Here is a 42,240-nt window from a genome sequence, read left to right as displayed (position 1 = left end):
GGCCGGCGGTGGCGGACCCGCGGGTCCGTCGTGGCTGGTCGCGCAGTTCCCCGCGCCCCTGACGGGGCCCGGTCCCCAGCGGGCCTGGCCGCCCCCCGCCGGCCGGCACCTGGGGCTGCGCCCCGGGCCCTCACCCAGACTCCGTCAGGGGGTGCCCCCACCCCGGTTCGGGGGCCAGGCCCGCCATGGCGGACCCGCGGTCCGTCGTGGCCGGTCGCGCCCGCTCGGCGGAGCCGCAGATCAAGAACAGCCCCGCGCCCCTGAAGGGGCCCGGCCCCGAGCGGGCCTGGGAGACCCGGGTCCGGTCGACGGGGGTGGGTCAGATCGAGGCGGTGGCGGAGCGGATTACGTTCAGGACGGCTTCGGGTTGGGAGAGCATCGGGACGTGGGAGGAGTCGAGTTCTACCGTCGTGGCGCCCATGCGTCGGGCCCCGAAGCGCTGGAGGTCCGGGTTGACCGCGCGGTCGTGCTTCGAGACGACGAACCAGCTCGGCTTGGTCCGCCAGGCCGGGTCGGAGGTCGTGGCGCCCAGCACCCCCTCCGCCGCCGACCCCTGCGTCGCCCAGACCAGCCGCTGCTCCGCCTCCGGCAGGTCCCCGCAGAAGTCGGAGATGCCGTCGCGGTTGATCCACAGGCGCCCGTCCTCGGCGTCCAGGTGCGCGAAGAGCGGCGGTGCCTCGTACTTGCCGATCAGGTCCTGGGGCGTCTCGCCGGCGTCCGGCGCGAGGGCTGCGATGTACACGAGGCCGGCGACCCGCTCGTCCGTACCGGCGGCGGTGATGACGAAGCCGCCCCAGGAATGGCCGACCAGGATCGCCGGGGCGCTGACCCGGGCGAGCGCACGGCGGACGGCGTCGACGTCCCCCTCCAGCGAGTCCAGCGTGTTCTGCGCGGACACCACCTCGTGGCCCTCGTCCTGGAGGACGGGGATGAGCTTGCTGTAGCAGGAGCCGTCGGCCCACAGACCGTGGGCGAAGACGATGCTCGGCTTGTTCGGTGCCATATGGATGTTCCTCCGCCTGTTCGACGTTCGCTGCGTGCGCTGTGATCCGTCCACTCGCAGTCCGAGTCCACATCAGGTCGCCCGGCCCCACACCTCGGGCGACCCGAACCGGTCACGGTGGCCACGGGCCGGTACCGCCGCCCAGCCGGATCGGGTTGGTGAAGGCCAGGAGGCGGCCCGGCGGCGCCGACGGCGACCGATGGCTCCCGGCCGCAACGCCGCGCCACCGGACACCCGGGGAGCCGTCGCCCCTGAATCGGCGAACCGGGGCGCCGGAATCGCGGGGCCGGCGGAGCCGAAGGCGAGGCAGCCGGACGGCCCTGGGGGCACCCCGGAACCGTCGGAGCGCGGGGGCGGGGCGGCGGGCGCCGGGGCCCCCGGCCGGCCGGTCCGCCCCCTCACGGTCGGACGGCTTCGAGGGTCCCGGCGCGGCCACCTGCGCCTGCCCGGCGGGCGGCTTGCGGGGCCGGGCGGGATCGCCGGGCGTTCGCGCCGTGCGTCCACTGTGCCGGTCCGGTGTCGGCGCCGGGCGTACGGGCGGGCGTCGTCTTGCTGCCTTGCGGGAACACGAGGGGTTTACAAAGGCAATCGACCCGGGACGAATACGACATGCCAGGTGCCGACCACGACCTGAGTCCCGCCGCCCGGCGGCTCTACGCGTACGCCGTCGAGCGGCACACGTTCGGCGCGTCGGAGGCCACCGCGGTGCTGGGCGCCCGCGCGGCCGCGGCGATCACCGAGCTGGCCGCGGCGCACCTGCTCCAGCGCGCCCCCGACGGCGGCGCGGACCGGTGGAGCGCGGTGGCCCCGCGGGCGGCGGCCGCCCGGGCGCTGGCGCCGCTCGCCCTGCGCGAGCGCGAGACGCACGACGAGATGGACCGGCTGCGCGCACGCATGGAGGCGCTGGTCCCGCAGTACGAGGCGGGCGCGGCGCAGCGCGGCGTCAGCGGGTCGGGCCGGCTGGAGCTGGTGACCGATCTGCGCGCCGTACGGGCCCTGATCGCGGAGCTCGCGGCGTCCTGCGCATGCGAACTGCTGTCCTCGCAGCCGGGCGGCGGCCGCCCCGAGGAAGCCTTGGCGGAGGCGATCGGCCGGGACGAGGCGCTCCTCGCCCGCCGGGTCCGGATGCGGATCCTCTACCAGCACACCGCCCGCTACTCCCGCCCGACCGCCGCCTACGTCGAGCGGGTGACGGCCCTGGGCGCGCAGGTGCGCACCCTCGGCGACGGGCTGATGCGGATGCTGGTCTTCGACCACCACACGGCTCTCCTCCCGGTCCACGACACACCCGGAGCCGCACTCGTCGTCCGCGAGCCGAACGTCGTGCAGTTCATGGTGGCGGTCTTCGAGCGGTCGTGGCTGCAGGCGGAACCGTTCCCGGTGACGGTGAGCCCGGACCATGCCCGTTCGATCTCGGAGGAGCTGCGCCAGACGATCGTCCTGCTGCTCTCGGAGGGGCTGGAGGACAAGGTCATCGCCCGCCGCCTGGGCATGTCGGCACGCACCTGCCAGCGCCACATCGCGGAGATCATGCGGGCGGCGGGCGCCAAGTCCCGGTTCCAGGCGGGCTTCCTGACCGCCCGCGCTCTCCTCACATCCCCCGCCCCGGCCCCGGACGAAACCCCGACCACAACCCCGTAGCGTCTCTCGGGGACAGGTCAGGGGCGAGCGGGGGGCCGTCCCGGACGCCCCGCCCGGGCCGCCCTCCGTAGCGTCCGTGACATGACAAAACGACGGACGGTGAGAGCACGGTGGAAGCGGGTCCTGGTGGTGCTCGGGGCACTGGCCGGGGCGGTGGTGGTGGCGGTGGGCGGCCTGTTCACCTGGCTGTACACGGGGGCGGACATCGCCGCCGCCGGCACGGCGCGTTTCGAGCGCGAACTGGCCGTCCCGCCGCTGGCGCCCTCCACGGTGGAGGCGGACGGCACCCGGGTGTTCCGCCTGCGGATGCAGGAGGGGGAGACGGAGTTCCTCGCCTCCCGCAAGACCCCCACCTGGGGCTTCAACGGCAGCTACCTGGGCCCGACGCTGCGCGCGGCGCGCGGTGAGAAGGTGCGGGTGGACGTCTCCAACACGCTGCCCGAGGCCTCCACCGTCCACTGGCACGGCATGCACCTGCCCGCCGAGGCGGACGGCGGCCCGCACCAGACGGTGGCGCCGGGCGGCACCTGGTCACCGCAGTGGACCGTCGACCAGCCGGCCGCGACGCTCTGGTACCACCCGCATCCGCACGGCGCGACCGAGACCCATGTCCAGCGGGGCCTGGCCGGCCTGTTCCTGCTGGACGACGACCGGACACCGGCCGGCCTGCCCCACCGGTACGGCGTCGACGACGTGCCCGTCATCGTGCAGGACGTGCGCTTCGACGGGGCACGGCTGGACCACGGCCACCAGATCATGCGCAACGTCGGCTTCCTCGGCGACCGCACGATGGTCAACGGCACGCTCGACCCGTACTTCACGGTCCGCGACGAGCTGGTCCGCCTGCGCGTGCTGAACGCCTCCACGGCCCGCGTCTACACCTTCGGCTTCGACGACGACCGGCAGTTCACCCACATCGCCACCGACGGCGGCCTGCTGGAGGCCCCGTCCGCCACCACCCGGCTGCGCCTGTCACCGGGCGAGCGGGCCGAGATCGTCGTACGGATGGCGCCGGGCGGGCGGACCGTCCTGCGCAGCTACCCGCTGGACGCCGGCCTGGACTTCTGGAACCAGCGCTTCGGCGGCGGCGACGACACCTTCGACATCCTCCAGCTCCGCGCCGCCGACACCCTGCGCCCCTCGCAGCCCCTCCCGGACGCCCTCGTCCGGAACACGCTGCCGGACGGCAAGGACTCCGTACGCGAGCGCTCCTTCGACCTCGACCTGTCCGGCATCAACGGGCGGAAGATGGACATGGGCCGGGTGGACGGGACGGTCGTCCGCGGCACGGCCGAGACCTGGACCGTGCGCAACGACGACGGGATGCCGCACAACTTCCACGTGCACGAGGTGCAGTTCCGGATCCTGGACGTCAACGGCCAGCCCCCGCCGCCCCATCTGCGCGGCCCGAAGGACACGGTCTTCGTCCCCTCGGGCACGACGGTCCGCCTCGCGATGCGCTTCGACGGCCCGGCCGACCCGGACACCCCGTACATGTACCACTGCCACCTCCTCTACCACGAGGACGAGGGGATGATGGGGCAGTTCGTGGTCGTGGAACCGGGTCAGCAGCCCAGTCCACGCATCCCCTCCTCTCCCGGCGCCCACCACCACTGACCTCGGTCCGCCGCGCCTCACCCCTCCGGGATCAGCCTCCCCCGCCGCGACAGCAGGAAGCGCTTGAACTCCGCGACCGGTGGGGTGTCCGGGTGGCCGTCCAGCCAGGCGACGCCGATCTCGCGGACCGCCCGCGGGGCCGTGACCGTCAGTTCGACCACGCCCGGGCGCGGGAACGCCGGCGGGGGCAGGAGGGCCACGCCGAAGCCGGCCGCGACCAGGCCGCGCAGGGTCTCGGCCTCCTCGCCCTCGAAGGCCACCCGGGGCGTGAACCCGGCCTCGGCACACAGGTCGTCGGTGATGCGGCGCAGGCCGTAGCCCGGTTCGAGGGTGACGAAGGTTTCCTCGGCCGCCTCGGCCAGGCGGATCCGCTTGCGGGAGGCCAGGCGGTGGTCCTCGGGGACGACCAGGCGGAGGCGTTGTTCGTCGAGCCGGCGCGCCGCCAGGTCCGGGGCGTCCGGGACCGGGGAGGTCAGGCACAGGTCGAGCTCACCGGCGCGGAGCCGGTCCAGCATGGCCTCGCCGTAGTTCTGGACGAGGGCGAACCGGACGCGCGGGTGGTCGGCGCGGAAGGCGCGGATGAGGCCGGGTACGGTTTCGGGGCCCAGGGTGTGCAGGAAGCCGAAGGCCACCTTGCCGGTGGTGGGGTCGGCGTCGTCCTGGACGGAGGCGGCCGCGCGGGCGATCTCGGCGAGGGCGCGCTCGGCGGAGGCGAGGAAGGACCGCCCGGCCGTGGTCAGGGCCACGGAGCGGCCCTTGCGGGCGAACAGCGTGACGCCCAGGTCCTCTTCGAGGCGGACGACGGCCCGCGACAGCGTGGACTGCGGGATGCCCAGCTCCTGCGCGGCGCGCGTGACGTGCTCGTGCCGGGCGACCGTGACGAAGTACGTCAGGCGGGGGGCCAGCATGCTTGTCACGCTGATGTCTTCTTCGTAACGGGACATCTACATGGACCCTTCCCACCAGCAGTGATGCAACAGTGGAACGATTCTCTCCCGTCTGTGCATTGGACGCATGAAGAGGGGGAGGTCCACTATCGATGACATGCCTCCCGCTCATACCGGGGCACCCACCACCATGGGTGCCTCTCCTCAGCAGTCCCCGAAGCCCGCCGCGCCCGAGCCCGCCGCGCCCGAGCCGCTCGCCCCCGGCCTCCCCGGCTACCGCCGGATGAGCTTCGCGCTCTTCGCCGCCGGTCTGGCCACCTTCGCCCTCCTCTACTCCACCCAGGCCCTCCTGCCCGCCCTCTCCGAGGGCTTCGGCGTGACCGCCGGACAGGCCAGCTGGACGGTGTCCGCGGCGACCGGTGCGCTCGCGCTGTGCGTGCTGCCGCTGAGCGCGCTGTCCGAGCGGTTCGGGCGGGTCCGGATGATGACGGTCTCGCTGCTCGTGGCCGTCGCGGTCGGGCTGCTGGTGCCGCTCGCGCCGAGCATCGAGTGGCTGGTGGCGCTGCGCGCCGTCCAGGGCGCGGCGATCGCCGGCATCCCGGCCTCCGCGATGGCCTACCTGGCCGAGGAGGTCAGGCCCAAGGCGCTGGTCGGGGCGATCGGGCTGTTCGTGGCGGGCAACTCCATCGGCGGGATGAGCGGCCGCCTGGTGACCGGCTGGGCCGCCCAGCTGGGCGGCTGGCGGGCCGGGCTGGCGGCCGTCGGGGTACTGGCGCTCGGCTGCGCGGTGGTCTTCCTGGCGCTGCTGCCGCGGGCCCGGTTCTTCTCCCCGGCCGCCCTGGACGCGCGGGCCATGGGCCGCACCGTCGCCGGCCACCTGCGGGACCCGCTGCTGCTGCGGCTCTACGGGGTCGGGGCGCTGTTCATGACCGTCTTCGGCGCCGTGTACACGGTGATCGGCTACCGGCTGGCGGACGAGTTCTCCCTCGGCCAGGGCGTGATCGGGTCGGTCTTCCTGGTGTATCTGGTGGGCACGGTCTCCTCGGCGGCCGCCGGGCAGCTCGTGGCCCGCACCGGGCGGCGCGGAGCGCTGTACCTCGCGGTCACGACCACGGCCGCCGGCCTGCTGCTGTCGCTGTCCGACGCGCTGGCCGCGATCCTGGCGGGGCTGGTGCTGATAACCGCCGGGTTCTTCGCCGGGCACGCGGTGGCCTCCTCCGCGGTGAGCCGTACGGCGCGTACGGGGCGGGCGCAGGCCTCCGCACTGTACCAGTCGGCGTACTACCTCGGCTCCAGCGCCGGCGGTACGCTCGGCGCCCTCGCCTACCACGCGGCCGGCTGGCCGGCCACGGTGGCGTTCGCCCTGGCAGCGGTCCTCGGCGTCGTGTCGATCACCCTCTACGGCTCCCGGGCGGCCCGCCTGGAGCGCAGCCTTCCGCTCGCCGCCCGCTGAGCGGGGACCGGACCCTCCCCCAGGCATCCCCTCCAGGCTCGTGATTGCGCACTGCGCATTCACGAGCCTTGCCGTCTCTTCTCCCGCCCGCCCCGGCCGGGCGACAGTGCTTGCATGACGCGAATCGTGAGGCGAATCGTGAAGCGAATCGTGAAGCGGATTCCGTGAGCGGGAGAGACCGACCGGGGAGGTAGGAGTCATGAAGGGCACGGCGCAAGCCACTGCCGGTATTGACGAGTTGCGCGCACGGCTGGACCGGATCGACGAGCGGCTTCTCGACGAACTGCGGGCACGGATCGAGATCTGTGTGGAGATCGCCCGCGTGAAGAAGGACCAGGGAATCCCGATGATGCAGCCGCACCGCATCGGACTGGTCCAGGAAAGGGCCGCGGCCTACGGGGCCGATCACGGAATAGACCTCGAATTCCTGCGCCGGCTCTACGACCTGGTCATCGAGGAGACCTGCCGGGTCGAGGACCTCGTGATAGCCGGGAGCGCGGCATGAGGACGCTGCTGATCGACAACCATGACTCGTTCACCTACAACCTCTACCAGTTGCTCGGCGAGGTGAACGGCCGCCCGCCGGTGGTCGTCACCAACGAGACCGACTGGTCGACCCTCGACATGGCGGACTACGACGCCATCGTCGTCTCCCCCGGCCCGGGCCGGCCCGAGCGCGAGCGCGACTTCGGCATCAGCCGCCGCGCGATCCTGGAGAGCGGCCTGCCCGTCCTCGGCGTCTGCCTCGGCCACCAGGGCATCTGCCACCTCTTCGGCGGCAAGGTCAGCCACGCGCCGCTGCCCATGCACGGCCGGATCTCGGCGATCACCCACGACGGAAGCGAACTCTTCGCAGGGATTCCCTCGCCCTACGACGTCGTCCGCTACCACTCGCTCGCCGCCATCGAGCTCCCCGAGGAGCTGGAGCCGACCGCCTGGACCGCCGACGGCGTGGTCATGGCCGTACGCCACCGCAGCCTGCCGGTGTGGGGCGTGCAGTTCCACCCCGAGTCCATCAGCAGCGAGTACGGGCGGGAGCTGCTCGCCAACTTCCGCGACCAGGCGCTCGCCCACGCCGTCCGGCGCGAGCAGTCCCCGGCGCTGACCGGCCGCCCCGGCCCGTACCGGGCGCACGTGGAGAAGCTGGACCTGCTGCCCGACACCGAGGCCGCCTACCGCGAGCTGTTCGCCGGCAACGACCACGGTTTCTGGCTGGACAGCAGCAATGTCATCGACGGTCTGTCGCGTTTCTCCTTCATGGGCGACGGGACCGGTCCGCTTTCCGAGTACCTCACCTATCAGGTGCTGGAGCGCACCGTCCGCGTCCACCGCCCCGGCGGCCGCGACGAACTCGTCGAGCAGAGCGTCTTCACGTATCTGGAAGACCAGTTGGCGCAGCGCCGCATTCCGGTGCCCGAGGGTCTTCCCTTCGAATTCAACCTCGGTTACGTGGGATATCTCGGCTACGAGCTGAAGGCCGACAGCGGGGGCCAGGAGGCGCACAAGGCCGACACCCCCGATGCCGCCCTGCTGTTCGCGGACCGGATGGTGGCCTTCGACCACGCCGAGGGGGCGACGTACCTGCTGGCGCTGTCCGCCGGCTCCGGCGCCGCCGGGGACGACCTCGACGCCCGCGGCTGGCTGGACCGTACGGCGGCCCGGCTGCGCGCGCTCGGCCCGGCGCCGGCCGCGTCCGGCTCCGCGCCGCGTACGTTCGCCACCACGGGCATGACCGATCCGGCGCTCGGCGACCTGATCAGCATGCGCCACGACCGCGCGGGCTACCTGAGCCGGATCGCCGAGATCCACCAGGAGATCCACGACGGCGAGAGCTACGAGGTCTGCCTGACCAACCAGGTCGGCATGCAGGCGCGGATCGACCCGCTGGAGACCTTCTCGGAGCTGCGCCGGATCAGCCCCGTCCCGTACGGCGCGCTGCTCGACTTCCCCGGTGTCGCCGTGCTGAGCGCCTCGCCGGAGCGGTTCATGACGGTGGGCACCGACCGGACGGCCGAGTCCAAGCCGATCAAGGGCACCCGGCCGCGCGGCGCCACGCCCGCCGAGGACGAGGCGCTCAAGCAGGACCTGCTCGACAACGAGAAGGACCGCGCCGAGAACCTGATGATCGTGGACCTGATCCGCAACGACCTCAACATCGTCTCCGAGGTCGGCTCCGTCCACGTACCGAAGCTCTTCGACGTCGAGACGTACGCGCCGGTGCACCAGCTGGTGTCCACCATCCGCGGCACCCTGCGCGACGGCGAGTCCGCGGTCTCCGCGGTCCGGGCGGCCTTCCCCGGCGGCTCGATGACCGGGGCGCCGAAGGTCCGCACGATGGAGATCATCGACCGGCTGGAGGAGGGCGCCCGCGGGGTCTACTCCGGCTCGATCGGCTGGTTCTCGCTGGGCGGCGCGGCCGACCTGAACATCGTCATCCGCACCCTGGTCGCCACCGAGGACCGGATCACCTTCGGGGTCGGCGGCGCGGTCATCGCCCTGTCCGACCCGGACGAGGAGTTCGAGGAGACGGTGGTCAAGTCCCGGGCCATGGTCCAGGCGGTGCTCAGCACCGCCCTGCAGCCCGCCGGGAGCACGGCGTGATACGCCGTGCGGTGATCGTCGGCGGCCAGGGCGCGGTCGGCCGGCTCTTCACCGAGAGGCTGCTCGGCAGCGGCATCCAGATCTGTGTGGTGGACCCGGCAGGGGCGGGCACGCCCGCACCGGGCGGTGCCCGCCGTATCCACGGCGACATCACGGACCTCTCGCCGCAGCTGGAGAAGGAGCTCGGGAAGGCCGACATGGTCGTCCTGGCCGTGCCGGAGCCGGTGGCGCTCGCCGCGATCAAGGGGGTGGCGGCCGCGCTGCGGCCGGGCGCCCTGCTGGTGGACACGCTGTCGGTGAAGCAGCGGGTGGACGAGGAGTTCCGGGCGCACCTGCACGGGGTCGAGGCCGTGGGCCTGAACCCGATGTTCGCGCCGGCCCTCGGCTTCGAGGGCCGTGTGGTCGCCGCGTCGGTGGCGTTCGACGGCCCGCTGACCGCCGAGCTGCTGGAGCTGGTGGAGAGCTGGGGCGGCCGGATCGTCCGGGTCGAGGCCACCGAGCACGACCGGCTGACGGCCGTGTCGCAGGCGCTCACCCATGCGACCGTCCTCTCCTTCGGGCTCGCCCTGTCGAAGATGGGCACCGACGTGGAGGAGGTGGCGCGGATCGCGCCGCCGCCGCACAAGACGCTGGCCTCGCTGCTGGCCCGGGTGTCCTCCGGCACGCCGGAGGTGTACTGGGACGTGCAGGCGGCGAATCCGCAGGCGGTCGATGCGAGGTCGGCTCTCGCCGAGGCTGCACGTCGATTGGCCGACACGGTCAAGGACGGGACCGAGGATGATTTCACGGCGCTGATGTCCAAGGTTCGGGGTGCGCTTGGTGCCGAGCTGGACAACTATCGCGAGTTGTGTGCGCGGATCTTCGCCAACGTCTAGCCCCGGCGGGGCAGAGCGCTCCCGCACGACGTGCACAAGCTGCCGGCCGTCAGTGGCTGGTCGCGCAGTTCCCCGCGCCCCTATCGGGGCCTACCGCACCGCTTTCGACTGCGGGCCGTCAGTGGCTGGTCGCGCAGTTCCTCGCGCCCCTGACGGGGCGTAACCCGGCTGGTCGCGACCACGCGGCGGAGCCGCAAATCGAGTACAGCCTCGCGCCCCTGACGGGGCGCCTTCCCCTCAACCCCAAGAGAGGCACGACGTCATGACCGACTCCCGCACGGGCTTCGCCGCGACCGTTCTCGACCTTGAGCAGCGCGCGGCGCTGGCTGCCGACACCACCGTCGGTGGCGGCAACCTGCTGCGTTCGGCACTCGCAGCGAGCCCGAGCCCCACGACGCCCTTCGTCCACTCCACCCGGCCGATCACCAACCTGTCGGGCGTCGAGCAGTACGACTGGAGCCTGGCCGAGGTGGACCAGCTGGCGCAGGCCTGGTCCGCCTGGTACCTGGCGCAGGGCGTCCAGCCCAAGGACCGGGTCGCCGTCTGGTTCGAGGACTCCTTCGCGTACTCCGTGCACTTCTACGCCCTCGCCCAGATAGGCGCCATCGCGGTCCTCATCAACAGCAAGGCCACGGCGGCGATCGCCGAGTCGCTGATCGAGCAGACCGCCCCGGTCGGCCTGTACGCCGACGGGACCCGCCTCGCGGACCTGCGCGCCGAGAGCGAGATCCTCGACGGCCTGGCCTGGACCCAGACGGAGGAGGAGCTGCCGGCGCCGCCGGCCGGCACGCTGGCGGAGGGCCAGTACTGGCAGCACGTGTCGGAGGACCCGGTCGTCATCCTGCACTCCTCCGGTACGACGGGCCGCCCGAAGCCGACGATCCACACGCACGGCACGATCGTCGCCGGCCCGCAGTTCCGCCTGGTGGACTTCAAGGAGCAGCCGGGCGCGCTGATGCTGACCGCGCTGCCGCAGTCGCACCTGGGCTGCATCGCCTTCACCGTCTACGCCGTCCTCGCGGGCACACCGCTCGTGGCGCACAGCGACCGCAGCGGCGAGGAGCTGGCCGCGGCCGTGGCCGAGCACAAGCCGACCGCGGTGATGGCCTTCGCCCACTCGTACGCCGAGCTGGCGGCGCTGGAGAAGGCCGACGGCCGGCTGGACAGCGTCAACGCGTGGGTGTCCATCGGTGACGCCGTGCACCAGGCGCACATCACCGCGACCCTGGAGCACCGCTCCGCGCACCTGCCGTCGGCGCAGTTCTTCGACCGGCTCGGCACCACCGAGCTCGGCTGGGGCGTGCTGCTGAAGATCCGTACGAAGGACTCCCAGCGCAACGACCGCTGCGCCGGCCAGCCGGTCGGGGTCGCCGAGGTGGCGGTGCTGCGCAAGGACGGCAGCCACGCGGACGTCGGCGAGGTCGGCTTCCTGGCGGCCCGCGGCCCGGCCATCACGCCCGGCTACTGGGGCGACTCGGAGACCACCTACCGCTACAAGCTGGCCGGCCACTGGCTGCCGGGCGACATGGCCTACAAGGACGAGAACGGCGACTTCTACCTGGTGGACCGCGCCGCCGACCAGATCCTCACGGCGAACGGGCCGGCGTACTCCACGCTGATGGAGGAGGTCCTGCTCAACGACGTGCCCGAGTTCGACGACGTCGCGGTGATCGCGGGCTCCGAGGACGGGGCCGTGGTCCCGGTCGCGGTGGTCACCACGCAGGCGGACGGCGTGGACGCGGAGAAGCTGCTGCTGCGCGCCAACGAGGCGCTCACGGCGGCCGGCCAGCCGACGCTGCGGCTGCTGGAGGTCGCGGCCACCGAGGCGGACTTCCCGGTCGGCGTCACCGGCAAGGTGCTCAAGCGCAAGCTGCGCGAGAAGTACTCCGACCTGACGGCGTACCTGAGCGGGGCCGGCACCTCGGTCGCCACGGCGGCCTGACCCGGAACTGCCCTGTCCCGGCCTGGCGAGGGGCGGGCCGGGACAGGGCGAGCACCACCACCGCCCCAGCGTGAAGGGCCGGGCCCCGGCGGGGCCCGGCCCTTCGGGGACGGAGCAGCAGCGCAAAGGAACAGGCGGCGGGATCAGGACGAGGCGAAGGAGGTCGCGATCGTGAGGACGGTGTCGTTGGCCTCGGGCTCGCCGATGGTGAGCCGGATCCCCTCCCCCGGGAACGCGCGCACGGCCACCCCCGCCGCGGCGCAGGCGGCGGCGAACTCCTCGGTGCGGCCGCCCAGCGGCAGCCACAGGAAGTTCGACTCGCTGTGCGGGACCGTCAGGCCCAGGTCGCGCAGCGCGGTCGCGGTCCGTTCGCGCTCCTTGACCACCAGTTCCACCCGCTCCAGCAGCTCGGCCTCGGCGGCCAGCGAGGCGACGGCGCCGGTCTGGGCGGCCGCGGTGACGCCGAAGGGCACGGCGGAGGAGCGGATCGCGGCGGCGAGGGACTCATGGGCGACCGCGTAGCCGATGCGCAGGCCGGCCAGGCCGTAGGCCTTGGAGAAGGTGCGGGTGACGACCACGTTGGGGCGGTCGCGGTAGAGCGCGATGCCGTCGGGTGCGTCGGGGTCGGTGACGAACTCCCGGTAGGCCTCGTCCAGGACGACGGTCACCTCGGCCGGCACCTGGTCGAGGAAACGTTCCAGCGCAGAACGCCCGACCGCCGTGCTGGTGGGGTTGTTCGGGTTGCAGACGAGGACGACGCGGGTGCGCGGGCCGATCGCCGCGGCCAGGGCGTCCAGGTCGTGCGTCTCGTCCCGCAGCGGGACCTGGACCGCCACGCCCCGGTTCATCGCCGTCAGGTGCGGATACGCCTCGAACGACGGCCAGGCGAACACGACTTCGTCGCCGTCCCGGACCAGCGCGTGCAGCAGGTGCTGGAGTACGCCGACCGAGCCGGCGCCGAGCGCCAGGTGCGCGGTCGGGACGTCGAGGCGGCGGGCGAGGGCCTCGGTCAGGTCGGTCGAGAAGCGGTCGGGGTAGCGGTTGGCCCGGCCGGCGGCGCCGGCCAGGGCCGCCACCACCGACGGCAGCGGCGGGTAGGGGTTCTCGTTGGCGTTGAGCTGGTACATCGGGCAATCCCTTCGGTGGGCGGTGCATCGGTGGGTCGTGCGTCAGCGGGTCGTGCGGCAGCGATTCGTGCCGGTCGTGCGGGTCGTGCCGGTCGTGCGTCGGAAGGTCGTACGTCGAGGGGGCGTACGCGTCCGGGCAGCGGTCAGTCGATGGCCGGCAGGGCGTCCTCGCCCTTGCCCATCAGGTAGCCGAGCTGGAAGCGGTGCTGCGCGCCGTACTGGTCGCGCAGGCACGAGATGTGGCCCTGGACGGACCTCAGGCTGACCCCCAGGCGGCGCGCGATGGCCTTGTCGGAGCAGCCCTCGATCAGCAGCTTGCGGATGGCCAGGCGCATGTCCGGCACCACCTCCGAGGCGGCGTCGGCGGCCCGGCATGGGCGGAACGGGAAGGGCTCGGCCCGGTCCCAGGCCTTCTCGAACACGTCGGTGAGGAAGCCGGTGACCGCCCGGTCGCGGATCACCACGGCCGAGGTGCGGTCCCCGTCGGCGGGGATGAAGGACACCTCGCCGTCGATGACGATCAGCCGGTCGAAGAACTCCGGCAGCGTGCGGACCTGCGCCCCGTGCTTCTGGACGGTCTGCACGTACCGCTTGGTGGCCTCGTGGAAGCGCGAGCTGTGCTGGTAGAGCGTGCGCATGGCCACGCCCCGGGAGAGGTGGTCGCGGACGGCCGCGTACGCCTCGTCGAGGGTGGCGTCCGGCCGGGGGCCGTCGGGCTGCGCGGTGAGGATCTCCCGGCGGGCCCGGCCGAGGGCCTCCTGGATGGCGTACCGGATCTTCTCCGCCCCGTGCACGTACTCGATCCTGGCCGGCGGCCCGGGCTCTGGCTCCGGGGTCCGCGGCGCCTGGGTCTGGGTCTGGGCGGCCTCGGCGGCGTACCGGGACAGCGTGTCGAGGGTGTCGGCCATCTGCTGGAGGGTGTCCAGCGGGGAGACGGTGACGGGGGCGGGCGGGGGGACGAGTGCGAGGTTGCCGCTCATGTCAGGCCTTTCTCGGGGAAAGTACGGATCGACAGTGGTGCGGATCGCCGCCGGTGGTGGCGGTGGTGGTGCGGGTGCGGGTACGCGACGGCGAGGGCCGCCGGGGCCTCCCAGCGGACGCTGGGTGAGGCGGTCCCGCGGCCCTCGCCGTCGCGTGCTCACTCCCCCGGGCGCCGGGCGGGTGTCCGCAGCGATGCCAGGGCGAGCAGGGTCGCCACGAGCGAGGCCCCGCCGAGGACGAACCAGAAGGAGTGGCCAAGTTCGGCGAAGAGCCAGCCGCCGGCCACCGGCCCGACGGCCGAGCCGAGGCCGAAGGCGAAGTGGAAGCTGCCGAGGTAGTGGCTCTTGAGGTGGTCCGGGGCGACGACGGCCGGGTACGAGAAGATGGCCGGCCCGCCGATGATCTCGCCGAGGGTCCACACGAGCGTGCCCGCCACGATGACCGCCGGGCCCATCGGCAGCCCGTACAGGGCGACGCCGGAGCCCAGCAGGGCGAAGGCGAGCCCGACGGTCACCCGCACCGGCCAGTTCTGGGTCACCTTGGTGAGCAGCAGCTCGAAGGCGATGACCAGGAAGCCGTTGAGGGAGACCGCGACGGTGTACCAGAACACCGCCAGCCCGGACGCCGCCACGTCGAGCGGGAGCGTGGAGAGGTACTGGGCGTAGACCGCGGTGTGGACCAGGGTGGCGACGAGGTAGAGGGAGAACCGCCGGTCGCGCAGGACCGCCCGGTAGCTCCCGCTGCCCGCGCCCTCGTTCCGTACGGCGCCCCGCCCGGACGGCAGGGTCCGCCAGGCCAGCAGCGCGAAGGCGAGGGCGATCGCCGCCTCGCCCCAGAACAGCAGGTCGTAGGAGTCGTGGCCGAGCCGGAACAGTCCGAAGCCGACCAGGGGCGCGGCCATCGCGCCGAGGTTCAGCCCGAACCGGTACATGGCGAAGACCATCACCTGGCGGTCCTCGCCGGCCAGTTCGGACAGCAGGGCCGCCGAGGCGGGCCGGAACATCTGCCCGGCCAGGCCGGCGAGGACGACGACGGCCAGCAGGGTCGCGTAGTCGGTGAGGTAGAGCAGGGCCGCCGTCAGCACCGCCGAGGCGGCCATGCTGACGGCGGTGGTGTTGCGGGCGCCCATCCGGTCGGACAGCGAGCCGCCGATGAGGACGCCGAGGACGGTGCCGGCCCCGTACGCGCCGAGGGCGAGGGTGGCCCGGCCCGAGGAGTGCCCGAGCGAGGTCAGGTACAGCACCAGGAAGATGTTGAGGAAGCCGCCGAGCCGGTTGATGAACACCCCGGCGAGCAGCGTCTTCACCGCGAGGGGGGCCTCGGTGAAGGCGGCGCGCACGGTCGGGGCGGGCTTCGTGGGCCCGGGGGCGGCCGCCGCCTCGGGGGCGGCCGCCGCGGGCTCGGTCGTGGTCATCCGGCCGGCTCCACGGGTGCGGTCCGTACGGTGATCGCCGCGCGGACCCGGGCCTCCAGCTCGTCCAGGGCCACGGAGTCGGGGGCGTCGATGAAGAAGTTCGCCACCCGGTCCTCGCTGCTGCGCAGCGGGCCGACGTAGCTGCCCTTCTCCTTCTGGACGAAGACGGCCCGCAGGGTGGGCGGGTCCTCCGGCCGGCCGACCGGGACCTCGGGCCACAGGTCGCCCTCGCCGGCCCATTCGACGCTGACGCCCGGCCAGTCGACGGAGACCTCCTCCAGGATGCCGGGCTCGTGCTCGACGTAGACCTGGCGGGCGTGCCGGGTGGCCTTGGGGTACTCGGCGGTCTCGCCCAGGGCGATCTTGATGATCTCCGGCTCGATCGGCAGGCCGGTGGCGAGGTGGTAGAGGACGGTGAGGCCGTCGCCGGGGGTGCGGGCGGCGACCTCCATCAGCTTGGGGTGGCCGTCGGCGTCCAGGCGCCATTCCGAGTGGGTCATGCCGTCCTGGAAGTCCAGCAGGTGCAGCAGGCACTTGTTGGCCGCCAGCAGTTTCTTGCGCTCCAGGCCGACCGCGCCGGAGACGGTGTGGGACAGCTCCACGAAGGTCTCGGCGTGCGCGTCGGTGGTCTGCTTGACGGTGACGGAGTCCCACACGATGCGGCCGTGCTGGATCAGCGCCTCGACGGAGAACTCCTGGCCGGGGACCTTCTCCTCGACCAGGACCGTCTCGTGCTCGGGGTACTCGGCGACCAGTGCGGCCAGCTGCCCGGCGTCGGTGACGGTCTGCACGCCCGAGCTGGAGTGCCGGGTGGCGGGCTTGACCACGGCCGGGAAGGGGACGCCGGAGAGGTCGGCCGCGGCCCGGTCACCCGGCGGGACGACCAGCGAGTACGGGTTGAACTCGCCCAGGTGCAGGCGCTGGAGGTACTTGCTGCGGCAGACCCGGCTGGCCCGCAGGCCCGGCGAGGGCAGGTTCAGGGCGTCGGCGACCAGTCCGGTGGGCTCGACCAGGGTCTCGCCGGCCGCGTACGTACCGATGATCTCGTAGCTGCGCTCCCAGCCGCGGACGGCGGCGACGACACCCGCGTTGAAGGAGCCCTCGCGGTCCACGGAGCCCTCGACGAAGGCGATGGCGTCGATGGCGGCGGCCGGGTGGCCCGCCTCGCGCAGGGCGGATTCGGCCTGCTCCCGCCACACCGCGGGGGTGATCAGCAGGATCTTCAGGCCGCGGCGGGTGAGCTCCTCCAGGTAGCGGGGGGCCCGGCAGATGGCCAGGAAGGACCCGGTGAGCAGGAAGGCCGCGGGTCTCTCCGAGCCGGGGGTGGCCGGGGTGCCCGCGGGGGGCAGGGTGGGCAGGGTGTTCATCGTGCGGGCCTCCACAGGTCGGCGGCCAGGAAGGCCATGTCGAGGGCCTGGCCGCGGTTGAGCCGCGGGTCGCAGGCGGTGGTGTAGCGCAGGCCGAGGTCGTCGAGGGAGACCGGGTCGGTCCCGCCGACGCATTCGGTGACGTGGGCGCCGGTCAGCTCCAGGTGCAGGCCGCCCGGGTGGGTGCCGAGCTCCCGGTGGATCTGGACGAACGCCCGGATCTCGGCGGTGATGTCGTCCAGCAGCCGGGTCTTGCGGCCGCCGGGGCCGACCCGGGTGTTGCCGTGCATCGGGTCGGAGACCCACAGCACGGGCGAGCCGGAGGCGGTGACCTTCTCGACCAGGCCGGGCAGTACCTCGCGGATCGCCTCGGCGCCCATCCGGGTGATGAAGGTGAGCCGGCCCGGCTCGCCCTCGGGGTCGAGGATCTCGGTGAGGGCGAGCAGTTCGTCGGCGGTGGCGGTCGGGCCGACCTTGACGCCGACCGGGTTGGCGATCCGGGCGGCGAACTGCACGTGCCCGCCGTCGAGCTGGCGGGTGCGCTCGCCGATCCACACGAAGTGCCCGGAGCCGGCCCAGCGGCGGCCGGTCGCCTCGTCGGTGCGGATCAGCGGGTACTCGTAGTCCAGCAGCAGCGCCTCGTGGCTGACGTGCAGGGGCAGGCCGGAGGTGTCGCCGTCGGCGCCGGGCAGCAGCCGGATGCGGTCCAGGGTGCGGGCGGCGGTGCCGTACGCGGTCATCATCCGCCAGGGGTCGGCGGCGCGGTCGGCGGCGGTGAAGCCGAGGCCGTTGACGGAGTCGCCGCGGTAGGCGGGGAGTTCGACGCCGTCGCGCTCCTCGGTGGGCTTCGAGCGCGGCTTGGCGTACTGGCCGGCCATCCGGCCGAGCGGCACCACGGGCACGGCGGCGCCGTAGGAGACGATCTCGGCCATCTGGCGCAGGGTGGTGGCGGTGCTCTCGGCCTCGCCGAGGGCGCGCTCGCCGAACTCCTCGGCGCAGTGGCCGCCCTGGAGCAGGAGTGCCTCGCCGCGGGCGGCGGCGGCCAGCCGCGCGCGCAGCGCGTCGCTCTCGGCGAGGGGGGTCAGTGGGGGCAGTTCGCCGAGCAGGTCGACGACGGTGGCGAGGGTGTCCGGGTCCGGCCAGTCGGGCTGCTGGGCCGACTGGAGGACCCCCAGGGTGGTACCGATCATGATGTGCTCGCTCCTCGTTTCAGGGCCCGGTCGGTCAGAGCACCGGCCGCTCCTGTGTAGTGGGCGGGTTCCAGCAGGTCGCGCAGTTCTTCCGGGCCCAGGACGCCGCGCAGCCGCGGGTCGGCGGCGAGGACGTCGGCCAGCGGGGTGCCCGTGGTGTGGGCGGTGGTCGAGGCTTCGGTCAGCAGCTGCCGGGCGGGCGCCTTGCCCAGGCGCGGGGCGAGGACGGCGGCGATCCGCTCGGTGACGAGCAGGCTCCCGGTCAGGCCGAGGTTGGCCCGCATCCGGTCGGGGTCGACACCGAGCCCGGCGGCGAGTTCGACGGCGGTGTGCGCGGCGCCGCCCGTCAGCCGCAGGCACTCGCGCAGGGTGTGCCATTCGCTGTGCCAGACGCCCGCCGACCGCTCGTCCTCGGTGACCATTGCCTGCGCGAGGGTGCCGGCCAGGGCGGGGACCACCAGGGCGGCGGACCGGATGAGGGTGGCCAGCACCGGGTTGCGCTTGTGCGGCATCGCGGAGGACGCGCCGCGGCCGGCCGGGCCCGGCTCGGCCACCTCGGCGGTCTCGGTGCGGGCCAGGGCCAGCACGTCGACGGCGAACTTGCCCAGCGCGCCCGCCGCGTGGGCCAGGACCGCGCCGAGGTCTGCGACCGGCGTGCGGAGGGCGTGCCAGGGGAGCGCGGGGGCGCACAGGCCGGTCTCGCAGGCCAGGGCGGCGCCCAGCTTGTCGGCGTAGTCGTCGAGGTCGAGCGTCGCTCCGTGGGAAGCGCTGTCTGCGGGCTGTGGGCCGTCGGTGGCTGGTCGCGCCCCTGCGGCGGAGCCGCTCATGTGAACGCCCCGCGCCCCTGACGGGGCGTGGTACCGCTCGGCGCCGGCACCGTGGACAGCGCTTGTCCTGCCGGTGACGGACCCGTCCGCCTCGTCGGCGGCGGCCGCGGCGGCCTCGCCGTCGATGCGTGCGTACTCCAGGTAGCCGGCCAGGGTGCCGGCCGCGCCGCCGACCGACACGGGCAGGCGGAGGCGGTCGATGCGCTGGACGGCGTCCAGGAGGAGGTGCCGCCAGCCGGCCGCTTTCAGCCCGAAGGTGGTCGGTACGGCGTGCAGGGCGAGGGTGCGGCCGGCCTGCACGGTGTCGCGGTGCTCGGCGGCCAGGTCGGCCAGCGACGCGGCGGCGCGCAGCAGGTCGGCGCGCAGCACCTTCAGGGTGCGGGCGGCGACCAGCATCATGCCGGTGTCGAGGACGTCCTGGCTGGTGGAGCCGCGGTGCACGTACTCGGCGGCGGCCGGGTCGGTCTCGGCGACGACCTTGGTGAAGGCGGCGACCAGGCCCACGACGGGATTGGCGGTCTCCCGCGCGGCCAGGGCCAGTGCCCGGACGTCCAGCCGCCGGGCGTCGGCGGCGTCGGTGATCGTCCGGGCCGCCGCTTCGGGCAGGGTGCCCAGCCTGGCCTGGGCGCGGGCCAGGGCGGCCTCTGCGTCCAGCATGGCCTGGAGCCAGGCTGTGTCGCTGGTCGCCGCCTCGGCGGGGGTTCCCGCGCGTACCGGTGACAGCAGGCCTGCGTCTGTTCCCTCCCAGGGGGCGGGTGCGGGCCCGGGCCCGGCGGCCGGGGCCGTGGCCGTGGCGTGGGGCTGGGGTGGGAGGGGCGGCTGCACGCCGGTGGTTCCGGTGTGCCCACCCGTTCCGCCCTGCGGAACGATTGCCCACACCGATGGCGCGGTCATGATTGGGCCTTGGTGGGGGTGGGGGCTTGCACCGCGGACAGGGCGAGGGCTGCGTGGGCTATTGCGTCGGAGTCCTCCAGGGTGACCGAGCCGACGCCGGGGCGGATGCCGGCGGCGGTGACCCAGTGGACGGCCTCGGTCGGCACGCCGTAGGCGAAGCGCCGCGGGTGCGGGGTGCCGGCGGCGTCGACCAGGCGGTAGGGGCGCTCGGAGACGGCCAGGCCGCCGGTCTCGTACTCGATGCCCGCGCTGCCGCGGATCTTGTACGGCTGGCACTGGCCGCTCTCCAGCAGCTGCACCAGCAGCGCGTCGGTGGTGCGGCGCAGGTCGGGGTGCGGCAGCCGGGCCTCGATGAGCGCGGTCAGCCGGATGTCGTCGCCGTCGACGCCGTCCGCGGTGGCGACGAACACCGGCCCGTCCGGTCCGTCGGACTCGGTGCGCACGCGCAGTCCCGGTCCGGTGAACTCGACGATGCCGGCGGAGGCCAGCGCGATCAGCTCGTCGATGCGGGAGACCGGCGGGCCGATGGAGAGGAAGCCGTTGAGCGGGGTGTACCAGCCGTCGAGGTCGTCGCGGTGCGAGGCCGCGTCCAGGCCGCCGTGGTCGACGGCGAGCCGGATCTCGTTGCGCAGGTCGCGCAGCACGTCGAGGGCGGCCTTCAGCGGGCCGCTGACGTTGCCCTCGCGGGCCTCCTTGGCATCGCGCAGCAGGTACGCCAGCATCCAGCGGCGGAAGTCGTCGCGGCCGGTGAAGCGCAGGTCGCCGTACGGGCGGGAGAGCGTCTTCCAGTTCCACCGCTCGTCGCCGTCGATGCCGGCCTCGGCGAGCAGGGCCTCCTCGGCCTCGTCGTCGGCGGCGGCCAGGTAGCGGGTGGTGAAGTCCTCGATGAGGTCGGGGGTCCAGTGTCCGCCGCGGGCGGCCAGCAGCCGCTCGTAGTAGACGCTCTGCACCTCCTTCTGGATCAGCGGCCAGATGTGGATGCCGAAGTCGATCCAGTCGCCGTCCTTGGCCGCGGCGCGCATGGACGCGACCCGCTCGACGGTCAGCAGGCGCGGGTGGTAGCGGCCGTCCACGCCCTTCTCGTTCTCGCCGCGCGCCTGGTACGGGATGCCGCGCCGGGACCCGGCGTACATCTTGGGCTCCAGCCCGGACGGCCGGTACACCAGGCGCCCGTCGGCTCTGCGCTCGAAGAAGCCGCCGCGGCCCAGGGTGAACAGGGCCATGTAGTCGAAGAAGTTCAGGCCGAGTCCGCGCAGCAGCACCGGGCGGCCGGCGCCGATGACGCCGAGGTCCACGTCGGCCGGGTTGGACGGGCCGATGTACGTGAGCCCGTACGCGGCGGCGAACTCGGAGAGCCGCTGCTCCTCGGGGCCGAGCTTGGCGGGCAGGTGGCCCTGGGCGAGGACGACCGCGGAGAGCCCGGACAGCCGGACCCCGTCGGCGAGGTCCAGCGACTGCGGCCCGTCGGGGGTGTCGGCGTCGTTGAGGGCGACGGCGCGGGTGCGGTGGACGTGGACGGTGACGTGCTCGGGGGCGCCGGCCAGCGCCTCCTCGAACGCCCACTGGAGGTAGTGGCCGTAGAAGGCTCGGGTCGGGTATTTGTCGGGGCCCATCTCGCGGGCCTCGGCGAGGGTCTGGGCGCCGTAGCGCCGCTCGGAGGCCTCGGGGTCGGCGGCCACCCGGCGCGCCCACCCGTACAGGCTGGGGCCTTCCTCGATCGGGCCCTCGATGATGACGCTGTCGTCGGTGTAGAGGGTGATCTGCGAGGAGACGGTGTTCATCAGCAGGTGGCGCGGCTGCTCGGTGCGCCACACGGCGCCGGCGCCCGGCGACGAGGGGTCGACGACGTGGATGGTCAGCTCGTCGTGCGCCGGGGACTTGCGCTCCTGGGCGCATATGCGCTCCAGGACGGACAGGCCCCGGGGTCCGGCGCCGACGATGGCGATCCGGGCATGGCTGTGCTGCGGCATGGATTCTTCTCCCACCAACGGAATGTGGATCCTGGCGAATTGACCTTGCGGGGGCGGTGCGCTGTGCGCCGGGCGGGCGGCTCTGTGGTGCGGACCGTGCTGTGGCGCGGGTCTTGCTGTGGCGCGGGCTCTGGCGCGGCCGGCGCGGGGTCTGGCGCGGTGGTGCGGGTTCGGGCGCGGTGGTGCGGGTTCGGGCGCGGCGGCGCGGGTGGGGCTGGGGGCGCGGGCCGGGCGGCGGTGCGTCAGGCGGTGGTGTTCCAGCCGACGTCGGCGTGCGCGTACGCGGTGTCCACTGCTCTCCTCCTTCTGCTTCTCGCGGTCGGGTCAGTCGCGGATGACGGTCTTGCTGCGCATGAGGAACTCGGCGAGGTATCCGTCGTGCGGGAGTCCGGGCCCCATCCAGTACGTGGGGTGGTCGCCGGCGTGGACGTTGCCGATGGACGGCTCGGCGATCAGCTCGTCGAGCAGGTGCCGGTCGGTGGTGAGGGCGCCGACGACGAGGCTGCCGCGCAGCGGGGCGATCCCGTCGGCGCGGCTCCAGGGGGCCACCCACACGCAGGGGAAGGGGAGTTCCACGCCGGCCTGCGGGGCGTCGGCCCGCTCCAGCTGGTGGACGGCGGGTGTCAGGACGGCGCTGCCGTCGCCGAGGTCGCGGGCGATCCCGTCGCCGCCGAGCCAGGCGCGGGTGCCGGCGGCGCGGGTGAGCAGGTGGGCCTCGATGGCGCGGGCGGTGTCGGCGCTCTGCACGGGCAGCACGGCCGCCTCGTCCTCGGGGGGCAGGGCGGGCAGGGCGGCGAGGCGCTGCGCGAGGGCTTCGGCGAGGGGGGCCGGGTCGCCTTCGACGAGGACGGTGGTGGTGTTGACGCAGCCGGTGCCGCCGTGGCCGGCGACGGAGGCGGTGATGGTGTCGAGGTGGTCGCGCCAGTCGGTGTCGGCGGTGATCAGGATCTTGCTGCGGCCGGGGCCCTGGAGCAGGACCCGCGGGTTGTCGGCGTACTTGCGTACGACGTCCTCGCCGCCGTAGACGAGGGAGCGGTCGGCGGCGCGCAGCAGGGTGTCGGCCTCGGCGTGGTCGGTGGGCAGGAAGGCGATCCGGTCCTCCCCGAAGCCGGCCTCGCGCAGGGCGGTGATCAGGCGGTACGGGGTGAACGGCTCGCGCCGGGAGGGGCGTACGGCGACCCGGTAGCCCAGGGCCAGCGCCTCGGGCCACAGGCTGTGGGTGCCGGGGTGGTTGCCGGCGGCGAGCACGGCGAAGGTCTCGGCGCGGCGCGTCCACACGGCGCTGCCGGTGCGGGTGAGCGGGGAGCGCCAGTCCTCGGCGACGCCGGCGGGGCGGGCCTGGGCGAGGCTGTCGTGGACGCGGCCGAGCCGGGCCCGGATGTTCTGGGTGGTGGCGCGTACGACGGACAGCGGGACCCCGCCGACCCGGGCGACGGTGCGCTCGTACGCGGCCGGGTCCTGGCCGGCGAGTTCTGCGGTGGCGAAGAGCTCGGCGGCGTGGCGGATGGCGGCGATCCGCTCGTCGAGGCCCATCGGGGTGGCCCGGCGCAGGGCCTTGACGGTGCGGTCGACGAACAGGGAGGGCACGAGGCCGATTTCGGCGACGGGTGCGCCGGACACGTCGGTGACGGTGGTCCGGCGGCGGGCCCGGAAGCGGCCTTGGGGGCCGAGCGCATCGACGAGCAGCGGCTCGTCGTCCGGCCCGGCACCGGCCGCGGACCGGCGCGCGGCGCCTGCCGCGGACCGCGCCTGCGGCCGGGACCCGGTCACGGGTCCGAGTCGGGCCTCCGGCCGGTCTTCGGGCCGAGCGTCGCCCTGGCCCGCCGGGCGGGCTTCGGGCCGGGGCTCTGCCTGGGTGCCGGGCCGGGTCCCCGGCAGGGCCCCGGGACCGCGCCCGGGCCCGGGGTTCAGGAGGTCGGCGACAGCCATCAGTACACCCCCTCGATCACGGTCTCGTTCTCGAAGGTGGCGACCGGGGCGATGTCGGCGACGGCGTCGCCCGCTCCGCGGTCGGACGGGATGCGGGTGGCCAGGTCCCGCTCCAGGTTGTTGGGCAGCAGGAACGACTTGCTGACGTGGCTGACCACGACCTGGCCGCGCTCGCCGTACGCGACCGGCTCGCGGGTGGCGGGGTCGACGACGGAGAAGGTGACGTACGGGCTGAGCGGGTCGAAGACGCACGGGTCGTCGTCGGACAGGCCGGCCCGCTCCCCGGCGAAGCCGAGGATCATCGTGCTGCCGTAGTTCCCGCAGAAGGCGATGTCGGGGAAGATCTCCGTCCGGTACAGGTGGCGGGAGTCGGGGTCGAGCTGGGTGCCGCCCCAGCGGATCGCCTTGACCTTCTTGTTGACCAGCTCCACCAGGTCCTCGCGGCCGGCGAGCCGCTCCAGCACCGAGGGGGTGATGGTGAGGACGCCGATGTCCTGGGTGGAGAGCACGAACTCGGCCTGTTCCAGCAGGTGTTCGGCGTAGGCGCCGGCGTCGGCCCCGCGGCCGGCGGCGATCAGCTTCTTGACCCAGCGGGGGTCGAGGTCGATGGTGAAGCCGCGGCTGCCGTGGGTGTCGGCGGAGCGGCGGAAGAACTCGCCGACGATGTGCGGTCCGGTGGGGACCAGGCCCAGCCAGTTCGCGCCGCGCGGGAAGCCGTGCGCGTCGAGGTTGGCGTTGGACCAGGCGACCATGCGGTCGAGCCAGTCGCGGGTGAGGACGACCCGCTTGGGGGCGCCGGTGGTGCCGCCGCTCTCGAACACGCCGACCACGTCGGGGCGGGTGCCGTAGCCGCGCGGGACGAGGTCCTCGGCGCGGACGTACCGCAGCTCGCCGGTGACGTTGGGGAAGCGGGCGAGGTCGGCGTGGGTCCTGATGTCCGTCCGCGGGTCGAAGTCCAGGGTCTCCGCGCGCCGCAGCCAGAACGGGGAGCCGGTCTCCGGGTTGAAGTGCCATTCCATCGCGGCCCGGAGGAACTCGTCCGGGTCGGGCTGCACGTCGTACGGAAGATCCAGGATCGGATTGTCTGGCGAGGACACGGAAGTCTCCTTGTCGGTGGGACGCGGGGGTGGTGCAGCGGTACGCCGGCGGGGCCCGGCGCGGGGGGCGAGTACGGCCCCGTCGGCGTACGCGCCGGCTCTCGGGGTGGCGGCGCCGGGCCGTGTCGTTCGGATCGGGCTGGGCCCGCCCGGTCCGGAAGGCACGGCCTAGACGCGGATCAGGCTGGCGGCCCAGCGGCCGGTGGAGATGCCGCACAGGGCGACCAGCTCGCCGGCCGCCAGCTCGCCGCGCTCCAGTTGGAGGCCGAGCGAGACCAGCTGGTCGGCGCCGCCCATGTGGCCGTGGCCGGGGGCGACGGCCGCGTTGGTCCGCTCCAGCGGGACGCCGAGCGGGGTGGCCACGGCGGCGATGCTGGTGGAGACGTCGTTGAGGTAGATCACGTGGGCGATCTCCCGGCGGTCCACCCCGGCCCGGGCGGCCGCGCCCTCGATGACCTCGACGAGCCGGGTGTAGCGCTCGCCGATGAACTTGCGCAGCTTGGCCGGGTCCCCGGCGAACTGCTCGCGCACCTGGTCGTAGGCGGACGGGGCGTCGGTGGCGTCCCAGCCGATCGGCGGGAGCGGCTGGACGGCGCCGCCGAAGTCCAGGCGCAGCAGGTCGCTGTACTCGGGGTCGGTGAACTGCTCGGTGGCCAGGATCCGGTTGGCGTCGTGGCCGCGCCGGACGACGACGGCCACGGCCGCGTCGCTGAGCACGGTGTTGATGACGTTCATCCGGTTGCGGTGGAACTCGCTGACCCGGTTGACGACCACGAACAGCGCTGTGTCCGCCTCGGGCCGGGCGGCCAGGGTGGAGGCCACGTAGAACAGGCCGCCCACTCCGGCGCCGCAGCCCTCGTTGAGCCAGAGGGTCTGGGTGCGCTCGATCTTCAGCTCGCGGGCCAGCGCCGAGGCGGCGTCCCAGTACGAGTACTCGGGCATGTCGGTGGTGGCGACGACCACGAGGTCCACGGCGTCGGCGGTGATCCCGGCGCGGTCGAGGGCCTGCTGGCCGGCCTCGCGGGCCAGGTCGGTGCCGGTGACCCCGGCGGCGGCCCGGTGGAAGGTGCGGTACCCCCACTTCAGGACGCGGTCGGGGTCGTCGACGTAGTCGGCGGCGACGGCGGCGACGTCCTGGTCCTCGCCGAAGGCGTAGCCGAACGAGACGATGCCGAAGCCGGTGGCGGCGTTGGTGTCCTGCGCCATGGGCTACGCCGCTTCCGCGGTGGCCGCCGCCGTGAGGCGGGCGGACAGCTCGTCGGCGGCCCGGCCGAGCGGCTGCTCGAACAGGACCATCAGGTCGTACTCGTCGCCGAAGCGCTCCTTGGCGTACTCGCCGAGCTGGAGGGCGAGCGCGGAGTGCCCGCCGAGCTCCAGGAAGCTGTCCTCCAGCTCGACCTCGGGCTCCTCCAGCAGTTCGGCCACCCAGGCCAGGGTCGCCGTGCGGACCTCCTCGGCCAGCGTGGTGCGGGGGTGGTGTGCGATGCTCATCGGGTCCGGCTCCTCTCCTCTTGCCAGATCCGGGCCACCTCGGCCCGGTCGACCTTTCCGTTGACGGTGCTGGGCAGGTGGGGCAGCGGCAGTGCCGCGTAGCCCGACGGGTGCATGTAGGAGGGCAGCAGCTCCTTCACGTGCGCGCGCAGCGGGCGGGTGCCGGGGTCCTCGGCGCCCTCGGCGACCACGTACGCGCAGACCAGCCGCTGGTCGCCGGGCTTGAACTCGTGCACCCAGACCACCGCGCCGGCGACGGCGGGGTGGGCCTGGACGGCGACCTCGATGTCGCTGAGCTCGATGCGGTGGCCGCGCAGTTTGACCTGGAGGTCGGCGCGGCCGACGTAGCCGTAGGTGCCGTCCCGGCGGACGGTGACGAGGTCGCCGGTGCGGTAGTAGCGGATGCCGTCGGTGTGCGTGGGGAAGCGCTCGGCGGTCAGCTCGGGCCGGCCCAGGTAGCCGTCGGCCACCTGGGGGCCGGCCAGCCACAGTTCGCCGTCCTCGCCGGGCGCGGCGTCCTCGCCCGCGTCGGTGACCACGCGGGCGGTTCCGGAGAGCAGTACCCCGATCGACAGGTTGTCGTCGTCGAGGTCCTCCTCGGCCACCGCGTGGTACGTGCTGAGTACGGCGGCCTCGGTGACCCCGTACATGTTGACCAGGGCCGGGGAGGCCAGGCCGAACTGCTTGGCCCAGGGGCGGACGGTCTCGGGGGTGAGCTTCTCCCCGCCGAAGAGCACGTACCGCAGGGACGGCAGCGCGAACTGGTCGCGCAGCACGATCTGGGTCATGGCGCCGAAGGCGGTCGGGGTCTGGCTCAGGACGGTGATGCCCTCGTCGGCGATGAAGTGCATGCACGCCTCGGGTGAGCGGGAGGTGCCCGGCGGCAGCACCACCAGGCGGGCGCCGGTCGACAGCGGTCCCCAGATCTCCCACACCGAGAAGTCGAAGGCGATGGAGTGGAAGAGCAGCCAGCTGTCGTGCTCGTCGAAGGCGAACGGCCCCTCGGCGCTGGCCGTCAGTACCGCGGCCGCGCCGTGCGGGACCAGGACGCCCTTGGGCCGGCCCGTGGTGCCCGAGGTGTAGATGATGTACGCGGTGTCGCGCGGCTCGGGGCCGGTGCGGGCCGGCGGGGCGGCCGGCGGCTGGGACAGCAGTTGGGTGATGCGCTCCTCGGGGACGACGGGGATCTGCCCGGTCTCGCACTCGGCGGGGTCGCCGAGGAAGGCGGTCACGCCGCTGTCGGAGACGATGAACCGGTTGCGGGAGGGCGGGTTGCGCACCTCCAGCGGGACGTACGCGGCGCCCGCCTTCATGATGCCGATCATCGAGACGACGGCGGCGGCGCCCGGCGGCATCCGCAGCGCGACCCGGTCCCCGCGGCCCACGCCGAGCCCCGCCAGCAGTGCCGCGACGGCGTCCGACCAAGTGTCGAGGCGGCGGTAGCTGTACGAGGCGCCGTCCGCGGTGAGCGCGGTGCGGTCGGGGAAGCGCTCGGCGGAGGCGGCGAACAGGTCGGTGAGGGTGCGGTAGTCGTCGTCCCGCGCGGTGCGCGGCGGGCCGATGGTGGGCAGGGTCATGGCTTCCCCCAGGGGAGGTAGGGCAGTTCGGTTCGTCGGTCGAGGGGTGGGGCGGCGGAGCGCTCAGGCCGTCTTGACGGCGCGGGCGAACTTCACGACGCGGTCGGCCTGGACGCGGGCCGCCCTGCGGGTGGTGTCGTCCACGGGCCGGGTGTTGCCGCCGCCGGACCAGTGCGCGGTTCCGTACGGGTTGCCGTCGGCGAACTTGTCGGGGTGGGTGTAGCCGGGGGCGACGACGATGCCCCCGAAGTGGTGGAAGGAGGTGGTCAGCGCCAGCAGCGTGGACTCCTGGCCGCCGTGCTCGCTGGCGGTGGAGGTGAACCCGCTGTAGACCTTGTCCTTGAGCAGGCCCTGGCCCCAGGCCGGGCCGAGCTGGTCGAGGAACTGCTTGAGCTGGGCGGAGATGTTGCCGAACCGGGTGGGCGAGCCGAAGAGCACGGCGTCGGCCCACAGCAGGTCGGCGGGGACGGCGACGGGGATGTCGGCGGTCTCGGCCGCGTGCTGCGCCCAGCGCGGGTTGGCCTCGATCGCGGAGCGCTGGGCGAGTTCGGCGCACCGGCGCAGCCGGACCTCGGCGCCCGCCTTCTCGGCGGTCTCGGCGATCTCCCGGGCGATCTCGGCGACGTTCCCGGTGGCCGAGTAGTAGATCACGGCCACGTTGACGGCGGTGTCGGCGGTCACGGCGTCATGCTCCTTGTCTCACCAGTCGGCGATGTGCGATGCGCGGATGTCCTGCTCGGCCCGGTCCGGGTTGGGGGCGGGCCGGGCGAAGGAGCGGTTGTAGTAGACGAGCGGGGTGCGGTCGCTCGTGAAGGCCTCCTCGACGCAGCCGATGAGGATGCTGTGGTCGCCGGCGTCGACGATGGAGTGCATGGAGCAGGCGACCCGGACGCTGGTGCGGTGCAGTCCGGGCAGGCCCAGCTCGCAGGTCTCCATGTCGCCGGCGGCGAACCGGTCGATGCCGGAGGTCGCGAACCGGCGGGCCACCCCGTGCTGCTCCTCGGCCAGGACGTTGATCAGGAAGTGCCGCGCGGTGGTGAACGCGGCGTGCGTGCTGGCCGCCTTGTCCAGGCAGACCGAGACCAGCGGCGGGTCGAGCGAGACCGAGCTGAACGAACTGGCCGTGAACCCCCACGGCTTGCCGTCCGCGTCGACGGTGGTCACCACCGTCACCGGGCCGGGCACCAGCGCCATCGTGCGGGTGAGCAGGTCGCGCTGCACGGCGGGTGTCACCTCCGATCGGGACGTCATGGCTGGAGCCGGACCGCGTGCCAGCGGCCGTCGTCGGTGCGGGTGTAGGAAAGGCGGCGGTGCAGCCGGTCGGAGGCGGCGTTCCAGAACTCGACCTCGGCCGGCTCCAGCAGGTAGCCGGTGAAGCGGTCCGGGCGGGGCAGGGGGCGGCCCGTCTCCAGCAGCCGGTAGGCCTCGTCGCGCAGGAGCTCCACGTCCTCCACGGGGTCGCTCTGGTGGGAGACGGCGGTCATGGAGTGCAGCGGCACCGGGCGGGCGGCCCACATGGCGTCGGACTCGGCCGGCGCCAGCGGGGTGACCGGGCCGGACAGCATGATCTGCTGGCCGGTCTCGCGCCAGTACAGCAGCGCCGACGCCCAGCCGTTGGCGGCCAGTTCACGGCCCTTGCGGCTGGTGCTGTGGGTGGTGAACACCAGTCCGCGGCCGGTCTCGCGGGCGATGGTCACGATCCGGTTGGAGGCGCGCCCCTCGGCGGTGGCGGTGGCCAGGGCCATCGAGCGGGGCTCGCGCACCCCGCGGCGTACGGCCTCGGCCAGCCACTGCCACACCAGGCCCATGGGCTCGGCGGGCGGGGCGTCGTACTCGGGGAAGTCGAGGTCGGCGGCGCCCGAGAGGGACTCGAACTTGCTGGTGTCGAGGGCGGGCCGGGGGCCGGCCGGGCCGGAGCCGGGACGGGTGGGCGCGGGACGGGTGGTCGCGGGACGGGTGCTGGTGCTCATGAGGGGTGCTGCTCCCTAGACGTAGATGGTTCCGCGGGCGACGACCGTGCCGTAGCCGCCGACCCGCACGCCGTCGACCCGGTCCGACGCCCCGTGCGCGGTGGCGCACATGTGCGACGGGCGGCCCATCTCGACCCCTTGGGTGATCTTGATGCGCTGGCCGTACGGGATCAGGCCGTGCCGGGCGAGGTGGATGGCGAGCGGGCCGGCGGCCGAGCCGGTCGCGGCATCCTCGACCACCCCGTAGGCGGGCGAGAACATCCGGGTGCGCCATTCCTCGCCCGTGCCGGCGAAGCAGTTGGCGGCCATGTCGGGGAAGCGGGACAGGGCGCGGTGGTCGGGTTCGAGCGCGGAGAGCGCCTCGACGCTCTCCAGGCCCACGAAGACGTGCCGGGGGCCGTTGCGGTAGATCTCCACCGGGGCGGTGGACGAGGTCACGCCGAGCGCCGCCAGCAGGTCCTCGGCGTGCTCGTACGGCTCCCAGGTCGGGTGCGGCTGGCGCATCTGCACGATCACCGCGCCGTCGTCGTTGTCCATGCCGACGTCGAACGGGATCACGCCCATCCCGGTCTCCAGCCGCAGCCGCTCCTCCTTGCGGGCGACGCCGAGCGCCTTGCGGCTCAGGCCGAGGGCGACCGCGGTGCCCAGCAGCGGGTGCCCGGCGAAGGGCAGCTCGTTGACCGGGGTGAAGATCCGGATGCGGGCGTCCGCCGCATCGGCCTCGGCCGGGAGGACGAACGTGACCTCGGAGAGGTTCATCTCCCGTGCGATGGCCTGCATCCGGTCGGACGTCAGGTCCTCGCTGCCGAAGAAGACGGCCACGGGGTTGCCTTCGAGCGGATTGCGCGCGAAGGCGTCCACGACCATGTAGTCATGCATTGGAGGGAACTCCCTGGCTCAAGTCGAAGGCTGCGCCGAGGCCGTGCAGCGTGGCGAGCGGGTGGACGCCCTCCACGGCGGCCTCGACCTCGAAGGACGAGCGGTGCGCCGGCGGCCGGCCGATGAGCTCGGCGGCCCGGTTGGGCGGCAGGAGAGCGGTGTCGGGCCGCTCGGTCCACAGCATCACCGCGCCCCACCGGTTGGCGGTGCGGTCGGAGACCCACACCTTCAGCACCAGCCCCGGCACCTCGGTCCACGCGTCGATGCCCTCGTCGGCCAGCCGCTCGGCGAGCGCGTCGATGCTGCGTCCCGTGCCGTCCAGGTCCCACCAGGCGACGTCCACCCTCATGACACCCGCACCCCCACCACGCCCAGCAGGGCTTCGCCGAGGATCCGCGGGCCGTCGACGGTGAGCACCGACTCGGCGTGGAACTGCATGGACGCGAAGTGCGGGCCGCGCAGGGCGTGCACCTCGCAGGTACGGGCGTCCCGGCTGACCTCGACCATGCCGAGCTCGCCGGCGTCGAGCTTGTCGTCCAGGCACTGGGCGGCGTACGTGTTGTAGAAGCCCACCCGCTCGCGGGAGCCGAAGAGGTCGATCTCGCGCTGCACGCCCTGGTTGGGGACGGCGCGGCGGACCAGGTCCAGGCCGAGCCGGGTGCTGAGCACCTGGTGGCTCAGGCACACCGCGACGAACGGCCGCCGCTCGGCCAGCAGCCGCCGGGCCGCCGCGTGCAGGTGGATGATCCGCGGGTCGCCGTGGTCGCGGGGGTCGCCGGGGCCGGGGCCGAGCACCACCACGTCGTACGCGTCGAGGTCGTGCGGCTCGTCGTAGCGGCGTACGGTCACCTCCAGGCCGAGCGAGCCCAGCTGCTGGCCGATCATCGCGGTGAAGGTGTCCTCCGCGTCGATCACCAGGACGCTCAGGCCGGCGAGGCCGGGCAGCTCCGCGGCGGCCGTCCGCACTCCCGCGTCGCGCAGCCAGAAGTCGGCGATGCCGGTGTTGCGGGAGGCCAGGGCCGCGCGGACGGCGGGGTGCTGGGCGAAGCGCACGGGGGCGTTCGACTCCAGCACGCTCAGCAGGCCGGCGGCCTTGGCGCGGGTCTCGGCGACCTCGGACTGCGGGTCGGAGTGGCGCACGAGGGTGGCGCCGACGCCGATCCGCATGTCGCCGGCCGCGTCGATGTCGGCGGTGCGGATGAGGATGGCCGAGTCCAGGGTGCGGCTGCCGTCGGCGTCGGTGCCGATCAGGGCGGCGATGCCGCCGTAGTAGCCGCGTCCGCCGGGCTCGTAGCGGGCGACGACCCGGGCCGCGCTCTCCAGGGGGCTGCCGGTGACGGTCGGCGCGAACATCGTCTCGTGCAGGATCTCGCGCACGTCACGGTCGGTGGTGCCCTCGATGAAGTACTCGGTGTGGGCGAGGCGGGCCATCTCCTTGAGGTAGGGGCCGGTGACCCGGCCGCCCTCCTCGCAGATCCGGGCCATCATCTTCAGTTCCTCGTCGACCACCATGTACAGCTCGTCGGCCTCCTTGCGGTCGGCGAGGAAGCGGGTGACGCCGTCGAGGGTCGGGCCGGAGGAGGGGTAGCGGTAGGTGCCGCTGATCGGGTTCATCACGGCCGTGCCGCCGTGCAGCGACACGTGCCGCTCGGGGGTGGCGCCGACGAAGGTGCGCCCGCCGGTGTGGATGACGAAGGTCCAGTACGCGCCCTGCTCGCGCTCCAGCAGCCGCCGGAAGAGGGCGAGCGCGGTGCGCGGGCCGTAGTAGTCGATCCGGGCCAGGTAGGAGCGCTTGATGACGAAGTTGGACCCGGCGCCGGAGCCGATCTCGTCGCGGACGATGCGCCGCACGGTGGAGGCGTAGGTGTCGTCGTCCACGTCGAAGCGGCCGCCGGTGAGGGTGACGGGCACGTCGGCGATCCGGTGCGGTACGTCGCCCAGCGGGACGTGGTCCTGCTCGGTGACGGCCATCGCCAGCAGCTGCGCGCCGTCGTCGGGGGCGGTGAAGCCGCGCTCGGACAGCTGCCGGTACGGGACGACGACCAGCACCTGCTCGGTGTCCAGCGGGACGGCGGCCAGCGAGCCGGGGCCGGTGACGTCGCCGGTGAGCACGGTGACGGTGCCCGGGGCGTCCTCGGGGCGGTGCAGCAGGGCGAACGTGCTCACCTCGCCGGCCAGGATGCGGTCCAGCAGGTCGGCACGGGGGGTCCGGCTCATGCGAAGACCTCCTGGGCGGTGGTGACACGGCCGCAGCGCTGTGCGACGTACGTCAGGGCGAGCATGTGGTGGGCCTCGGAGAAGTCGCCGACGGCGTCGGCGGCGAGGAAGGTCTGGATGTCGTTGGCGTAGGCGTCCATGGCGGTGGCCAGGACCCCGACGTGTGCGTAGACCCCGCACAGGACCAGCTGGTCCCGGCCGGCCGCGCGCATCCGCTCCAGCAGGTCGGAGCGGAAGAAGGCGCTGTAGCGCCACTTGGTCAGGACCCAGTCGCCGTCCTCGGGCGCGAGCTCGGGGACCACCTCGCGGTCCGCGGCGTCCGTCCGCATGCCCGGGCCCCAGAAGTCCTTGAGCAGGCCGCGCTCCTCCTGCGTCATCCGGCCCGGCTGCGCGGTGTACGCGACGGGCACCCCGAGGGCCGCGGCCCGCTTGCGCAGCTGGGCGGCGTTGTGCACGAGGTCGCCGCGCAGCGGGTCGGGCAGGGCGGCGAGGAAGTAGCGCTGCATGTCGTGGACGAGCAGCACCGCGCGGTCCGGGTCCGGGGTCCAGTCGGCGACGTTCTCCGGGAGGGTCCGGTGGGTCGGGAGGGGGTAGGACTCCACGGTCGGCAGGCCGGCCATCGGGCTCTCCTTAAGTGGGTATTCCTTCGCGCCGGATCTGGGGGACGTCGATCCCGAGGGCGCGGAACTGGTTCGTGGGGTTCATGAACTCGCGCTGCTGCTTGATCCGCCCGTTCTCGAACCGGAACGAGTGGATGAAGTGGTTGGCGTAGTGGCCCACCGGGTAGCCGGGGTAGACGATCTTTCCCGCGCCGCGGCACTCGACCCAGAAGCGGTCCGGGTCCTGGGTGTCGTAGATCTCGATGTCCGTCCAGACCCAGTCGGGGAAGCAGCGCAGGGACCACACGGCGTGCTCGCCGAGCCGGTCGCGGCCGGTGATGGTGATGGGCTCGCCGGTCTCGTTGGTCCACAGGCCGCCGACGCCGTCCTCGGTGAAGAGGAGGTGGCGCTTGAGGCGGGCCTCGCCGACGGTGTTCATGTACTGCTCCACGATGGCGCGGTTGTGCGCGCGCACCGCCTGCTCGTCGCCGGCGTCGAAGGCGTGCTCGACGAGCTGCTCGATGGTCCGTCCGGTGCTCACGGGGGTGTGCCTTTCTGCTCGACTGATCGGCTCTGCTCGGCGTGGGGAGGTCAGCTGCGCGGGGCGGGACCGGTCAGACCAGGAGGCTGATGTCGCGCGGGTCCTTGCCGACCAGGGCGCGGCCGTAGAGCTGTGCGGGGATGCCCATGCCGAAGCCGGCGTGACGGCTGCCGACGTTGACGTCGCGCCAGATCCGCTGGAGCGGGTTGGCCTCGCTGAAGGCGGAGGAGCCGTACGCGGTCATCAGCAGGTCCACCGCCTCGCGGCACAGGTGGGCGACGCGGGTGGAGTTCTGCCGGGCGGCGGCGCGGGTGAGGACGTCGGGGAACTCCCCGGCGTACGCGGCCGCGTCGGCGGTGTCGGCGATCTTCGCGGCCAGCAGCTTCGCCGTCTCGATCTTGGTGGCGGCCTCGGCCAGGTCGAGCTGGAGGGTCGGCGACTCGGCCTGGTTGGGGAACTTCGAGCCGGCGGCGGGCCGGTTCGGGGCGGCCTCTCGGACGAAGTCGAAGGCGGCGACGGCCCCGCCGATCATGGAGCCCAGCAGGCCGATGGAGAACAGGCCGACCAGGCTGTTGCGGTAGCGGCTCGAGGCGTCCACCACGCCGTCCGTCTCGCCGTTCAGCAGCGGCGCGTACGGCAGCAGCCGGCGCTGGGGCACGAACACGGCGGTGGCGACGACGGTGTTGCTGCCGGTACCGCGCATGCCCGCGAAGTGCCAGGTGTCCTTGATCTCCAGCTCGTCGGCGCGCAGCAGCGCGAAGTGGACGACGTTCTCCCCGCCGTCGGTCGGCACGGCGATCAGTACGCCCACCCAGTCGGCGTGCAGCGAGCCGGAGACGTAGCCCCACTCGCCGGTGACGACGACACCGTCGTCGACCACCTCCACGCCGCGGGCCGGCATGCCCAGCACCAGGGCGGTGCGGGCGTCGGCGTTCAGGCTCCACACCTCGTCCTGGACCTCGCGGGGGAAGAGGGAGGCCACGAAGTTGCCGGCGTTGAGCACGCCGGTGATCCACGCGGTCGAGCCGCAGCCGCGGCCGACCTCGGTGGCGACCTCCAGCAGGGTGCGGATGTCGGCCTCGTAGCCGCCGAGGCGGCGCGGGGTCATCAGCCGCATCAGGCCCGCGTCGGTGACGGCGGCGATGCTGCGCGCCGTCAGCCGGCGGGTACGGTCGCTCTCCGGCGCGTCCTCCCACAGGTCCGCGCGCAGTCCGGCGGCCCGGGCCACCAGCTCGTCGCGGCCCGGGACCTGGAGCTCGGGGGCCGTCGTGGCGTTCACCGCAGCTGTCTGCACGGTCTTGTTCCCTTCACGTCGGGGTGGATCAGGTGGATCAGGTGGTTCGGGGGGCGGGTTCGGGTCGGGTGGCGGCCCGTCAGTTGCCCTGGGCGGCGCGGGCGAGGGTGTCCCACTGCTTCCAGCCGGCCAGCCGCTCCTCGTAGGCGGCGGTGACCGTGTCCAGGACGGTGGCGCCCAGCAGGACCCGCAGCGGCGGGTTCGGGCTGTCCACCAGCTCCAGCACCGGGCCGGCGGTCGCGGCCGGGTCGCCGGGGGCGGAGCCCGCCGAGGGCGCCTTGGCGACCTCGGCGTACGCCTCGCCGGGCTCGGCCCAGACGGCGGAGGCGCCGCGCCAGTCGGTCTTGTACGGTCCGGGCTCGACGATGGTGACGTGGATGCCGAACCGGCCGACCTCCTGGGCGAGGGCGTCGCTCATGCCCTCCACGGCCCACTTGGAGGCGTGGTAGAGGCCGAGCATCGGCCAGGACGCCAGGCCCGCGATGGAGGACATCTGCAGGATGTGGCCGCTGCCCTGGGCGCGCAGGACGGGCAGGACGGCCTGGGTGACCCACAGGGTGCCGAAGAGGTTGGTGTCGATCTGCTCGCGGGCCTGGGCCTCGGTGACGTCCTCGACCGCGCCGAACAGGCCGTACCCGGCGTTGTTCACGACGACGTCGAGGCGGCCGAACCGCTCGTGGGCGGCGGCGACGGCCGCGAAGGCCGCGTCCCGGTCCCGGACGTCGAGCTTCAGGGGCAGCACCGCGTCGCCGTACTTCTCGGTCAGGTCGGCCAGGCTGTCGAGGCTGCGGGCGGTGGCCGCGACGCGGTCGCCGCGCTCCAGGGCGGCCTCGGCCCAGACCCTGCCGAATCCGCGGGACGTGCCGGTGATGAACCAGACCTTGCCAGCCACGATCGAACTCCTTCTCCCGGTTGTCCCGTTGGAGCTCTTATTCACCACGATGAATGCCGGGGTGTCCATGTGCCTGAATTCGGACAGCAGTTGGACTGCGCTGACCTGATGTCCGGGTGCGGATGTCTGGGTGCGGATGTCTGGATGCCATGTCCGGGTGCGGAGCTGTCCGGGTGCGGAATTTCCTCACCCGGACACCCGGTGGACGCGCCAAAGGGGTTCGGCGGGGCCTCGGGCATTCCTTGACGGCGGGGCGGCGCGTGATACTGCCGCAGATACCGCGACCCTCCCCCTCGATTTCCCGGGGGGACCCAGCCAAGGAGATCCGCGTGAGCGCCACGGAACAGTCCTTCGACTACGCCGCCGCCGACTTCAACGCCGTCTACACGGGCGGAGAGCTGCTGGAGGGGGCGGCCATCAAGGTCGTGCCCTGGGACATCGGCGAGGCGCAGCCGGACGTCGTGGAACTGGAGCGGCAGGGCCGCTTCCACGGCTCCGTGCTGGACATCGGCTGCGGCCCCGGCGACAACGCCGTCTTCCTGGCCCGCCAGGGCTACCGGGTGACGGCGATCGACGCGGCCTCGGCCGCCATCGCCCAGGCCCAGGAGCGGGCGGCCGGCCTGGACATCGAGTTCGCGGTCGCCGACGCCACCGACCTGGCCGGCTACGAGGGCCGCTTCGACTCGGTCCTCGACAGCGCCCTCTTCCACACCCTGCCCGGGCCGGCCCGCCCCCTGTACGCGGCCGCCCTGCACCGGGTCACCAAGCCGGGCGCGCAGCTGAGCGTGCTGTGCTTCGCCGACGTGCCCGGCGGCATGCCGGCCCCGCTGTCGGTCCCGGGCGACGAGCTGCGGGAGACGCTGACCGCGGCGGGCTGGGAGATCACGTCCATGGAGCTGTCCGAGTACGCGGGCGTGGCCGAGGGCATGGAGAAGTTCTTCGAGCGCACCGGCCGCCGGCCCGAGCTGGACGACAAGGGCCGCACCCGGCTGCCGGTCTGGAAGATCTTCGCCGACCGGGTGTCGCGGTGAGCGCGGCCGTCCACAGCCCCTTCCACCCGGCGCGGCGCGCGTTCCCCGTACTGCGCGCCCGCCGGGTGGCGGACACCGCCGCGTTCTACGAGCGGCTCGGCTTCTCCGCCGGGCACCGGCACCCGGCCAAGGGCGAGCCGGACTTCGTGACGCTACGGCGCCACGACACGGAGCTGGCGGTCAGCCGCGACGACCGGGCCAAGTCCGGCGAAGCCGGAGGCACCGTCGACCTGTTCGTCTTCGTCGAAGCCGTCGACACGATGGTCGCTGCGCTGCGGGCGGTAGGCACCCCGGTCGAGCAGGAGCCGGAGAACACGCCCTGGGGCGAGCGGGTGGCCTATGTCCGGGACCCGGCCGGGAACAGGGTCGGGCTGGGGCAGCCGGCCTGATCGACATCACATGGCTAGTGCCCCGGCGCCCAAGGCCCGGGGCACTTTCCGTGTGCTCGGCGGCCACCCCGCCGTTGTGGTTGCTCGCGCCCACGCGGCGGAGCCGCACATAGATACAGCCCCGCGCCCCTAGGCGGATCTCCCTGGAGCCTTGGCTCCAGGGGATCCGCCCCGTCAGGGGCGCGGGGAACTGCGCGACCAGCCGGCCACGGTCCGCAGACGAACGGTCAGCCCGCAGGCACGATGTTCAGGTTCGTCCGGAACACGTTGGCCGGGTCGTACACAGCCTTCAGCTTGGCCAGGCGCGACCTGGTCGCCGTATCCCAGAGCTCGTCCGCAAAGGCCTCGGCGGACCGTTCGCCGTAGACGAAGTTGAGGGAACGGCCCACCGTCCACGGCCGCACCGCGTCGTCAATCGCTGCATGCGCGGAGCGAATCGCCTCCGCCGGCGCGTCGTCGGACCCCGACAGCACCCGCAGGATGTACGCGGCCTCGCGGAACGGCACGGCGTTGGGCACCTCGGGCTGCCGGGCCAGGGCCCCGCCCAGGTGGCGCAGGTCCACGATGCACGGCACCTCGGCCCCGGGCCCCGCCAGGCGGCGTACGGCGTCCAGGACGGCCTGGTCCAGCTCACTGAGCAGCACCGCGTTGCCGTCGTAGGCGTGGCTGAAGGTGGGTTCGGCGTAGATGGAGCCGACCTCGGGGTAGTCCAGCTCGCCGAGGTGGTCGTGGATCACCGTGGCGCCGGAGGCCTCCCGCCAGGGGCGGACCAGCTCGGGGCCGCCCGCCAGGTCGGTGGTGGCGAAGCGCACGTGTACGACGTGGCGGCCGCGCAGCGGCTCGGGGAAGACCGGGATCGGCGGGTACTCGATCATGCCGAGGGAGGCGGTGACCGTCTCGGGGGCGGTCGCCGTCCACTCCTTGAAGAAGGCGAGGACCTTGTCGGCCTCGGCGGCGTCGAAGTACAGGCCGCCGCCGTAGACCTTGGCGACCGGCAGCAGGGAGACCTCCAGGGCGGTGACCGCACCGAAGTTCTCGCGGCCGCCGCGCAGCGCCCAGAACAGGTCCGGGTCGCTGTCGGCGGTGACCTCGCGCAGCTGCCCGTCGGCGGTCACGACCTCGATGGCCTTCACCAGGTCGGCGGCGTAACCGAACTCGCGGGCGAGCAGGCCCAGTCCGCCGGCCAGGGTGTAGCCGACGACGCCGACGTGGCCGGCGGAGCCGCAGAGGGGGGACAGGCCGTGCGGGAAGGTCTGCGCGATGACCTGTTCCCAGCGGGCGCCGGCGCCGATCCGGGCGGTGCGGGCCCCGGCGTCGACGGTGATCGAGTCGAGCCGCCTGGTGGTGATCACCAGGCCGTCGCGGTCGAGGACGGTGATCCCGTGGCCGGTGGACTGCAGGGCGACCGGCAGACCGTGCTCGGCGGCCCAGGCGACGGCGGCCCGTACGTCCTCGGCGTCGGCGGCGCCGACGACCACCGCCGGGTCGTGCCGGTATCCGGTCTGGAATCCGGTGAGTTCCTCCTCGTAACCCTCCTGGCCGCGGGTGAGGACGGGACCGCTCACCGCGTTCGCGAGGGTGGTGACATCAATCTGTGCAGGGTCGCCAGACATCAGCCGTATTCCTTTCTGGTGTTCAACCGACCTTTTCCAGGTCGGAATTCAGGGAGTTCCCGGATGTTTCCCGGGAATTCCGGTCCGGCGCCGTCTGCGCCGGGTCCGGCGCCGTCTGCGCCTTTTCCTTCTGGGCTCCGCCGGAAGGCATCAGCAGACAGGCCGCGGCGCCGACGAGAAGGGCGGCCACGGGCAGCAGCAGGGTGGTTGCGGCGGCCCGGCCGAGGTCGTCGGGGAATTCCACGATCTGCGCCTGCATGAGCACGCCGACGGCGGCCGCGCCGATGACGCAGCCGACCTGCCGGATCGCGTTGTACATGCCGGCGCCGGCGCCGATCACCTCGACGGGCAGCGAGCCGGTGGCGACGTTGGCCATCGGCGCGAAGGCCAGGCCGGTGCCGATGCCGGCCAGGAACAGGGCCCCGGCCGTGGGCAGGACCCCGGCGTGCGCGTCCATGGCGAGGACGATCAGGCCGAGTCCGGCGGCGAAGACCAGGAAGCCGCCCAGGACCACCCACTTGCCGGGGACCCGGTCGGAGAGGCTGCCCGCGAGCGGTCCGGCCAGCCCGCTGGAGACGGCGATGGGCACCATCAGCAGGCCGGCCTCCTGCGGGGTGAGCTCCATGACGTCCTGCATGAACAGGGTGAGCGGCAGGTAGAGCCCGGTGACGGCGAAGCCGATGGCGGCCGCGGCGAAGGCGGAGGTGGCGAAGTGGCGGCGGCCGAAGAGCGACAGCGGCATCAGCGGCTCGCGCGGGTTGAAACGCTGCCACAGCAGGAAGACGCCCAGCAGGACGACGCCGGCGGCGATGACGGTGGCCACGTCCAGCGGGCCGACGACGGTGCCCCAGGCGTAGTGCTGGCCGTTCTGCAGGCCGAAGACGACGGCGAACAGGCCGAGTCCGGACAGCAGGGTGCCGAGCAGGTCGAAGCGCCGGTGGTTGCGGGGCTGACCGCCGGGCAGCAGCCGCGCGGCCATGGCGAGACCCACCAGGCCGATCGGCACGTTGACCAGGAAGATCCACTCCCAGCCGGCGGAGCCGGTCAGGAAGCCGCCGAGCAGCGGACCGGCGGTGGTGGCCAGGCCCGCCACGGCGCCCCAGACGCCGAGGGCGGCGCCGCGGCGCTGGGGCGGGAACAGGGTGGTGACGAAGGCCATCGTCTGCGGGGCCATGAGGGCGGCGCCGACGCCCTGGACGGCGCGGGCGGCCATCAGCATCTCGGCGCTGCCGGAGAGGCCGCACCAGAGGGAGGCGGCGGTGAAGACGGCCATGCCGGCCATGAAGACGGGTTTGCGGCCGAAACGGTCGCCGAGCCGCCCCGCGACCAGCAGCGGGACGGCGTAGGTGAGCAGGTAGACGCTGTGCACCCAGGTGATCTGGTTCAGGTCGGCGTCCAGGCCCTCGATCATGCCGGGGATGGCGATCGTCACGATGGTGGTGTCCATCATGATCAGGAAGAAGCCGACGCAGAGGGCCGACAGGGCGGCCCAGGGGTTGACGGTGCGGGAGTCGGTGGTACGGGGGTCGGTGGTACGGGGGTCGGGATTCGAGGCGACGTTCGTCATCTCATCAGCTTTCAACGGGGGTTACGGAGAGACAGCCGTTCCGCGCTGCTCCAGCTCGGTGGCTATCTCGTCCCAGTAGGCGGCGCAGGCGCGCGCCATGGCCGCGATCTTCGGCGCCTGGTGGGCGGGGGCGCGCAGCAGCAGCCCGCTCTCGCCCTGGCGCACGATCCGGGCCTCCAGCCAGCGGATCAGCGCCCGGCCCTCGTCGCTGTACTTGAGGGTGGGATCGCGTTTGAGGGAGTCCAGTACGGTCGGCAGGTCCACGGGCTCGGCGCACTCGCGCGGCTTGGCCGCCCGTACGGCGCGGGAGCCGGCGCCGCCGCCCGGCAGCGGGCCCTCGCCGCGGCTGAGCCGGTCGCGTACGTCGCGCGCGGTCTCCACCGAGATCCCGGCGGAGCGGGCGATCTCGCGGAGCGAGGCGTCGGGGCGTACGGCGAGGTAGTCCACGGCGCGCAGCCGGCCCTCGGTGGCGCTCAGCGGCCGTGCCCGGCCGTCGCAGCCGACCCGTACGGCAGGCAGTTCGCCGGCCTCGGCGGCGGTGCGGCGCAGCACGCCGACGGTCTTGCCGGACAGCCCGACCTTGGCGGCGACGGCCCGGTCGGACCACTCCGGCCAGGAGCGCAGGATGCGGCGCGCCGACTCGCGGCGGTCGGCGAGGGTCAGGGGCAGGCCGTGGCCGTTGTTGGCCTCGACGGCGAGCAGGAACGCCTCGCGCTCGGAGCCGTCGAACCAGCGGACGGGGATGGTCTCGCGGCGGTTGAGGCGGGCCGCGTGCAGGCGGTGCATGCCGTCGACGACGCGGAGGGTGGGGCGGTGGACCACGATCGGCGGCAGGGCGGTCTCCAGCCCGGCCAGCAGCAGCACGTGGTCGTGGTCGACCCCGGCGAGGCGGGGCGATTCGGCGTCCAGCAGCGTGGCCACCGGCACGTGCGCCACCGTGGCGGTGTCGCGGGGCGCGAGGGCATCCGCCGTCAGGACAGGCATGTCGACTCCTCGGATCAGAGCGCGGTCAGTCGGGCGGGGCTCTGGCCCAGCAGACGGTGGGCCGCGGCGGCCGCGACGAAGGTCATGTGGCGGTGCCAGCCGGGGAAGGAGCGGCCCTCGAAGTCGCGCAGCCCGCAGTCCTCCAGGACCTCCATGGGCAGCGTGGCGGTGCCCAGGCGGGTCAGCCGGGCGCAGGCGCCGTCGGTGCCGGCGATCCAGTACCGCACCGGCCGGTCGTCCCCGGCCCCCCACTCGGTGAGCAGCGCCAGTGGTCCGGCCACCCCGGGCACCCGCACCCCGGCGGGGTCACCCTTGCTTTTATCACCTCCTGAGCGGCCCACCGTCCTATCCGTCTTTCTCTTCGTTGTGCTAGTTAGTAGT

37 protein-coding genes are annotated in these 42,240 nt (G+C 73.4%); 9 read left to right on the top strand and 28 right to left on the bottom strand.

Going from position 1 to position 42,240, the window contains the following annotated elements:
• Window positions 1–319: 319 nt before the first annotated feature.
• Entirely contained in the window at window positions 320–1,003 is a 684-nt protein-coding gene (locus tag GPJ59_RS05870; protein WP_219665304.1) for an alpha/beta fold hydrolase, read from the bottom strand.
• A gap of 609 nt (window positions 1,004–1,612) precedes the next feature.
• Between GPJ59_RS05870 and GPJ59_RS05865 the strand changes: the two genes are divergently transcribed.
• Together GPJ59_RS05865 and GPJ59_RS05860 are read left to right on the top strand one after the other, a co-directional pair.
• Window positions 1,613–2,644: a helix-turn-helix domain-containing protein gene (locus tag GPJ59_RS05865; protein ID WP_258023934.1), complete on the top strand. Its 1,032-nt coding sequence runs from the start codon at window positions 1,613–1,615 to the stop codon at window positions 2,642–2,644.
• An 81-nt stretch (window positions 2,645–2,725) separates the two neighbouring features.
• The gene (locus tag GPJ59_RS05860) at window positions 2,726–4,261 is read left to right on the top strand and encodes a multicopper oxidase family protein (protein WP_219665303.1); all 1,536 of its coding nucleotides are present in this window, start codon (window positions 2,726–2,728) and stop codon (window positions 4,259–4,261) included.
• Between the two features lie 17 nt (window positions 4,262–4,278).
• On the opposite strand, the gene GPJ59_RS05855 is transcribed toward GPJ59_RS05860, so the two are convergent.
• Entirely contained in the window at window positions 4,279–5,169 is an 891-nt protein-coding gene (locus GPJ59_RS05855; RefSeq protein ID WP_219665307.1) for a LysR family transcriptional regulator, read from the bottom strand.
• A gap of 136 nt (window positions 5,170–5,305) precedes the next feature.
• Between GPJ59_RS05855 and GPJ59_RS05850 the strand changes: the two genes are divergently transcribed.
• The 5 genes from GPJ59_RS05850 to GPJ59_RS05830 all read left to right on the top strand — a co-directional run bounded on the left by GPJ59_RS05850 (window position 5,306) and on the right by GPJ59_RS05830 (window position 12,019).
• Window positions 5,306–6,601: an MFS transporter gene (locus GPJ59_RS05850; protein WP_219665302.1), complete on the top strand. Its 1,296-nt coding sequence runs from the start codon at window positions 5,306–5,308 to the stop codon at window positions 6,599–6,601.
• Window positions 6,602–6,800: 199 nt separating this feature from the next.
• Window positions 6,801–7,106, top strand: a complete 306-nt coding sequence (locus tag GPJ59_RS05845; RefSeq protein ID WP_219665301.1) for a chorismate mutase family protein — start codon at window positions 6,801–6,803, stop codon at window positions 7,104–7,106.
• Complete coding sequence (gene pabB, locus GPJ59_RS05840) at window positions 7,103–9,202, top strand: aminodeoxychorismate synthase component I (protein WP_219665300.1); 2,100 nt, start codon at window positions 7,103–7,105, stop codon at window positions 9,200–9,202. The genes GPJ59_RS05845 and pabB overlap by 4 nt, the downstream gene beginning before the upstream one ends.
• Window positions 9,199–10,077, top strand: coding sequence for a prephenate dehydrogenase (locus tag GPJ59_RS05835; protein ID WP_219665299.1), 879 nt, complete (start codon window positions 9,199–9,201; stop codon window positions 10,075–10,077). The genes pabB and GPJ59_RS05835 overlap by 4 nt, the downstream gene beginning before the upstream one ends.
• A 262-nt stretch (window positions 10,078–10,339) precedes the next feature.
• Complete coding sequence (locus GPJ59_RS05830; protein ID WP_219665298.1) at window positions 10,340–12,019, top strand: class I adenylate-forming enzyme family protein; 1,680 nt, start codon at window positions 10,340–10,342, stop codon at window positions 12,017–12,019.
• A 143-nt stretch (window positions 12,020–12,162) separates the two neighbouring features.
• On the opposite strand, the gene GPJ59_RS05825 is transcribed toward GPJ59_RS05830, so the two are convergent.
• From GPJ59_RS05825 to GPJ59_RS05720, 22 genes are all read right to left on the bottom strand, one after another.
• Window positions 12,163–13,146, bottom strand: coding sequence for a histidinol-phosphate transaminase (locus GPJ59_RS05825; RefSeq protein ID WP_219665297.1), 984 nt, complete (start codon window positions 13,144–13,146; stop codon window positions 12,163–12,165).
• 143 nt (window positions 13,147–13,289) lie between these two features.
• Complete coding sequence (locus GPJ59_RS05820) at window positions 13,290–14,126, bottom strand: LuxR family transcriptional regulator (RefSeq protein WP_219665296.1); 837 nt, start codon at window positions 14,124–14,126, stop codon at window positions 13,290–13,292.
• Between the two features lie 158 nt (window positions 14,127–14,284).
• The gene (locus GPJ59_RS05815; RefSeq protein ID WP_219665295.1) at window positions 14,285–15,541 is read right to left on the bottom strand and encodes an MFS transporter; all 1,257 of its coding nucleotides are present in this window, start codon (window positions 15,539–15,541) and stop codon (window positions 14,285–14,287) included.
• A complete protein-coding gene (locus GPJ59_RS05810) occupies window positions 15,538–16,908 on the bottom strand; it encodes an ATP-grasp domain-containing protein (RefSeq protein ID WP_219665294.1) in 1,371 nt (456 codons plus the stop codon). Before GPJ59_RS05810 ends, GPJ59_RS05815 begins: the two co-directional genes overlap by 4 nt.
• Entirely contained in the window at window positions 16,905–18,098 is a 1,194-nt protein-coding gene (locus GPJ59_RS05805) for a 3-deoxy-7-phosphoheptulonate synthase (RefSeq protein WP_219665293.1), read from the bottom strand. Before GPJ59_RS05805 ends, GPJ59_RS05810 begins: the two co-directional genes overlap by 4 nt.
• Window positions 18,095–19,582, bottom strand: a complete 1,488-nt coding sequence (locus tag GPJ59_RS05800) for a lyase family protein (protein WP_258023933.1) — start codon at window positions 19,580–19,582, stop codon at window positions 18,095–18,097. The genes GPJ59_RS05805 and GPJ59_RS05800 overlap by 4 nt, the downstream gene beginning before the upstream one ends.
• A gap of 233 nt (window positions 19,583–19,815) precedes the next feature.
• A complete protein-coding gene (locus tag GPJ59_RS05795; RefSeq protein WP_219665306.1) occupies window positions 19,816–21,789 on the bottom strand; it encodes an FAD/NAD(P)-binding protein in 1,974 nt (657 codons plus the stop codon).
• 324 nt (window positions 21,790–22,113) lie between these two features.
• Window positions 22,114–23,475, bottom strand: a complete 1,362-nt coding sequence (locus GPJ59_RS05790; RefSeq protein ID WP_258023938.1) for an aldehyde dehydrogenase family protein — start codon at window positions 23,473–23,475, stop codon at window positions 22,114–22,116.
• 242 nt (window positions 23,476–23,717) lie between these two features.
• Window positions 23,718–24,815 carry a phenazine antibiotic biosynthesis protein gene (locus GPJ59_RS05785; protein ID WP_219665290.1) on the bottom strand — a complete coding sequence of 366 codons (1,098 nt, stop codon included), beginning with the start codon at window positions 24,813–24,815 and terminating at the stop codon, window positions 23,718–23,720.
• Between the two features lie 168 nt (window positions 24,816–24,983).
• Window positions 24,984–26,021, bottom strand: coding sequence for a 3-oxoacyl-ACP synthase III family protein (locus tag GPJ59_RS05780; RefSeq protein WP_219665289.1), 1,038 nt, complete (start codon window positions 26,019–26,021; stop codon window positions 24,984–24,986).
• A gap of 3 nt (window positions 26,022–26,024) precedes the next feature.
• On the bottom strand, window positions 26,025–26,306 hold the full coding sequence (locus GPJ59_RS05775) for a phosphopantetheine-binding protein (RefSeq protein WP_219665288.1): 282 nt from the start codon (window positions 26,304–26,306) through the stop codon (window positions 26,025–26,027).
• Complete coding sequence (locus tag GPJ59_RS05770; protein WP_219665287.1) at window positions 26,303–27,883, bottom strand: amino acid adenylation domain-containing protein; 1,581 nt, start codon at window positions 27,881–27,883, stop codon at window positions 26,303–26,305. The genes GPJ59_RS05775 and GPJ59_RS05770 overlap by 4 nt, the downstream gene beginning before the upstream one ends.
• A 63-nt stretch (window positions 27,884–27,946) precedes the next feature.
• A complete protein-coding gene (gene wrbA, locus GPJ59_RS05765) occupies window positions 27,947–28,564 on the bottom strand; it encodes an NAD(P)H:quinone oxidoreductase (RefSeq protein WP_219665286.1) in 618 nt (205 codons plus the stop codon).
• Between the two features lie 18 nt (window positions 28,565–28,582).
• Window positions 28,583–29,134: a flavin reductase family protein gene (locus tag GPJ59_RS05760; RefSeq protein ID WP_219665285.1), complete on the bottom strand. Its 552-nt coding sequence runs from the start codon at window positions 29,132–29,134 to the stop codon at window positions 28,583–28,585.
• A complete protein-coding gene (gene phzG / locus GPJ59_RS05755) occupies window positions 29,131–29,853 on the bottom strand; it encodes a phenazine biosynthesis FMN-dependent oxidase PhzG (RefSeq protein WP_219665284.1) in 723 nt (240 codons plus the stop codon). Before phzG ends, GPJ59_RS05760 begins: the two co-directional genes overlap by 4 nt.
• Before the next feature lie 15 nt (window positions 29,854–29,868).
• Window positions 29,869–30,732 (bottom strand): PhzF family phenazine biosynthesis protein, encoded by an 864-nt coding sequence (locus GPJ59_RS05750; RefSeq protein ID WP_219665283.1) that lies wholly within the window; start codon window positions 30,730–30,732, stop codon window positions 29,869–29,871.
• Window positions 30,725–31,081 (bottom strand): hypothetical protein, encoded by a 357-nt coding sequence (locus GPJ59_RS05745; protein ID WP_219665282.1) that lies wholly within the window; start codon window positions 31,079–31,081, stop codon window positions 30,725–30,727. Before GPJ59_RS05745 ends, GPJ59_RS05750 begins: the two co-directional genes overlap by 8 nt.
• Window positions 31,078–32,949, bottom strand: coding sequence for an anthranilate synthase family protein (locus GPJ59_RS05740; protein WP_219665281.1), 1,872 nt, complete (start codon window positions 32,947–32,949; stop codon window positions 31,078–31,080). The genes GPJ59_RS05745 and GPJ59_RS05740 overlap by 4 nt, the downstream gene beginning before the upstream one ends.
• Window positions 32,946–33,569, bottom strand: coding sequence for an isochorismatase family protein (locus tag GPJ59_RS05735; protein WP_219665280.1), 624 nt, complete (start codon window positions 33,567–33,569; stop codon window positions 32,946–32,948). The genes GPJ59_RS05740 and GPJ59_RS05735 overlap by 4 nt, the downstream gene beginning before the upstream one ends.
• A gap of 10 nt (window positions 33,570–33,579) precedes the next feature.
• Entirely contained in the window at window positions 33,580–34,089 is a 510-nt protein-coding gene (locus GPJ59_RS05730; RefSeq protein WP_308120155.1) for a PhzA/PhzB family protein, read from the bottom strand.
• A gap of 73 nt (window positions 34,090–34,162) precedes the next feature.
• Window positions 34,163–35,383, bottom strand: coding sequence for an acyl-CoA dehydrogenase family protein (locus GPJ59_RS38405; RefSeq protein ID WP_219665279.1), 1,221 nt, complete (start codon window positions 35,381–35,383; stop codon window positions 34,163–34,165).
• 79 nt (window positions 35,384–35,462) lie between these two features.
• Window positions 35,463–36,275, bottom strand: coding sequence for an SDR family oxidoreductase (locus GPJ59_RS05720; protein ID WP_308120154.1), 813 nt, complete (start codon window positions 36,273–36,275; stop codon window positions 35,463–35,465).
• 329 nt (window positions 36,276–36,604) lie between these two features.
• On the opposite strand from GPJ59_RS05720, the gene GPJ59_RS05715 reads away from it, so the two are divergent.
• Window positions 36,605–37,306, top strand: a complete 702-nt coding sequence (locus GPJ59_RS05715; protein ID WP_219665276.1) for a class I SAM-dependent methyltransferase — start codon at window positions 36,605–36,607, stop codon at window positions 37,304–37,306.
• Window positions 37,303–37,695 (top strand): VOC family protein, encoded by a 393-nt coding sequence (locus tag GPJ59_RS05710; protein ID WP_219665275.1) that lies wholly within the window; start codon window positions 37,303–37,305, stop codon window positions 37,693–37,695. Before GPJ59_RS05715 ends, GPJ59_RS05710 begins: the two co-directional genes overlap by 4 nt.
• 227 nt (window positions 37,696–37,922) lie before the next feature.
• Here GPJ59_RS05710 and GPJ59_RS05705 read toward each other — a convergent pair whose 3' ends face one another.
• The 4 genes from GPJ59_RS05705 to GPJ59_RS05690 are packed head-to-tail and all read right to left on the bottom strand — an operon-like array spanning window position 37,923 to window position 42,140.
• The gene (locus GPJ59_RS05705; RefSeq protein ID WP_219665273.1) at window positions 37,923–39,308 is read right to left on the bottom strand and encodes an FAD-binding oxidoreductase; all 1,386 of its coding nucleotides are present in this window, start codon (window positions 39,306–39,308) and stop codon (window positions 37,923–37,925) included.
• Between the two features lie 22 nt (window positions 39,309–39,330).
• Window positions 39,331–40,875, bottom strand: coding sequence for an MFS transporter (locus tag GPJ59_RS05700; RefSeq protein WP_219665272.1), 1,545 nt, complete (start codon window positions 40,873–40,875; stop codon window positions 39,331–39,333).
• Window positions 40,876–40,896: 21 nt separating this feature from the next.
• The gene (locus tag GPJ59_RS05695) at window positions 40,897–41,859 is read right to left on the bottom strand and encodes a ParB/RepB/Spo0J family partition protein (protein ID WP_219665271.1); all 963 of its coding nucleotides are present in this window, start codon (window positions 41,857–41,859) and stop codon (window positions 40,897–40,899) included.
• A 14-nt stretch (window positions 41,860–41,873) separates the two neighbouring features.
• A complete protein-coding gene (locus GPJ59_RS05690) occupies window positions 41,874–42,140 on the bottom strand; it encodes a hypothetical protein (RefSeq protein ID WP_219665309.1) in 267 nt (88 codons plus the stop codon).
• Between the last annotated feature and the right edge of the window lie 100 nt (window positions 42,141–42,240).

The organism is Streptomyces bambusae (assembly GCF_019400985.1).
Taxonomy (GTDB): domain Bacteria; phylum Actinomycetota; class Actinomycetes; order Streptomycetales; family Streptomycetaceae; genus Streptomyces; species Streptomyces bambusae_A.
The sequence above is the reverse complement of the archived record's forward strand: the minus strand, read 5'-3'. Positions and strand labels throughout refer to the sequence as shown.

Coding starts and splice junctions, on each gene's coding strand:
- GPJ59_RS05870 (WP_219665304.1), bottom strand. CDS start 1,003: ATGGCACCGAACAAGCCGAGCATCGTCTTCGCCCACGGTCTGTGGGCC.
- GPJ59_RS05865 (WP_258023934.1), top strand. CDS start 1,613: ATGCCAGGTGCCGACCACGACCTGAGTCCCGCCGCCCGGCGGCTCTAC.
- GPJ59_RS05860 (WP_219665303.1), top strand. CDS start 2,726: ATGACAAAACGACGGACGGTGAGAGCACGGTGGAAGCGGGTCCTGGTG.
- GPJ59_RS05855 (WP_219665307.1), bottom strand. CDS start 5,169: ATGCTGGCCCCCCGCCTGACGTACTTCGTCACGGTCGCCCGGCACGAG.
- GPJ59_RS05850 (WP_219665302.1), top strand. CDS start 5,306: ATGCCTCCCGCTCATACCGGGGCACCCACCACCATGGGTGCCTCTCCT.
- GPJ59_RS05845 (WP_219665301.1), top strand. CDS start 6,801: ATGAAGGGCACGGCGCAAGCCACTGCCGGTATTGACGAGTTGCGCGCA.
- pabB (WP_219665300.1), top strand. CDS start 7,103: ATGAGGACGCTGCTGATCGACAACCATGACTCGTTCACCTACAACCTC.
- GPJ59_RS05830 (WP_219665298.1), top strand. CDS start 10,340: ATGACCGACTCCCGCACGGGCTTCGCCGCGACCGTTCTCGACCTTGAG.
- GPJ59_RS05825 (WP_219665297.1), bottom strand. CDS start 13,146: ATGTACCAGCTCAACGCCAACGAGAACCCCTACCCGCCGCTGCCGTCG.
- GPJ59_RS05820 (WP_219665296.1), bottom strand. CDS start 14,126: ATGAGCGGCAACCTCGCACTCGTCCCCCCGCCCGCCCCCGTCACCGTC.
- GPJ59_RS05815 (WP_219665295.1), bottom strand. CDS start 15,541: ATGACCACGACCGAGCCCGCGGCGGCCGCCCCCGAGGCGGCGGCCGCC.
- GPJ59_RS05810 (WP_219665294.1), bottom strand. CDS start 16,908: ATGAACACCCTGCCCACCCTGCCCCCCGCGGGCACCCCGGCCACCCCC.
- GPJ59_RS05805 (WP_219665293.1), bottom strand. CDS start 18,098: ATGATCGGTACCACCCTGGGGGTCCTCCAGTCGGCCCAGCAGCCCGAC.
- GPJ59_RS05800 (WP_258023933.1), bottom strand. CDS start 19,582: ATGCTGGACGCAGAGGCCGCCCTGGCCCGCGCCCAGGCCAGGCTGGGC.
- GPJ59_RS05795 (WP_219665306.1), bottom strand. CDS start 21,789: ATGCCGCAGCACAGCCATGCCCGGATCGCCATCGTCGGCGCCGGACCC.
- GPJ59_RS05780 (WP_219665289.1), bottom strand. CDS start 26,021: ATGGCGCAGGACACCAACGCCGCCACCGGCTTCGGCATCGTCTCGTTC.
- GPJ59_RS05775 (WP_219665288.1), bottom strand. CDS start 26,306: ATGAGCATCGCACACCACCCCCGCACCACGCTGGCCGAGGAGGTCCGC.
- GPJ59_RS05770 (WP_219665287.1), bottom strand. CDS start 27,883: ATGACCCTGCCCACCATCGGCCCGCCGCGCACCGCGCGGGACGACGAC.
- GPJ59_RS05760 (WP_219665285.1), bottom strand. CDS start 29,134: ATGACGTCCCGATCGGAGGTGACACCCGCCGTGCAGCGCGACCTGCTC.
- phzG (WP_219665284.1), bottom strand. CDS start 29,853: ATGAGCACCAGCACCCGTCCCGCGACCACCCGTCCCGCGCCCACCCGT.
- GPJ59_RS05750 (WP_219665283.1), bottom strand. CDS start 30,732: ATGCATGACTACATGGTCGTGGACGCCTTCGCGCGCAATCCGCTCGAA.
- GPJ59_RS05745 (WP_219665282.1), bottom strand. CDS start 31,081: ATGAGGGTGGACGTCGCCTGGTGGGACCTGGACGGCACGGGACGCAGC.
- GPJ59_RS05740 (WP_219665281.1), bottom strand. CDS start 32,949: ATGAGCCGGACCCCCCGTGCCGACCTGCTGGACCGCATCCTGGCCGGC.
- GPJ59_RS05735 (WP_219665280.1), bottom strand. CDS start 33,569: ATGGCCGGCCTGCCGACCGTGGAGTCCTACCCCCTCCCGACCCACCGG.
- GPJ59_RS05705 (WP_219665273.1), bottom strand. CDS start 39,308: ATGTCTGGCGACCCTGCACAGATTGATGTCACCACCCTCGCGAACGCG.
- GPJ59_RS05700 (WP_219665272.1), bottom strand. CDS start 40,875: ATGACGAACGTCGCCTCGAATCCCGACCCCCGTACCACCGACCCCCGT.
- GPJ59_RS05695 (WP_219665271.1), bottom strand. CDS start 41,859: ATGCCTGTCCTGACGGCGGATGCCCTCGCGCCCCGCGACACCGCCACG.